We start from the raw sequence: 44,868 nt of genomic DNA, 5'->3' as shown, positions 1-44,868 counted from the left end.
GTTGAGAATCGGGATGCCCAGAATAAATAACAAACTTCATAAATTATAAAAAGGTGAGACACACCGTAAAAACTGCCAAAAATCATGATGAATTCAAATGTACTTTCAGCAATTAAAGAAAACTACTATTTCAACAATAACATGAAAGAGATTTCTTTCAAAGAGTACCTTGAAAATGAGGCTGAGAACGACCCAAACTTCTTTTACGGACTCTTCGAGAATGAAGATTACGAGCAGAAGTGGGACTCTGTTTTATCTGAAGAAGATAGAGAAGAGTGGGATGATTTGCTCAACAAGGCTAACGATATTTGGCACAAAATGCTTGGAGACGAAGAGGAGGAGCAGCGTGCACGTATTAAATTTCAATTTGAAGATTTATTCGGCGGTAAAGATATAGAGGATTTCCGCGAGCTTGTTCAAAATCTGTATAACTACGATGATTTTAGCAAACAAAAATCTGATGTAATTGATATGAACTATATCGACGAAGAGGAATATAAAGAAATAGTAAAAGAGGCTATCGCTGAATATATCGAGAACAACGATACAAAAGTAGATGTAAAAGAGTTAGGCGATACAGACGTTGTTGAAGACGGAAATAACAGCTTTACTTATAAAGGTGAAGAGTATCAAGGCTTCGATAGCTCGGACGGCGGTGACTTCAATTGCACAAGTTGTGAAAACTTTGATTTAATCTATGGGGCGGTGCTGGAGGCTAACTGCGAGGATAAGGAAGAATTAACAATGTACCTATGTGGTATGAATTTCGTCTACAAGAATATGGTAGATGATGTAATGTACAAATTCTATTTCAAATAATATTAAACCTAATGCTGCTCTATCGGCAAGACGGGAAATATTATCAACAATCAAATTTATATTTCAATAAGATAAAAATGAACGAAAGACAACAAATTCTTTATCTGACAGGTGGTGGACTGGATGTGTTTACACATTACTTAGGCGATGTATGCCTGAAGAGAATCTTTAAAAATCCCTTCAGGGAAGACAGCCGCCCGTCATGCCATCTGTATGCGAATAAAAACACATACGGACAAGTGGAGTATTATTTACAGGATTTTGGCGATAGCAGCTTCTGTGGCAACTGCTTTGCCATTGTGGCCAGACTGTGCAATATGAATGCAAAGACTGCATTTAAGGATATCCTGAAGGTGATAGACAAAGAGCTTTGCCTGGGATTGTTCAATAATCCATTTCCACAAACAGAAACCATCTATAAACGACTTGTAAAGAGACAGAAACCGGAGACTTCCTCCGCACTTTCATTCCAATACAAGGAAAAGCCTTTTACCATGGAGGAACTGTGTTTTTGGCAGCGTTATGGAATTGATCAGGATACGCTGGACCACTATCATGTTGCAAGCCTTTCGGCATGCAGAATGTTAAAAGAGAATGGAAAGGAATTTACTGTTTATGGAACAGCAAAGTATCCGACTTTTGGATACCTCTTTAATAACAATGATGGCATCAAAATCTATTCTCCCTGCTCCAAAAACAGATTTCTCTATGCTGGTGTCCTTCCTAAACCATATATTTTCGGCTGGAAACAGCTGCCGGCACAAGGAGAATATGTCTTTATCACAGGTGGCGAGAAAGATGTCATGTCGCTGGCAGCACATGGGTTCCATGCGATATGCCTGAATAGCGAGACTGCCAAGCTCCCTGACAGTCTTATGCAACAACTTGTCGGAAGGTTCCGGACAATTGTTATCCTTTATGATATGGATGCAACAGGACAAAGTGAGTCGAAAAAGCGAGTACAGGAATATACTGGAAAATATAATGTAAGAAGAGTCCTGCTTCCTCTTTCTGGTGAAAAATCGGAAAAGGACATCAGTGATTTCTTCCGTCTGGGGCACACCGCAGAACAATTAGCTACTATCCTGAATAGTGAAAGACTATAAATTCCATATTATGTATTCTGGTATTTCTGCTTGCATAAACATACAAGGACGAGTGACCATTACTGATTGCTCGTCCTTCTTATGTGTACTAAAGATGGTAGTATGGACTTCCTGCCTTAACGAAAGATATTGTCTATATTGCCTTTGTTAATCTTTTTAGGTCGCACCGCCCCATGCGTCTCTTCATATTTAGATATAACCATGTCAAGACCTAAGGTAATAAGTTCATTGATTTGAATACCCTCTGTTTCTGATATGGTACGTATCTTATTCATGACGTTCTTATCGACGGAGGTACATATTCTTTCCTTTGAACCACCTTTAGATATCGGTTTATCCCCTGGGATGGATGTTACTTTCTCCTTTGAATTGGAGCTTGGATTTGGCTGGTGATTATCTTCCGGAGTTGTACTCCTGACAGAAGTAAGTCCTTCCAAAAGACTGCTCATGGAGTTTTTGTTAATACCTTTGCTCATAAATGTAAATTTATAGGTTCTTTGTCCTGTCTAAAAGTTCTCCTACGAAAGCCTTGTAATCAGCAGCTCCGTTGCTCTTCGGATCATAGTCAACAATATTGACGGCTTCCAGAGGAGCTTCGGCAATCTTGATGTTCTTTCGGATCTTGGTGTGGAACACTTTATCGCCAAGCTTGGTCCTAAGACCATCCTCGATCTGTCTGCTCAAATTGGATTTTTCCCAGCGAGTGAGGAGAATACCGGTAATCTCAATTTTTGGATTTAGCTTCTGCTTTACCATTCTAACAAAATCGCTGATCATAGTAAGCCCCTGGAAAGGCAGTACTTCTGCAAGTAGAGGTATTACAACCAAATCTGATGCCGTAACTGCGTTAAGAGTAAGAAGACCCAAAGACGGTGGACAATCTATCAGAATATAGTCATAGTCCGCCTTCTTACCTTTTAATATGTCTGCGAGGATGTGTTCTCTTGCCATGACAGAAGAGAGTTCAAGATCAGCAGATGCTAAACGCAATGAAGATGGAACGATGTCAAGATTTTCTGCTATCGGATAGACTGCCAGATTGTAAGCTGCTCCCCTGCAAGAGGCGGAAAGAGCATCATAGATAGTCTGGTCTACTTGATTATCTTTTAACAGGGAGGTTGTGAGATTACTTTGTGCATCCATGTCCACCACCAAAACCTTGTTTCCCATAGAGGCAAGGATAGAGCCAACACTGGCAGTAGTGGTAGTCTTGCCAACCCCTCCTTTGTGGTTGGCAAACGAGATGATTTTTGCTTGCTTTGTCATATCTGTCAATTTATGTTTGTATGTCCGACTATACGTATTGTCATATTGTTGTATTTACTTATGCCTGTATAGTTGTATATACAGCTATACAGCTGCAAATATAAGTATAATATTTTATCTCGCAAAACTTTTTATTATAATTATTTCGTAAAACAGAATTTTGTTTGTTTCGCGTATTGATACGGTTAATTTCTAAAATTCATCTTTATTCTTATAATATTTATCTATATACTTGAAAATCCAGGGAAGCAGGTTGGCAAGGAAGAACTTGCATACCCTTTTCACTTTATATAGATACAGGCGGAAGCCTTTTGCAGGATTTTCGCATGGCTTATCTAAAATCAGCAGCAACAATAAACATGTGGCAAGATAATAGAAAGCTGTACCATGGGAAGAGTCATTAACTTTCGGGACTGTTGCTTTATTGTTTGAATTCATAAACTTTATTTTTATAATTGTTCTGTTGCTTCAACCAGTGCCGGACGGATACGCTCCAATAAATTTCTTGCGTGTTCGACACGTGGGTCTTTCCTATCAGATGTATGTTGGGTATAGTCCGATAAAAGTTTCTCAACAATAGCAAGTTCACCCCATTCTGTTATTTCAACTTTTGTCATCGTCTTGTGATTTTAATATTGATTTCTATATTGCTATTGCCTTGGAAATAAGAGCTGTGCAAAGCGACTCGCAGAGTACCCTGCTCATGTTCACTTCAACGGCATTGCCGATATACTTCTTCTGTTCGGCCTGGGTTCCCACAAGGATATAATTGTCAGGGAAACCCATGATGCGTTTCAGCTCATTTATATTCAACATGCGCATCTTGATGTCTATGATTCCGTACATGCCCATGAACTCCTTTATCTTGCAAGTCATTTCACTGTCCGTTTCAAATATCCTTATACCGATACCTTTTTCTGTGGAGATAAGGTAAGGGGGCATCTTATCCATCCGAGCAATCAAAGTGAAGCACGGCTTATTGATATCTCCACCTGCAGAGTTGAACTGTGGGTTCATCAAGAAGCAGTCAACTACTTTTTGCTTCGGTGTTGTCAATACTGCAGGGCAAGGTGCATCAATGCTGGAAAGTTGACCACCAGCGGAATATTCATTTGCTAAAAAACGACTTGAAACCAATCCCAGCCTGTCTTTTGTGGTAAGCGTAGGGCATGGCGATTCAACAGAATGGTTCCCTCCATTACCATAGTAAGCAGTAACAAAGAAATGGTGATCCTTAGTGGTGACAGTTCCGGCAGGAATGTCTATCGATTGGTTCTTGGAATACGGGTCTCCACTGAATGCCTTGGATATGAAGCTGACATTGGCAATCCCCAGACGGTTTTGGCAAGCGACAGTTGGGCAAGGCTCGTCAATTCCAGGAGCTGTGTATTTTCCTGTCTGGTTCATTGAATTATACTTAACAAGAAAGGTTTCCTTTCCACCGGCGACGAATTTGATTAGTCCTGCGTAAATTCGCTTTAAGGTTTTCTCGCATAGTGGCTTCTTCCTGTCAAAGATGCTTTGACCTGAATCATCCATGTCAAGCACTTCCCTGACAGGCTTCCATTTCTTGTAGGTATGAAACATGCCACTATCACCATTCTTAGAAAAGGTAGGTACAGGAAATGCTATGGGAAGTCCTTTCTTCGCAAATTGACCGAAAAACCTCTTGCGCGAGGTATATGCGCCGAAATCGGCGGCATTCAGCAAACGCCAGTCATAATGATAGCCGTAAGAGATAACTTTATTTGTCCAACGAATATAGCTGCATCCTTTTAACTTCGAGATAGGGTGTCCTTTATCGTCCATGTCCCCCCAGCTCATAAACTCTTCCACATTTTCAATCTGTATGTAGTCAGGGTTTAGTTGCTCGATATAACGGAAAAGATGTTCTGCAAGCGTCCGGCTGTCTGCATCGCGTGGTTGGCCGCCTTTGGCCTTGCTGAAGTTGGTGCATTCAAGTGAAGCCCATAGGACAACTAAAGCCGACGGATATTTCATTCTCATTCTATTCAAATGGGCTGTAAGACCGGTAAGGTCAAGTGTGCGAATATCCTCGGTGAAGTGTAATGTGTCGGGGTGGTTTGCCTGATGCGACGCGATTGCATTCGCATCATGGTTGACACAAGCGACCACCCTCGCACACTTTGTTCCATCTAACTTTGCATCTTCAACACCGGTGGAAGTTCCACCGGCTCCGCAGAATAAGTCTATATAGAGTAATTTGATGTTTTCCATTTGCTATTCTATATTACCCTCTACCTTGTAACCTTTATTCCGAAGATATGTGGCGATATACTCATCATCACCAACATCTTTAAGTACGTCAAAAAGATAACCTTTTACATACTTGGCAATAGATTCTGGAGAGGCCAGGTCTACATGCTTTGATATGAACTTGCATTTCTTGGTCCTACCTAATTGCTCAAACTCGTATTCTAATCCTTTAGAATTGGTACCTTCAAACAATTCAGATATATCACCTTGATGATACAACTTCCCGTTAATATCCATTGCCGTGCCATCACAGTAGTATTGCCTTAGCTCTACCACCTCACCTGTCTTTCTAAGTTTTGCTTTCATAATTTAAATGCTATTTGATTAGCACAAGTCGATGCCGTTGTGTGGCTATTTTTATTTATTGCAATCTTCTTTCATGAAACAAATCCAATGAGTATTGGAACGTTTGCCCGATGGATGCCCAAAAATAGGCGTCTCCGAGGTAAGTTTCAAAATTTCTGATACCTTGATGTCTGTTTCATTCCATTTGAATATTAAGAATCCTCCAGGCATTAATACTCGAAAGCATTCTGCAAAGCCTTTTCGCAAGACTTCTTTCCAGTCTGCATTGCCAAGAGCACCATACTTTATCATTTGGTAGCCTGTTACCTTGTTCTTTGGACTTGGTTCATTATATATATCGCATGTCTTACAGTTCTCAATACTTCTTGATAAGTGTGGAGGGTCAAAAACGACCATGCGGAAGCTATTGGCTGGGTATGGCATGTTTGTGAAGTCGGCCTGAACATCGGGGTTTACCTCGAAGTGCCTTCCGTCACATAATGTTGTCTCCATCTTTCTTATATCCTGAAACAAAACCCTATCATCATGCTTATCGAAGTAAAACATCTTACCTCCGCAACAGGCATCAAGGATTGGGCTATTTATCATATTTGTTTTCTTTTTTATTAAACATATTTTTACAGGTATCCTCTGCTGTTTTACGAGCTTCTTTCTTAGTTACATACTTATCTTTTTCTTTAGTTGTTTCATCATTCTCACCGTGAAAAGCCATTTCAAAAATAAAATACCAAAAAAGAAAGAATGGTATTGATGTACCCCATACAAAACGGTTTGTGTATATAATCCAGCCTAAATCCATTGTTGCCAATGATAACAACAGATATGTAACAATCACTGCGCTTATAACAAAAAGTAAATGTTTCATTTCATACCCTCCAATATTTTTAGAACATCACTATAACGATATAACTCACGGCGGGAAGTAATCCTTGTGGGGACAAGAAATCCTTTCCTTGCCCATTTTCTAAGGGTAGAATAATCAACAAGTAACAGGGACGCTGTTTCGCTTTTTGTCAAGAGCATGGGCTGTCCTTTATGTTGCTTGACCCTACGTTCGAGGTCGAGAAGTTCTTGACGTCGTTCCAGCACGTTGTAAATATCAGTTGAAAGGGTAGCAACTTTGCGAGCTTGCTCTTCATTCACCGCTCTAAGACTGTCTCTAATCTCTGCCAGCGACATATCAACCAATCCTTGGAACATATTTGGAAGTTGCTCTTGCAACTTTTCTATCAGCTTGTTGGCTTTGGCTACCGCGAGAGTCTGCTGCATTGCGCGATCTTCCCTAAATCCCATTTCTTCATGAAAGCACATGAATACGAAGAAATATAAGAATAGAAAGAGTGGTATTACCGCTATCCATATCCAAGGAGTGTTGTGCACACACCACATCAAATCCAATGTTGCCAGCGATATTAAGAGGTAGGTAATAATGGCAGCACCTATAAAAAGATATATATGTTTCATTTTCTATTGGCCACATTTAAGATTATTCCATATCAACTTCATAATTCCAATCACAAGCGTCACTTTCGTGAATATGATCAGAAAGCCACTCGAAACCAGTACATACTTGCTCGTCCAAATTCATAAGATCACAGTTTACACGCCCTTTATCTGCCAAGGCGTTTAGATCATCATAAACCTTTTCGCTGACTTCTACGTCATGCAAACCAACAGTATAGGTTACTGTTACGGTTAAATCCTTTATCTTTTTCATTCTGTGTATACTTTTAATATTAAATGTGCTATTGAAGTTCCAATTGTACATGGAAATGATACTCGTTGCATAAGCAGACAATTTGCCTGACTTCATTGGGATCCTCTCCATAGGGAAAGAAAATCATACGCTCCTTGGTCAAACATCTGACTCCTTTCTTTCTTAAATTATACAAGAGGTTAGTCCGTCTCTTTGTCACTCTATCCATGTGTGCTGAAATTTTCTTTAAGTAGCATATTGTCCTTATGGAATGCTGCTTCAATGTGTTCTACCAAATCAATCGGTCTCGTCACATACGCATCAAACATCTGGTACATCAGCTCGGGCGTTGGTTTCTCGGACATATCAAGGACAAACACTTTCTTGCCTTGCCCTTTCATCCAACCGGCTTCAGAATGGGCAGAGCGGCCACACGGTAAGAGGAGGACACAATAGTCCGCTTCCTGCATGGCGTGAAAATCTTTTTCAAATGCCTTAACAGCCTCGGGATGGTGAAGCCCTTCCTTGAAATCCCTACAAGTCCACTTCTCGAAGTCCTTATCGACTTTCTCCCAACTGAATCCGCTTAGTTCATTGTCCTCGGGATGCTTGAAGTCATAGGTATAGTAACCCTGAATCCGTAGGGCGTTCAATAAATTCTCGAAATGCTTGTTCCGCCAGCTGCTGGCTAAATAAATCTTTAAAAATCTCATAAGTGTATTTTTTATTTCAGTAATCCTTTACATACCATCTCCACGTATTTGAGACTATCCCGTAATACCGGATAACTTAAACTCTCATATTCAGACCTTTCAAGAAACTCTATCTGTCTGCTGAAGACAGAATTGTCATTGTCAAATTTGTTCAGCAGAAAGTATCTCAACCACATGTCGGCGCACCGGGGACGTGGCAAGTCCAAATAATCCAGGATCAGGACAGAAAGTCTCTTCTGTTCTGTACGGTTCAGCACGATGCACTCACCAGTCTCTTTGTCTATCCAGCCACAGAGCATGTGAACGGTATTGTTTTCTCTGTCGATGGAGATTTGGAAACAAGATGGACCGAACATCGTCTCTATCTTGTTTGCAAGACCCTGTAACTGCCAAAGGCTGATGGAGCGTTTGATAAAGAAACTGATGCTCCTTATGAGCTTCATGCTGGCAAAAGGCTTGAGTTTCTTCTTTTGATAAATCAGAGCCAAGAGCTCTTCTTTCTTTTGCTCAAAAGTGGCTGTCTGATAGTACTCGGGGGTACGGACGAGATCCGTAACTCCGGTTTCAATACTTAAAACATAATTAATCATACTTTTACTTGTTAGCGTTTTATATTTGGAAAGGATGCACTTACATCAATCCCTTTATCTTTCATTTCCTGAACTTGTCATCGTCGTAGCTATGGGTGATTTCATAATAGAAAGCTGCTCCCAAAGCTATCAGCAAGACAAGGATGATTATGACATATACCATACGGCTCTATTTGCTGTTTGTGGTGATCTCAATGGCTTTTACGAACTGCAACAGGTTGTTATAACCTTTGTACAGGGGATTACACTCAATGGCATGCTTGCCATACCGATCCTTTAACGTCTTGGTTATGGTGCAGCCCATGACATCATTGGGAAAGTAGAGATAAACCATATCATAGTCATCTCCTTCGACCGAGATATGGATGAAGTTCCTTACATCCGACATAATCATGAAATCACAGTCTGAAGGCAGCCTGACAAAGCCATTCTTCTGTAAGGTCTGGTAGGCCAAATAATCCATCATGTCTGCGAACATACACAACTTGTCGCTCTTGTGCTCTTTCTCCATGGGAAGAAAAGTCACGCCGGAACTGTTCAACGTCATGGGGGAGTCCGTCAGGTCTTGGCCAACGAATTCTATCCCATTGTTCTGGTTTATGACACCCACCCCGTGATAGGTTTTGGAGAGAAAACGGTAGGAGACCGAATGAACCTCCGGAAACTCCTTAACGTCAATGCCCATTATACTTGATGTGGCAGCATCTGTTAAGGCTCTGATCCGAATATTATCGGAGTTTCCTCCTACGTGCCTGAATATAGGTTTACTCATTTTTTCTAATTTCATTTTTCGATAATTATAGCTTTTCTATCATTGCTTGCAGTTCTTCTGCGGTGTGCCCCAGACGGAAGAAATCACTGATGTCCTTTTCCGATTTCTCTCCGGACAGAGGTAGGTCAAGTTTCTGAACGTTGTATTTCTCTCCGTACTGTTGTATCCGCAAAGTAGATTCCCTTTGCCCGGTTTCATCCGTATCATAGAGAAAAATGATTCGACGGAATCGTTGGGAAAGTTCATCCATTACATCTTCGGGAATGTTGGCCGTCTCGCTGTTAAATGTCAAGGCCGGAAATCCATGCGTCGACAGCGACATGACATCCTTTTCGCCACCTGTGACGAAAACGAGTGCTCCTTCTTCAGGCAGTTGCTCACGCCCGAAGATATAGGGCTTTGGGAAGTGACCGGCATACATGAAACGTGTCTTTGCCTTAGGCCTGTAAATCTTCAGCCTACGTCCGTCATCGAAGAAATATCCGTAGGTCGGAATAGCCTTTGAACCGTAAACGGCAAAGTTTCCACCGGACGATTTCTTGAATGTACAACTGCTGATGCTCTTTACGTTGTAACGTTCCAGCGTTGAAAGTCCAATGCCATATTGCCCCCAATACTCTTCCTCCCATGGCATGAAAGGCTGTGTCACGACCTCAAAACTCGCTATGGAAGAACATTTGTACTTCTGTGAGGGTGTGGCTTTTCTTTTCATCAACACATGATGCTCACTTCGTTGTTCGTCAAAAATGCCAAGTCCAAGGTCTCTGTCTATCACTTGAAGCACTTCGCGAAAGTTGGTTTTGGGGTTGATATTACACAGCCTTCCCACTATCGTAAAGCAGTTGCCACAGAAGCTGCTGTCGCCGAAGTCTTGGAGATAGTATTGGCCGTTGCCATATCCGCCTCTGTTGGCATACAGATGGCATGACGGGCGGCTGTCCTCCCTGAAAGGGTTACGGAAAGTCCGGGCAAGGCACTTTTCACCAAGGTAGTGAATGAACACTGCCAAGCCCCCATCGGTCATCTGTAATATTCTTTGAGCTTCATTCATAAGCGTAATTCAATCTTAAATGGTTTGTAGTTCTGACCCTATGCAATGCGGTATTGAAGCCGTAACCCTGCACCGAAAAACTTGTGTAACACCGTTCTAACAGTATCAAGGTAATCAGCTTCCAATATCTCAAATATTCGCTTATTCGGAAGAACAAGTGTCAGCGTCTTGGCCACATTGTCGAAGGACTCAAAAGAGACTTGTTGGAAAACCGATGCAAAAGCACGTTCGCTTACAATCTTGGCAAAGGCAGACATACACTTGTCCCAAAGAACTTTTGCATAGTCTTTAGACGGTGTTTGCACCTTCAGTTTATGCAGCAGCTTCTTTTCATTTCGTTTATACCAGTTGCAGAAATAGTCAAGGAACCCCTCCAGTCCTTTTGGAACTTCTTCTTTGCGACACTTCAAGTTCGCCAAGAACAAAGTCAGGGCATTATAGAGCGTTTCCTTATCCGGGAAGCCATAAAGCAGCTGCATCGAGCGCACCCATTCGTCATCACAGACCAATTCTTCAATTGACGAAAATTTTCGCGCGGACGAATAATTATAATAATAAAGATTCTCTATTCTCTTATCTCTATTCTCTTTTATAATAGGATCACGCGCGTAGCCGCCCCCATGACTGTTTGGTGGCATTTTGGTGGCTTCAACTTTTGGACGGCTTTGTTCCCTCTTTTGGCCCTCTTTTTGACCTTTAGGTTTGTAAGTAGCTGTATTTCCGTCATTTACAAAAGACTTGGTAGACATTTCGTAACTGTTTCGTACAGAATTTTGTTGGGCATCTTTTGGCCCTTCTTTTGGCTCCTTTTGTTCAGTTTTTGTCCCCCCGTCTTCGAAACTTATAATGGCTGCTCCATTAGATGAGGAGTTTTCCAAATCAGAGAAACTTTCGACTGATGTGACATGACTGGCAGAGGGACCTATTGATGTTACCGGACAGGTGTCCTTGACATAATCGGGGAACTCTATCAAACGAACGGAAGAAAGTTTCTTCTGACCGTTATAACCAATATTCAGGATGCCCAGCTTGCGTAGCTTCTGGAGGGCCTCTTTAATGCCTTCTACAGGAATGCCGGTCGAAGCACTGATCTTCTTCATGTCAAACCATAGCGGATCCTCATAGTTTTCACTCTCCGAGTAAGTATGAAGAAGTAAATGGAGATAAATATGAAGAACCTGTGCGTTCACAAAGAAATCTTGGAAGTCAAGGTCGTAATACAGCTTCACCCAGCCACCTCTCACATTTTCCAAAGCCAGGAACTTTGAAAATTCACGAACGGTGATGAGAACACCGTTACGTCTTAGAGAGGCAACGTGGATAATGCCTGCCGCCTTCAGCTTATCTAAAGAACGCCGGGCGGATTTACGGCTTATCTCCAAAAAACCCATGATGTCTTTAATTGAGGTGCGAAACTGCCCCCTCATCGTAATTTTGTCAAAGTAAGGCTTATCCTCCCTTTGAGCATTCAAAAAAATGTGCAGGAACATTTGCACGGCGTTGCTGTCATTATAGAAAGAACAATTATAGAACTTTCTGATAAGACAAATCCATTTGTAATCTCCCATAGGTCAGCTATTTTGGGGTTCAATGGCTATCGCCCTTACTTCTGTATTCTCATTGATGTTCTCGAAATCGTCAAAGATCTTACCGGTTGGATCTACGAGGACAAATGTTGTAATTGTCTTTCTACTGTTATCTATTTCCATACTGCTGTTCTTTTAAAAGTCAATTGTCTGATTCTATTCGAAAGGAAAGAAACTTTGAGCCTCGGTTTCCTTTGATCCAAATACATGTCTCATCGTGGGTGATGGTTTGAATAGATGATAACAAGGATTTACCATGATGCCACCTTACCCGGGCATCTAAGATGAGAGAGAGAATGGTGTTGAACTTACCAACAACCGTTTCCTTTGACCCTTTCTCCCGATACAAGGATGGGGTTATCTGAAAGAGCAAGTCAACCAACCATAGTGGTTTCTTGCGCACATGGACTTCTTTTACGATGTAATACATGAAAATCCGCTTTTAAAGGTTATCCTTTAGAAGAAGGCATACAGACAGGGTTGGTTCTATCTCGGTAGATACCCTCTCTTTTCAAAAGATAGTACACTGTACTTACACTCATGTAAAACTCGTTTGCGAGCGCACGCATGGCTGCCATTGGAGAAATAAGTTTTTTCTCTATTACCGGGCCATATTCATTTATGTATTTATCCACGATTAATTGCCTTCGCTTTACAGTTGGAGTCTCAAAAGCCAATACCTTCTCAACTTCCTCCCGGACATTGGGAGGAAGTTGCGCGACGGCACCGGGAGATACGGATTGGAGTTTTTTTCGCCTTCGTCTCTTGGTTTCGGCTAATTCAGGATCATACACACCGTTATCTCCGACATTGCGGTTAATCTCTCGCAATATCGTGGTACGGTCAACCTTTAGAACTTCAGCAATTTCCCTGAAATTCTTCCCCTCTTGAAGGAGCTTGGCAATTTCTTGCCGCTGTTTTGAATTTAATTGCTTTCCCATATTGTTGATGCAAAAAGTGTTAAACGGGTCAGAATCTCTTCTTTCCCTTTATTTTTTGTGCATCAACAGTTGTGTTTTTCTTGAAGTTCCAGGACTTCAATACCTACTGATTATCAATGTTTTAAAGTCTATTGTCTAAACGCGCAATTAACACTTTTAACAAATTGTACTTCTAACTTGAACATCGGCAAACTTAATTTGTCCGCTTTTCCATTCTTATTCTATTGGCAGCTAATCTCATTCATTTCAACCTTTAATCTCTATCATATTGCACTGTAATATCAGCCATATCGCGAGACGTTTTGAGGCATATTGCAACACTGTTTGACGCAGATTACATGGGATTTTGCAACAAGACATGAAAAAGGGGAAAGCACTTTCACACTCTCCCCGGCACAAAGATAATGATTTTTACAGGCGAATGCAAATTCAACCCGAAATTAATTTACACATAACGACATTCCAATCAACCTCTATCCCCAATGTATAATACGCTTCATCTTTCAGTTATCAAAACCCATGAAAACCACACCTTTGTTACTTTTTCGTTTTTCTTGCCAAACTTTCTCTTGCATATATGAGCATAATTGAACAGAAATGATTACCTTTGCAGCGTTAAATCAAAACATAATCAAAATATGGACGATTATCACGCGGATACATTTAGTTTGTAGGCGTGAGGTTTAGTATGATGCTAATCCCCACACCTTATTAATTAACGGAGATTAGCAACAATGAGAAACTATTGGAATATCAATGAGAATTTGAGTGCCATCAAGGAATGGCAGCCCAATTGCTGGATACAAGTTACATGCCCTACGGACGAAGATCAGGAGTATCTTCAAGATACTTTCCATATCCCCGACTACTTTCTTTCCGACATTAGCGATACCGACGAGCGTGCCCGTTATGAATATGATGATGGCTGGATGCTCATCATTCTGCGTATCCCATACGTGAAAGAGGTGCGTTCGCGCACGCCATATACCACGGTTCCATTGGGTATTATCCACAAACGCGATGTCACCATCACGGTTTGTTACTACGAAACCAACATGATGTTAGACTTCGTAAGCTATCAGCAGAAACGGCGTGAAGGCTTTACCGACTTTGTGGATCTCACTTTCAGACTGTTTCTTTCAAGTGCGGTATGGTATCTGAAACGACTCAAACAAATCAGCACACTCATTGACAAAGCCAAGCATAATCTCGATCAGGATGTGAACAACGAAAGTCTGATTGGACTGAGCAGACTACAGGATTCGCTCACTTATTTCATCACTTCAATCCGTGGGAATGAGAACCTGTTGCAGAAACTGAAGTTCAAACTGCAGGTGGATGAACTCGATGCAGACCTCATTGAGGATGTAGGCATTGAGATGACACAGGCTCGTGAAACGACAAATATTTATTCGGACATTCTCAAATCGACGATGGAAACCTACTCAAGCATCATCAACAACAACATGAACACCGTGATGAGAACGCTGACTTCGGTGAGTATCATCATGATGTTTCCCACACTTATCTCGAGTCTTTTCGGCATGAACCTTGTCAACGGCATGGAAACCAGTTCTTATGGTTTTGCCATTGCACTGATACTTTCAGTTGTCGTGTCGGGTGCTTCATGGTGGTTTTTGCGCCATAAACGCCTGTTATAGACCGCAAAAAGAAAAAAACTTTGATTTAATTAGGATTTTCCGCTTTTTTTATTTAAGTTTGCATAATGTTAATAATTGCATTATGCAATGAAAAACTCAAATCATAAACTAATTCAGTGACATGATGGACTCTCAAGAAAACACCCTCAAAGAGGGAACAATAAGTGATGAGCAGCTGGCAAAGGAGACGCCGGTTGAAGTAGAAAATGCAGCAAAAGCCCCTGCTGAACCCAACAACTACAAGAGCAAAGCGGAGGTTATTGAACGACTGAAGGAAATCGTTGGTAATGAGGAAAATCCCACAAAAGACGAACTCGACCATCTAAAGACTTCATTCTATAAGCTGCATATCGCTGAGCGTGAAGCACAACAGAAAGCTTATCTTGAGGCTGGAGGCGACCCCGAAAAATATGTCTTGATCCCTGATGAAGACGAAGAGGTGTTCAAGGCAGAGATGAGTGTCATCAAAGAACGTAGGGCAAAACTCTTCCTGCAGCAGGAAGCAGAGAAACAAGAGAACCTGCAAAAGAAGCTCGACATCATTGAAAAGATTAAGAATATGGCTACTTCGCCCGAAGAAGCCAATAAGAATTATAACGAATTCAAAGAGCTGCAACAGCATTGGAAAGAGATAAAGAACGTGCCTGCAGACAAGGCAAACGAGCTGTGGCGTAACTATCAGCTCTACGTGGAGCAGTTTTATGACCAGCTTAATCTCAATCGTGAAGCCCGCGAATACGACTTCAAGAAGAACTTGAGCATAAAGACGCATCTGTGCGAGGCAGCAGAAAAGCTGGCCGAAGATACCGATGTAATCAGTGCTTTCCATCAGTTGCAGGAACTGCATCAGCAATATCGCGAGACAGGGCCTGTAGCTAAAGAACTTAGAGAGGAGATTTGGGCACGATTTAAAGCGGCATCTACGGTTATCAATAAACGTCACCAACAGCACTTCGATGAACTGCGCGCGAAAGAAGAAGACAACCTTGCGCGGAAAACTACACTCTGCGAACAAGTAGAAGCCATTGCCAAAGGTGAATATAAAGGTGCGAGTGAATGGGAAAAGAAAACCAAGGAGATTATCAATATCCAGGCTGAATGGAAGAAGATTGGGTTTGCTCCGCAGAAGATGAACGTCAAGATATTCGAGCGTTTCCGTGCTGCCTGCGATGATTTCTTTGCACAAAAAGCCGTATTCTTCAAGGAAATGAAGCAGCGCTTCAGTGAGAATGTAGCTAAAAAACAGGCACTTGTAGAGCAGGCTGAGGCCTTAATGGAGAGTACCGACTGGAAAGTAACGACAGATAAAATGATTGCTTTGCAGAAAGAATGGAAGACTATTGGAACTGTTCCCAAGAAACTTGGCGATGAATTGTGGAGTAAATTCCTCACCGCCTGCAACAAATTCTTTGAAGCCCGCAATGAAGCGAATGCAGGAACTCGCAATGAAGAGCGCTCCAATCTTGACAAAAAGAAAGCTATCATAAGCCAACTCGAGGAACTTGCGGAGGGAGTTGTCGATGGTTTACAGGAGAAAGTACAGGCTTTGGTAGATGAATACAGTAAAGTTGGGCATGTTCCTTACAAAGAGAAAGATAAGCTTTACCAACAATATCACGAAGTACTTGACAAGCTTTATAAGGATCTTCACATCACTGCAGCCAAGAGAAGACTGGATAATTTCAAGAATAATCTGAAGAATGTAGCTAAGCGTGGTGAGGAAGCTCTTGACAATGAGCGTGCCCGTCTGATGCGCCGTTATGAGGGATTGAAACAAGAAATCAACACCTATGAGAATAATCTTGGCTTTCTGAATGCAAGCAGTAAGAAGGGAAATAGCCTCATTGACGAGATGAACCACAAGGTACAGAGACTCAAAGACGATTTGGAATTGGTCAAACAGAAGATTAAAACAATAGACGCAGAGAATAAATAAAGTGCTACATAAAACTTTAGAAAAGAGATGCATTTCATCCTAATGCATCTCTTTTTTTATTGGATTGGCAAATCAAAAGTCAGGGAAAGGCTACACAACGAATTCCTTAGCAGAATGCTTTATGAAATAAATAATGATATTGGTGCAAAATAATCAGCTTTTCACATCTAAATTGAAAGCTGCAAATAAGCATAAAAAAAATTGATTGTCTCACGACAACCAATCTTCTTAACCTTAATAATCTAATACCATGAAAAACACGATACAAAGATAGATGATAGTTTTCATAATTCCAAATAAAACGGCAATAAACTCTCATCCTTTAATACTTTTTAATTAAACATGCTATCATTGAGGACTTTTTAAAAGATTTATCAGCACCCTGCTCCACCTTATATATATATTTATCAAAAGCTTTTTTGCAGATGTTTCATCGGGTGTGATCCCCAGGAAGCATCGTTAACATAGCGGAAACCAAGACGTGTATAGAGGCGTTCTGCTGCAGGATTGCCTTTATCTACCAATAAACCAACTGGTAAACGAAGGGCAAAAGCCTTTTCACATGTGGCCTTCAGCAGAGTAGTTGCTATGCCTTTACCTTGATAGTGAGCATCAACAGCAAGACTATCTATATAGAGTTCGCCGGCTTGAGTCTCATCTTCCATGTCGGAATAATCAATGCCAAAGCTTGCCAAAGCCTCATCAATGAATGCACGGCGCAATGTATGTAACCTTTCCCCCTCATAGCTCACACAGCAACCAATGACATCTTTTCCATCCAAAGCTACTATGGTATGAAGATAGGAATATTGCGAATCATGCCGCTCAACAAGGCGAGTCATCAACTGATGAAAGTCGGAAAGCGTGTGATGGGGGCCTGCAAAATACTGACAGCAAGCATGATTCATTGCCAACATGATTAAAGAAGCTATATCAGAAGCCTGCTGTGGCTGGGCATTTTCTATTTTTATATTATTCATCATCATTGTTTTTGAGTGCTTTAGCGTGTCAAAGAGAATTTCATACTCAATCCAAAATCACGCGTTGATGTAGGATAACTGTTGCTACTCAACAACGGAGTGTTATTCTGAAAATCATAGAAGAAGCTCATTGTAAGCATACGTGAGAGCGTATAATCAGCAGTAAAGCTCAATCTAAGAGCAGAGTTTCCACTGCTTGCATTGCTGGTCATCGTTGCAATATCACGCGTCAGCGAAGCCTGTCTGCGATAACTGAAATCGAGATTGAGGTTCAGATCATGGTTTACCCCACTGCGTTTCGTCATTGTTTCTGCCTGCATTTCGGTCTCTTTCGCTGTTTTTTTCGTGCGCTTTACTTTGCGTCGGGTCTGCATTCCAAAGAGTTTGAAATCATTAATACGGTATCCAATGCCCATCACCCAATCTCTACTCAATGATTCATTCAGTTGAACGCTTGTCATACTGAGGTTTAAGCTCCGCACTGTCCGATATTCCAACTTGGCTGTCATGCCACTGTTGAAGGTCATATCAATACCCAACAATGGAGAGAAAGCCTCATTGATGCTTACCATTGAGACGTTAAACATACTGCTGGGAACAGGATTACCCGATGTTGCATCAACAACAAAGCCCAATCCATTCATATACTCTTGATAACTACTGAACGATGCATAGGAACCAACCGTATAGATACTGCGGTATCCATGATTGATATTAAAGCTACGGAATACATCGCGGAACCACGGCAACTGAACCAACCCACTATAACGAACAGACCAATTGGGGAGTAATTTCATTAGTGCAGGGAAGATATCAAGTCCTTTACCGCTCACGCTTGTATAGGCTGAAAGGAATGCAGGTACCATTACATCTGCACTGTATCTCGATACAGTCCCATTGTTTGGATTGAAAGCTTGCCCTGCTAAAGATGTGCCGGCAGGATATCTGCTGCCTACATATTGGGCCTCAACACGCTGTCGGAAACCGTCAAGAAGATTACAGAACCTATCAAAAGTCTTACTGTGATAACCACTATTTGCATTACCTATTCCTTCAAAGGCACTTCCCAAAGATATTGTCGTCATTGAAAATGTACCACTTTGTGTTGTCGGACGACCTGCATACATATATTGAATACTGCGCGCCTTGGTTGAGACACGGGTGGCATTAAGGTCAATCTTGAAGTCGCGGAAAGGCTCCAAGGTAGCTCGAAGCTGCAAATCTGCAGTCGAAGTAGTGGCAGCTGGCGTTGCAACGGAGTCGTTCATAAGCAGCCAATTGCGTTCAAGTGCCTTGTCAATGTACGAATCTCCTATCACTCCGAACGCGAAATCAAGCCCCGGAGAGAGTAATCCGTTACCGCGACTCTGCCCAAAAGCCTTCCCGACATTAGGCATGAAACCCGGCAAGGTCATGGCATATTGATTGCGATAGCTGATATCAACACTCCTCAACATCATCATTACTCGGGCCAGACTCTGTGTCGTGCGATACCAACTCTCTTTTTCCAAAGGTGTTTTTGTATTCACTGTGAGTTTCAGTTTTATGGCAGAATCTACCTTATTTGTAATGCGGAGCGTGTTATCATCCATCTTTTTAAACTTCAATTTGAAACTATGTCCATCCTCTGTACGGGCATTTACGATAAGTCTACGACTGTGTTTGCCATGCGTTATGGCAATAACTGTATCGGGACGCAACGTAATTTCCTGTTCAAAACCACCCTTATTCTTAGGCAAAGCCTGTTGTGTATGGTCGGTCTTCGAAATCTTTTTCTTTGTAGAAGGCTGTCGATTATAAACTGTTCTACGATTAAAACGCTCGTTAGTCTTCTTCAAAAAAGGAATATGATTATATAATCTTTCCATATTGAAAGACCCATTCAAATTCAGATTTCGATTGTTGGTAATCGTGTTCCCAAGACTAACATGCTTCTCTGTTTCAGTTCCTCGCACCCAAGTATAATTGGCATTATACTGCGTATCAGCATTTATCCAGTCGAAAATAGGTAGCAAATTCAGCGGAACTTGATAGGAGAGCGTGGACGTTTGCTGATAATCGAGCGGTGTTCCAAGGCGTTTGATGCTCGTCCAAACGGAATCTTTCCACGCATGATAACGGTCGGCATAGAGCATTTTGTTGATAGGCGTGTAAGGTTCTTCTATCTGTGAGCGCGTAGCACTTTGGAAATTCATGTGCAGATTGCGTGTCAAATCCCAACGAATTGTAAAGTCTCGGTTCCAAAGGAACTGCTCATTGAAACTCACCGGCAGTCGGTTTGGCTCCAAAGTCTCCATATCCCGCTCCTGCAACTCATAGTAACTGCGTGTCATCTCGGTATTAAATCCCAAGTTCTGTGGTAACCAATTAAGACCAAATTTCTTCACGATATCCCACCACTTCGACTTGCTTCGAATGCCCTTGAAAGGTTCCCAGGCTCTGTAAACCGGCGACCAATTGTAGTTCATTGCCCCTCGCCAATTGTCTTCATTCTCATAAACCGTGGTCTTACCACTCGTGTGGCTATGGGAATGACTGTAGGAAAAAGAGAAGTTTGCAGGGTCATAAGGCATCGGATGATTCTTTGTTTGGACCCCAATTCGCACGTTCGACAGTGAGAAATTTGTATTGATCCGCTTTGTCACCGCAATGGCCTCAATGCTATCCCGCTCTGCTTTTGAACTCGATTCCAACGCATCTTTCAAGGTCATATCTGTGTCTAAAGGATTATAACGTGGTCTACTTGTTTCATGACTTACCGAATAGTAAAGAGGCGCAGAGACCTTTACCTTGTCAGGAAAGAACTTTCCTAATTCTAAACTTGTCGTCACACTGTAGGTTGAAAGACTTTCCTGCGTACGTTCAGCCACCGTGCTTTCAAGGCCACCAAAACCATCACTGACATAACGTCCCTGTACATTCACCGTGCCCAAATCAGACAACTGAACATTCAAATTGCCGTTAGCAGCCCAGCCACCTTTATTATTATACTCCTTCAGACGCAATTCGTTAACCCACACCTCACCGCTCTTCACATCTCCCGAAAGGTTTCTAACACCAATAATCATTGTCTTCACTTCACCTAAGGAAGGATTACCCAGGATAGTGATCAGATTGGCTGGATGATCTTTATCATATGCCGTGAAAGCCTGCATGAAGTTAGCATGTCCTGCAGCTTTTGCAATATTGCGTTGTTTTTTCAAATCAGTAAACAGATGTAATGCTATATCCATCATGTTATCTTGCGGCCAAACAACAGTACGGTCTGTTGGCGAATTGAGATTGTATTTGCCTGGAGGAGTGAGCTTCAAAGGTATCTGGTACTCATAATAATTATTCTTATAGTCAGACCCCAAGCGTATGAATACTGCCAATTGATTATCATCAAGCTGTGTCGTATTCTGTTCCAAGGCATTTGCATGCACGAACATCTGCAAGCGCTTATACTGCCTTAAATCTACCGTTGTGTTCTTATAGACCGCCTTAGACTCGCCATGCGATAGGTTATTAACCGTGAAATTCAACGCCTGTTCGTTGCTTTCAATCAACTGAGGCTGCGTCGGATCCTGTTCCCGATTGATGCCTGGTGGAAGGATATAGTTAACAGGTGTCTTGTCACCATTCTCTTCAATGCTGACTGAACTGACAGCCAATGTCCCCGAACCTGTATGATTATCAAGGTTCCGCTCATAGACACGCCAATCTCCTCTCACGAGGTCAAAACTTCCAAAACGCAACACGATAGGATGCTTAAAACCTGTAAGGAACATACGCATGAAGCGAATACTCGTGAAATCAGAAATCGAACCAACACGTCGTTCATACTCTCTGAGTGGAATGCGGAACTGATACCATGTGACATTCTCCGTTCGTCCATTGCGCAGCTTCACACTCGCATCACGCTTATCTACAATAAAATTACTCCCCACAACCATATCATTAGGACGAATTGACACATGATACTGATAATATTTTTCATATTCGTTGAGCGTGTAATCCTGATTGATATCCTCAACATCAGGCGTCGTCTTGTAGGACGTATCATAGCGTTCACTGCTCGAACCGCTGTCGGGAGAGTTGCCTTGTGGATTATTAATATACTTGTATCGACGCAGGATGTCTGCCTTCATTTGGTCATAATCAGAGCCCCGGAAATAATGATAGTCATCGTTTGCAGGGTCATTATAAATTGAATCCCATACTGCAGCACTCACCTGTCCCTGTATGGAAGTGAGGAAATTCTGATAAGACTGAAAGCGTCGTTCTTCTTCATCATTGAGTCCATTGAAGCCCACATCCTGCAAGGCACGTGCTCCCTTGGTCGTTGCAAAAGCATAACTGACGATGCTTGACCTAGGTATCTTACCCCATTGTGTCGTCGTATAACTCTGTGAACCATCGACAGGCATACCACTTTCATAAAACTTCTTACCATCATGGAGCACATCTTCGGAAACCTCACCCAAGTTCAAATAGAAATCTCCTCCATAATCATTGGCGATGGCTTTCCTATTTGAATAGATGAAAGGATCAAGCAACCAGAACTCTACATATTCTATATTTGCCCGTTCGAAATCATTGGTGTCAAGCTTTCGCATCAGTCCTCCCCAATGCCTTTCAGGATTGGGAAGCGTACCATCGTGGTTCAGATTGGGATTAAAATTATAGGGACCACGCTCGTTAGGATAATAGGCTAAATTGAATACATTCAATGTCGACGACGAACCGTTATAGTTGCTAATATCTTTCTTCGGATAGAGTTCGCGCGTTGCAACCTCACGGACATAATGGTTGGAGAGCTGCTCCAAATCGCTCTTCAGATGAGCAGGTGTGAGCGAACTACTACGCCGTGTGAACAACGGATCTATCGTATACCATGCCAACTGCGAACGATTGAAACCGCTTGCCAATGTAGTTTTGTCACTACTTTCAGGGAAAGTAGAAGGCACACTCGATATAATCCACGATGCAGGCATGGCGATATCAATCTTGTTCGTGGTGTTTTCAAAATCATCAAGATAAGACGCATTATCCTGCGTTCCACTGTTTCTACCCGCAATAAGCTGGGCAAATTCTCCTGTAAAACTAATCTGTGAAGGCTGCGTCAAATGCAGAAAAGGCAACTTATCAAGCATATCTGTGAGCCATTGGCTCTCCTTTTTCCAATTGATATTCAGTCCCCACAAGGTATTGTTCAATGGTTCACTGCCCATTGTTACCTTATTTGTCAGCGACTGTTCAGACAGATGTTGCAGCGTACCACTCAACTGTAAATTACGTGAAAAGTCGTATTCCCAGTTCACACCAAACATCGTCTTACGCTGCATACCATAATCACTGTTACTCTCAAGCGACACATTAACTGCCGTACCTGCATCGATAATGCTCTGGTTGAGAATAGTCACTTCGCCTGCACTATAGTCCACACTGTAGTCTGAACCCTCTACCAATCTCACACCACCTGCCGTCACAACCACCGAACCTTGCGGGATGTTATAAGCACCCAAGGATATAATATTGGCTGAAGAACCGCGGAATTGCCCCACCAGATTATACTTGTCTTTCTCTGCCATCTGCTTAGCAGCAGTCCGCGTGTTGTCATAAAGCTCATTGAAGACATATTTCTGTGCAACGGCAGAGGGTACACCTTTAGCCACAAGCAGTCGGTAGAGATCACGTCCGAAAGGTTCAGGCTCGGGGAAAAACACACGTCCATTGCTTACTGTATAGCCCTCTACATAGTCGAAATAGCCATTACTGTTGGGACGATTATTATTATCAAGGCGGTCAGCCCCAAGCAGTTTGATTATCGTTTGCTTCTTAACTTGCTCCTCTGGGATATAACTTAAGTAGACACCTGTAGTGTCACTCTGATATTTCACATCGAGTCTAAACCTCTCTTTCTCCACGGTATCGCCCAGCCGATAGACATTCTTCATCATCAAGTTCCAGTTTCCCTGCGAGGGACTATTACTCGTATTCTTCAGCGATTTCACGAACAAAGCTTCGCTCACATTCGTGCGATCACCCGCAAACTCGCCCACTTGATAAGTCTGTCCGCCATGAGTATATTCAAAAGCTACAGCCACAACCTGGTCTGTATTGACGCCCGCATTGAGACTGATATAGCCTAAAGCCTTATTCACTGTATATTCCGAAGTACTCAACAGCCGTGCACTCTCTAACTTTTCATAGTCACTTCCTCCCGTCAATCCAGCTCCGTCAAGCACCGTTGAAGTCTGGTTTATGTCGCGGGCAGCATTGTATGTGCCTGCCATGGCAGCATATTCGGTATTTGCCCTGTTGCTCGGAACCGACATACCTGTCGTTGCCCAAAGATGCGCATTGCTCACATTTGCATGCTCACCCAAGTCGGTCAATGCCACAATATTACGTGTGTTGGTCGTTGTTCCCGTCTTGTTGGTCACCCAAATCTCTACACGTCCGATGTTAATACCGGTTTTCAAGTTAGGCAAAGCCCGCATGCCTTCGGCATAATGGTCACGGAAATACTGCGCAAGAAAGAAGTGGCGGTTCTCTTCATAGTTAGCCGCGCTGAACTCGAAAGGCGTCAACTGCACTCCTCCCCTACTCGAAACAGTCTTCGAAGAACTTTTCTTCTGCGAGGCAACAAGCTGCATCTTGAGCTTTCCAAACTGCAAATCCGTGCGCAATCCGAAGAGTGAAGTCGCACCTCTGATAAGAGATGAATTAGAAGGAAACGAAATATTACCCGCCTCAACGAGTTTCACAATCTCGTCTTCCTTGCCTTCATACTTCAGTTTCAGGTTCTGCGCATCAAAGTCAAAGGTTGCATCAGTGTTATAGTTCAGGTTCATGTTGACCTTATCTCCAACCTTTCCATTGACATTGACATTGAGTTTTTCATCGAAATTCATCGTCGTAGTATGGCGTCGGTTGATAGTCAAAGCTGGGTTCTCCACATTTTTCATCGTAGCGCCAAACTTCAGTTCGGCTGTTCCCTGCGTACGAATGTGCACACCACCCGGGCCGAAAATCTTTTCGGCAGGGCCCAAATCGAAGTGCATATCCGTGAAATCGAACTTATCTTTTCCTTTAGCTTGGAAGATCTCTGCATTCTTTTTGCGAAAGAAAGCATACCTCTGTTGCCTGCCAGTCCAATTCATATACTCGTCGGGCAACATCACTATGGGTGCCGACAAATAGGTTCCACCAAGCTTGCGACCAAAGAAATAACCGTTGAGCGTATCATTATAGATAACTTGTTGACGCAAATCAGGGGGCGTTTGCAAATCGAGTGCACTGCTATCAAGATCGCTCCAACTTATAGGTTGTGTGCGTTGAATACGCCAAAGCGGTTTTCTGGCACGCTTCGCCGTATCCGTTTCTGCCCGATATTCCTGTTTTTGCACCCCATTACGCTGCTGACGGGAGGACACTTCCTGCTGAAAGAAAGGCACAGTAAAGGCATAACTGACCGCAAAAGCCATCAGAAATCCCAATAATACGTATGCTTTTTTCTTACTCAAAGAATAACTTTAGCGTTATTTTAACTGTTTCAAAGCCTCTTTCACCACCTGCTCCACCGGCATATCTGCCTGCTTCTGGAGAATAGCCACAACGACCTTAGCCACCGGAGCGGGAGAGAAACCAAGCATTGTCAATGCTGCCACAGCCTCATCTTTCACGGCATTATTCACCGCAATGCCACTCTTCTGACTACCCACATGCAGTTCATCGGCAATGCCACTTGCCATGATTTTGTCTTTCAAATCAACGATGACACGCTGTGCCGTTTTCAATCCGATACCTTTTACAGCCTTAATCATTTTCTCGTCACCATTGGCGATTGCATTACAAAGTTCAGCCGGACTCATTGACGAAAGCATCATGCGAGCCGTGTTTGCACCTACTCCCGACACAGTAATGAGCAGGCGGTAGAGTTCCCGTTCCTGCTTATTGACGAAACCGTAGAGCGTGAAACTGTCATCACGACCGCCCGTAGTGAGTGCCTCATGCACATAGAGTTTCACTGCTTTCTTGCCTTGGATACCACTGTAAGTGGTCAATGAAATGTTGAGAGCATAGCCCACTCCTGCAGCTTCGACAACGGCCAAAGCCGGCGTAAGTTCGGTCAGTTCTCCCTTTATATATTCTATCATTGCTGTTTTATTTTCCTGAGTTTATATATTATAACGTGTGCGCGGAAAATATATTGTATGCCTGACCATAACACCATCAATAGCACGATGCGAAACCGAAAAGAAACACATACCCCTTCGTTCCTATCACAGCTACTCGATATCAGACACCCGTGACAATCTACACAGACCAGAATTCCAATGCAAGATACCCATACAACATTATTACTCAGAGATAGAAGGTGACGCACGAGATGCCTATATTGCACGGGCTGCCGACGCCAAGAGCTTCATCATGATAACACGACAACGACTTCTCCTGCCAAACAGAATTAAAGCTTTATCACGTTTTCTTGCCTCTTCCCAAGCTCGTAGGAAGAGGCAAGTTTCATTTTTCAGGAAAGACCATCTGGCTGAAATTCACAGAAAGTAATTGACAGAATGTTTTGCAATCTACATGATAATTACTATCTTTACCACCAAAACAACAAAATAAGACAATGGATTATATATCGTCAACCATGTTGATGTTGCTTACCATAATCGTATTGGGAGCTCTTCTCATCACTATCCTCACGCGACTATCAGAAATCAACAAGACACTCACAATCATGGGATTGGAACTGTCAACGCTGAAAAATTCGCTTGCAAATAAAGTGCACTCTGCCGATGAAAAGCCTGAAGAAGCTGTGCAGAAGAAGGCGGAACAAAAGACAACAATACAGCATGGCAGCAACACTGAAACACAAACAAGTACCACAAAAGCCACAGATGCAGAGACCGAAACTAAAAAAAACGGTTGTCATTGGGGAAAGCATTCAACAACCACCAATGGTAGATGTGCCCGTCAAAACACCAGAAACGGGGACGCTGATGCTTTCAGAGGAAGCTTTGGAAAAACAAGAAACTGCCCCTACTCCATTTCAACCGTCAGTCATAGCGCCTGCTGAAGCTTCAGTTGCACCAACAGATAATAACGCTATCCCACTCCAACAACCCTCAACAAAAGCAGAGGAGACGCCTTTTAGCCCAACGAATGAAACGACAGCAAATACAGAACAACCGAAGGAAATGACCGAAAAGACAACCAATTATGAGAAGTTTATCGGTGAAAACCTCTTTGGGAAGATTGGTATTTTGGTGTTTATTCTCGGTATTGGATACTTTGTCAAGTACGCCATTGACCAGAACTGGATCAACGAAGTGGCCCGCACGGTCATGGGATTTGCCGTCGGTGTTGTCATGCTTGGCTTGGCCCAATGGCTCCACAAGCGTTATCACACATTCAGTTCACTGCTCGCAGGCGGCGCGTTCGGCGTTTTCTATCTGACCGTTTCCATTGCTTTCCACTATTATCAGCTATTTTCACAAACGGCCGCTTTCGTCATTCTCTGCCTCACAACGATATTCATGGCCATTGTTTCCATACGCTATGACCGCTGCGAATTAGCTGTAACGGCCCTTGTCGGAGGCTTCATTGCCCCCTTTATCGTCAGTACCGACTCTGGAAGCATCATCGCATTACAGACTTATCTCACCATTCTCAACCTTGGAATGTTTGCACTTGCATTCTATAAGAAATGGGGATTGCTGCCCATCGTGGCTTTTGCTTTCACTTATATTATATTATGGTTGACTGTTATAGAAAGCCATATACTCTACTATAATCTGCAAATCAATTTCCTTGTGCTTGGGTTTGCCACGCTCTTCTATTTCATCTTCCTGCTTCCTGTGCGTCTTATCATGCAACCGTCTTACAGTCAACACATGCGCAGGGCACTCATGGCAGTCATCACCCTCAACGGTTTTATTTATCTCCTCTATGGAAATCACGTCATAGCAGACAGCGATCTTTTTGTCAACAAGCCTGGTTATCTGGCGTTCTTCATCGCATTTGTCAATCTCATTTTCTATCTCTACCTACGTTTCCGCACATCCGGGCACGACACTTTACGCAACCTCATGCTGGCCCAAACGATAGCATTTGCTTCGATAGGCATACCAATGCTGTTCAGCAACATGGCCATTATCATCATCTGGGCCACAGAATCCGTGCTGCTACTTTGGCTTTATACAAAAGAGAAATCTGCCATTTATGAGCGCAGTGCAGCTATACTTGCGTTCCTTTCTATAGCCTTTAGTCTGACATACAATAGTTTCCATCACAACTTATACGAAGATGCAAGCGACAAGTTGTTCCTCAACAACAACTTCATCACGTTGTTTATCGTTTCCATTGCTTCGTTTGCGGCAGCTATTATCATGCAACGCAACAGGCGACTCTTCAGCAAAGGCCGGCGCATTCTGCACTACACTCCCTGCAATGTCATTGCCTATGCGGTGGGCTTCCTATGGCTTTACATTGCGTTTACCAACGAATTCACATACCATTTCACAGAAGACATCGCCCGCGAAACCGACGCTTTGACAATAGCAGCTATCCTTCTTGCAGGCTCTCTCCTGCTTCATCGTCGCTTTAAAGTAAGAAAATACAAGATAGGCTACCTCGTTCTGCTCTGTTTTATCACCACAATCTATCTGACAGCAATATGGGATAGCGCCGACATCCGCAGCACTACGGTGCTCACATTGCAATGGATAACAACATTAGTTGTCGCGACTTTGATGGGCTATATCATGTGGAAGATGCTGGCACTACATTGGAAAACAAAGAAATTACAGCCGTTCTTTGCCGCCCTTTCCACACTCGTGTGGCTCACAGGTGCCCGTCTTTTGCTGCTCACATTCGGCAATCCGAGTTTCGACACGGGTTTCTCGCTCTCCTTGGGCACGGCAGCTTTCCTGCTGATGATTGTCGGCATGCGCTGCAAGAGCAAGGAAGTGAGAATGGTGAGTCTGGCAGAATTCGGTATTGTTTTAGGCAAACTCGTCCTCAGCGACGTATGGACAATGCCTGCACTCGGCAAGATTATCGTGTTCATCAGCCTTGGCCTGCTGCTTCTGACGCTATCATTCTTGTATCAGAAGCTAAAGGATGTGCTGTTCTGAAAGCCCCTTTTATGAACTCATACACGCCCCTGCCTCTCAAAAGCAAGCTGTCTTCAGAGGCTTCAGAGGCAGGGGTGACTGTATAATATGCAGTAAGAAGAAACATCAAAGCCCTTGCAGCACCCCATTTCTTTTGTAAAGATATCAGCTCGTTTTTAACATTTCGCATCCTCATCAAATAGAAATGAAAAGCCACTTTCAATGCCTGTGTGAAGTCATTTAATAGCTTCGGTATTCTCATTTTTACCCTTTCAATTTACAATTCCAGTCACTTCATCCTGCAATCTGCATCACTTTACACGCTAAAGTGAGTCAAATTGCCACACGTTTTGTCACAGATTGCATGGTAACTTGATACAAGTTACAACGTTTTCTATCATGATTTTATCGTGCAATTCGTCTTGTATTCCATAACTTATTGACTGTCAATATATTACAAAGCACCCAAAAACAGCATTTATTTAGACCAAGAAAGGACTTCAGTTCAAATCTACAAGCATGATGAGAGCATTTGTAAACAATCATGAACAGAATTAACACATTATTTGCTTCCGCTCTTCTGCAAGGTTAAAAAACCTAATTTTTACCCGCCATAGCCCGCACTATTCATTTTATTTCGCTATCTTTGCCCACGTTTTAACGGATAATTTAAGAAGCAAAACGATGAAAAAGAGAATGAATGGACTACTCACAACCCTCACAGCATGTGCGATGGTTGTAATCATGATGAGTGCAATGCCTGCCGATAACATCATGACTAAGGAAAATGATACGACGATTATCAACACCAATCTATTGGGAAAAGGCATCAAAGGTTTCAAGGGAACAACCCCTGTGAAGATATATATCAAACAGGATAAAGTCGTGAAAATCGAGGCACTTCCTAATCATGAAACGCCTAAGTTCTTTGACAAAGCGAAAACTTTGCTGACAGAATACAACGGAAAAAGCGTTTCGAAGGCAGCCAAGATGGATGTCGATGGGGTCAGCGGAGCTACATATTCATCGAAAGCATTAAAGAAGAACGTACAGTTGGGCTTAGAGTATTACAAGAAGAACAATTGATTTCAGCCACATTTTTTTAAAGAAATATAGAAGGAGAAGTGTCGAACTTCTCCTTTTTTTATTATATTTGCAATATAAACATGACGAATATATAGCCCTAACATGAAACACCTAAACATTCTAATCGCATTTCAATTCCTTGCAATGCCTGCTGCAATGGCACAGAAAATCACTAAGGGTATCGACTCCATAGCTATCAAACAGCTCACACCCAACGTGTCTCAAGGGCCTATTGACATTATCACAGAGCGGCAAATGAACAAAGGATTGGTCACCAACTCGCTTAATGCGTTGAGCGGACAAGCGGCAGGTGTGAACATTTCTTCGGGTGAAAACCGCATGGCTCAACTTAATAGTGTACGCGTTCGCGGTACAACTTCACTCACAGGAGGCAACGACCCACTCGTTATTATCGACGGAGTCTACAGTGACTTGGCAACACTTTCCACCGTATATCCTGCCGACATAGAGCGCTTTGCCATACTGAAGAACGCCACGGAAACGGCTAAATATGGTTCAAGAGGCGCTTCGGGAGTCATTCAGGTGACAACTAAAAAGGGCAATGGAAGCCTGTTTCACATCAGCTATGACGGCAATATAGGCTTCGAACGAAAATACAACAAACTCCAAATGCTGTCTGCACGCGACTACATCAACACTGCCAAGCGGCTCGGCCTCAAGTATGTTGACGGAGGATATAACTCTGATTTCCAGGATGCTATTACGAGAACAGGCTTCGTTCAGAACCATCATGTGGCCTTCAGTGGCGGTTCTCCCAACAGCAACTACCGTGCTTCAGTCGGCTTAATGCAGCATGATATGGTCGTAAAAATCACCGAAAGCCGCAACTTCGTGGCTAAGTTCGACCTCACACAAAAGGCTTTCGATGACCTGTTACAGATTGATTTCGGAGTCTTCGGCTCATCACAGAAGAACAAATTCATTGCAGATGAGCAGAAACTTTTCTATGGAGCAGCCACTCAAAACCCTACTTTCCCGGAAGGAAAGAATGCAAATGGTGGCTGGGATCGCAATGGGGCAGCCAGTCAGATAGCCTCACCTTTGGCCGAACTGAATAAGAAAGAGCATGAACAAAGCCTGAACTTCAACACGCATCTGGGGCTTGATTTCGCGCTTAATCCTTCACTCAATCTGCGGTTTTTCGGCAGCTACAGCTATACATCGCTTGAAAATGCCTCGTATTATCCTACGTGGGTGTGGGCACAGGGACAGGCTTTTCGTGGTGAACACAAAAGCGAAGAATGGTTAGGCAACGTCACATTGGACTATCATCATCAATGGGATATGCACGAAGTCAATGCAACAGCCATGACAGAATATCAGAAAAGCCAGCGTACCGGCTTCTGGACGACAGTGAAAGGCTTTACTACCAACGACATAGGCTATAACAATCTGGCTGCCGGTTCCACGCGCCCTTATGGTGGAACTGGCTCTGAATACAGCGATCCCTCCTTAGCTTCTGTGATGGGAAGTGTCAGTTATACGCTGCTCAAACGCTACACCCTTGATATGAATCTGCGTGCCGATGGCAGCAGTCTCTTTGGGAAAAACAACAAATGGGGGTTCTTTCCATCTGTTTCCGGCACGTGGGTTATCAGCCAGGAACCGTTCTTCAAGCCCCTCAATAAAGTCATCAACCTATGGAAACTGCGTACAGGCTATGGGCAAAGTGGTAATCAAGGCGGCATCGACTCCTACAACTCAATGGCACTATTACGTCCCACGGGCGTCATTAGTGTACAAGGTTCGCCTACAACTACATTCGGACAATTCCGCAATACGAACCCCGATTTGAAATGGGAAACGCGCAGTACCTTCAACATTGGCACCGACATAGCGCTTCTCAACAGCAGGATTGTGCTCACTGCAGAATACTATTACAGTCTCACTACCGACATGTTGTACCAGTATGACGTGCCTGTTCCACCCTTTACTTTCAATAAGTTCTTAGCCAACTTAGGTAAGATGAGCAACAGTGGTCTTGAGTTTGGACTCGGAATTATACCGATAACAAAGAAAGATATGGAGTTGAACATCAACATGAATGTGGCCTTCCAGAAGAACAAACTGATTTCACTTTCAGGCAATTACAAAGGGAGTAATCTCACTGCTGCCGATATCATAAGCATCGGACAGCTTAATGGTGCAGGCTTTCATGGCGGTAACAACAACATCGTTTATCAGATTGTGGGCCAACCACTCGGCGTGTTCTATCTGCCTCATTGCACCGGACTGCACCTCAACGACAATGGAAGCTACAGCTATACTATCGCTGACTTAGACCATAACGGGAGTGTAAACCTCGAAGATGGAGGCGACCGTTATATCGCCGGACAAGCCACTCCAAAATGGACTTTGGGTTCAAACATCAGCTTTCGCTACAGAGATTTCGATGTATCTCTACAGATAAACGGTGCCTTTGGGCATAAAATCTACAATGGAACCAGCCTCACTTACATGAACATGTCAAGTTTTCCAGACTACAATGTAATGGCTAAGGCACCACAGATGAACATCAAAGACCAGATTGCTACAGACTACTGGTTGGAGCGCGGAGACTATATTAACTTCGATTATCTTACGATTGGCTGGAACATTCCTGTCAAGTCACGTTATATCAGTGCCCTCCGTCTGTCGTGTTCTGTCAATAATATAGCCACCATTACAGGCTACAGCGGACAGACACCCATGATAAACAGCTACATCGTCAACGGCACTTTGGGTATTGACGACAAGCGAACCTATCCTCCTTATCGCGCTTATTCTATCGGCATGAGCATTCAATTCTAACTCTTTTTCATATGGGAAAACGACTCTTCACCATCACTCATATCTTCATGGCAGCAGTCATGGCGTTGCTTTTCAATGCCTGTCTTGATGAAACTCCAAAAGACAAGCTTGAAGAAGATAAGCTTTATACATCGGCCAGCAACCTATATATCAACACCATTGGCAACCTTTACCACCAGATTGGAGGTTATTCTGACAGTCAAGGACTACAAGGAACCAACCGAGGTATATACGACTACAACACCTTTTCCACTGACGAAGCAATGCTTCCCATACGTGGTGGCGACTGGTATGACGGCGGGTTCTGGCAGAATCTCTATCATCATGAGTGGACATCTACCGATCTTCCGCTCCTCAACACATGGAACTATCTCTATGGCAGCGTGTCACTTTGCAACCACGCACTTTACGAAATAGACCAGCACAAGCAACTTCTTACCGACAAACAATATAAGGAATACACTGCAGAAGCACGTGGACTGCGTGCCTTGTTCTATTTCTATATCATGGACATGTGGGGCAATGTGCCCCTTGTCATGCAGGAAGGTGTGACCTTGGAAGATGTAAAACAGTCAACCAGAAAGAAAGTAACCACCACGCTTATCAACGAACTTTTAGCCGCAATTCCCTATCTGCCCAATGCACACAGCAATCACGAAGGCAACTATTATGGCCGTTTCACACGACCCGTGGCTTACTTTCTGGTGGCTAAAATCCTGCTCAATCATGAAGTTTATCTTCATGGTGACACGCTGACTTTCGATATTAACGGACAGAAACTCAAAGCGTTGGAGGCATGTATTGCCTGTTGTGACAAGATAACCGAAGCCGGATATACACTCGAAAGTGACTATGCAAGCAACTTCAGTGTACACAATGAAAACTCCAACGAGAATGTTTTCACCATCCCAATGGACAAGACTCTCTACAGCAACAAGTTCTTTTATCTCTTCCGAAGCCGTCATTACAGCCATGGAGGAGCATATAGAATGGACGCAGAAAACGGCAGCTGTGCCACGCTTTCAACAGTAAAAGCCTACGGATATGGCACATCACAGGAAGACAAACGCTACAAAATAAACTTCTTCAGCGATACCGTTAGCGTGGATGGGAAGGTGGTTTATCTGGAAAATGGCGAGCCATTAATCTATTACCCCACTAAGGTTGCCATGAATCTCACTGGAAACAAGTATGAGAAAACGGCCGGAGCACGCATGGCAAAATATGAGATTGACCGCACAGCCTATGATGATGGCCGACTGCAAGACAATGACATCGTGCTCTTCCGCTATGCCGATGTGGTGCTGATGAAGGCAGAAGCCCTCGTCAGAAACGGCAAAAACGGAGACAAGGAGCTTAACCTCGTGCGCCAACGGGCAGGAATGACATCGCGTTCTGCCACACTTTCCAATATTCTTGAAGAGCGATTGCTCGAACTGATGTGGGAAGGCTGGCGCCGTAATGACCTTATTCGTTTCGGTCTTTACCACAAAGCCTACGATCTTCGACAGCCCATTGAAGGCGAAGAAAGCCGATTTACCAATATCTTCCCTATCCCGAGAAACATTCTGAAGATGAATGGTAATCTTCAACAGAACCCCGGTTATAAGTAGGAATGCGGATAAATGGCCCACTACAACGCTATCCTCTGCTGCGTATTGCCCTTGTTCTGATAGGCGGAATAGCTGTCGGCGATGCCTGTTACCCCACACTTGGCACCGGCTTCTGGCTCATCTGTGCCTGCGTGGGCATTGCCTTGGCACTGCTTTTCAAGCGAGCAGCATGGCGTAACGGCTGCATTTTCGTCATCACGCTGACGGTAGGTGCAACGTTAGTAAACCGCAGTGAGCAGCATGCCGACTGCAAGTTGCCTCACGGAGAAAGCCACTATGAGGCCATTATCAGCAACACTCCGACCCAGCATGGCAAGACTTGGCGATGTGACTTGTTGCTGACAAAGCTCAACGGGCAGTCGCTCCGCAATGCCATTACCGTGAAGGCAACGGTTCTGAATGACCCCAACAGACCGATGCAACTGCAAACAGGCAATGGCATCATTGCTTCATCAGTCCTTGAAAAACCACAAAACCGTTGGCCCAATGCCCATTTTGATTATGCACTTTGGCTCAGACGGCATGGCTATCAGGCCGAAACATTCATTCCTTACTGGCAGTTTCAGACAGCAGAAGTGCCCATGACATTGGGTCGCTGGCAACGAGCTACACTCCAAGTCCGCCATCTTCGCGACCGCATCATACGACATTTCGCATCGTCATCCCATGCCGACAATCAAGACTATGCCATTCTCCAAGCCATGGTCTTAGGCCACCGCAAAGCTGTCAGTAAAGCCACACGAGAAGCCTATGCACTATCAGGAGGCAGTCATATCCTGGCACTTTCGGGACTGCATATCGGCATTATCTTTGGCATTTTCCTGCTCGTTTTCGGCCGAAATGTATTTGCAATGACACTATCTATCCTCACTATTTGGGCCTTTGCCTTCTTAGTTGGACTGCCACCCTCGGTAGTTCGCAGTGCCGTGATGCTCACCATCTACGCGTTTGTCAGTCTGCTTGGCCGCGAAAACATCAGTCTCAACACGCTCGCCTTAGCCGCATTAATCATTCTCATAGCCCAACCCATGACGCTATGGGACGTTGGTTTCCAACTATCTTTTATGGCCGTAGCCGGTATTCTCATTGCTTATAAACCGCTTTTTCAGTTGTTCAACCCCATAACTCGCCTGCTCCGATGGGCATGGGGCATGATTTGCGTGTCGGTTTCAGCCCAGTTGCTCACGTTTCCCCTGCTGCTTCACTACTTCGGTCGTTTCTCCACATACTTCCTCCTGACCAATTTCATCGTTGTTCCGGCAGCAACCGCCATACTCTATCTTGCCTTTCTGACAGTTCTCTCCACACCTTTCGTGGCCTTGCAAAACCTGATTTTCAATGCCATGACCACCATAACAGGCTGGATGAACACTTCCGTTACTGCCATTTCACGCCTCCCCTATGCCTCCATTGACAGCGGACATCTCTCTTTCTTGCAAACCGTTTGCCTCTATGTTTTCGTATTTTCAATAATGGGAATATACAGAACAGCCTTCTACAACACATCAGAAGCGGGGAAATCTCAGGCAACAGAATTCTCAATGGCAAAAAAGAAGATACAAGGATAAACGGCTTTGATTTTATTTTACAAAACACCTTGTGAGATTTCAATATTCAGAACGAGACTTTTTATTTTTGTAAATACGCCCGAAAATCGCCTATCCAGCAACCTGTTGACTATCAAAATATTACGAGATTTGCAGCAAGTTATTGAGTAAAACAAGGAAAAACAACAGTTAAAATCACGTCAAATCAGCTTGTAATTTGATGCAGATTACAGCCTGAAATGAGGCAGAAAGCGAGACCGTTTGACGCATTTGGCGCGGTAAAGTGACGCATATTGCAGGCAAAAGTGAATGAAAGACAGATTTAAATCGGGGCAAACCCCACTTTCAAGCGAAATTCATGGCTTCGGAATTTCTATTTGGTGAGAAAATCAAGGCATGTTTTTAAGCAATAAAAATCAACAAAATGAAGTTTTGTTTTCCCTAAAAGAATACCGCAAAAAACAAGGGAAAAGGAAGAATATGAATGTGGAAAACATTCCCTGTCCCTTTGCTTCAGCTCAAAATTCAGGCTGAAGCAAAGAGGCAGGAAAGGCATTTCTACTTGTCATCTTGGAATAATGGGTCGTCTTGCAACAGCATAATGGGCTTCTGCTGTGCTGCTTTGAGCACCTTTTCTGAAGCATATTTCGTGTCAACGACAAGGCGGAACATGAACTCATTGAACCAACGATTGGTCATGATGAGGTAACCTTGATGCCCATAAGAGGGGCCCCAACTGTTCTCTACCTTCCATTTCACGGGCTTACCTTGCCTGTCTAAGTCGACAGCTGTAAGCGTCATGGCATGCGTTGAGCCACTGTCGAAAGTACGGATGCGGTCGGCTTTGTCCATATTATAAGTTGTTCCGGTGAGCGAAGCATAGTCGTAGTTATCAAGATCAAGGTAACCTCGCTTGCGATCAAGCTGCTTTCCAACGTCGTAACTGCTGTACATTTTGTGACCGTCTTTAATGGATGCGATGGCCAACTGAGCGATTTCGTCCATCGGGAGATTGAGATAAGTCCAGTTATGTCCATCGTATGTGTGGCGATCATACTGCACTTCATAGGTCTTATAATAGGGATGTCGCGGGTCGTTCATTACCATAAGGAATGTACCATTCAGCGGATGGCCCACTGTAACGTCATAGAAAGAACGCGGTGTGTACTGCTTTGACTCGCCTATCGCCTTGCCGTTCTTATCTGTAAAGACATAGGTGAACGTCTTTACCGGTTCTCCAAGCGTGAGCGTCAGTAAGTGATAAATGGTTGAAAGCATCTCAGTCTTGCGGTCGTTGACAGCAGTTTTGCTCTTTCTTTCAGCCACCAACTTGCGCAGTTCAAGGCCAAACTCGCGCAGTTTATGCGACACAAGCTTTGCCATTATCTTTGTGTTGTCGCTTGAATAAGTTTCAGGTTGCACGCTCTTGGGCACCAGACCATACTTCTCGGCAAGGTCAGCCACACCGCAGAATGTACCGCCATCATTGATAGGGTTCTTGAAGAAGAACTGCACGCGGGCATCTTCCATCGGCAATTTAGCATTGTCAATAACAGCCTGGAGCATGAGATTGGCCTTCTCCAACTGGTCGTAGAAGAAGAGATAAGCATGAGAAAACTCTACAGCAAGCGTGTCGTTGTGGGCCTTGGCAAAATTACCACGCAACACATTCAAGCCGGAAAACATCCAGCAACGGCCCGAACTCTCCTGGTTCTGAATGCTCTGCTTGAGCGTTTCATCACTGAAATAGGTGTTCAGTGCACCTTGATGAGCATGGTTACGGGCCAAATCATCGATGTTGTTCGAAGCAAAGGCATTCGCCAAAGCACGTTCGGCAGGGGATGACTTCTGTGAGGTTTCAATCTTCTGCAACATGACAGAGGAGATGCCTCCGGGTTGGTTCTGTGCTGTCAGCGTGGTTGCTGAAGCCAGACAAAGGGCGAAAGTGATTGTTTTTTTATTCATAGTGATGCAAAATTACACATTATCAACTATTTTTTATACCTTTGCATGCGATTTCTACATTAATATATATTAAAGAAAGGAAACAGAGATGAAGAACAAAGAAATACCCGTATTGTTGCTTACGGGCTATTTAGGAAGCGGCAAAACGACCCTTGTCAACAAGATATTAAGTAACGAACGAGGCATTAAATTCGCTGTTATCGTGAATGATATCGGTGAAGTAAACATCGATGCAGACCTCATTCAAAAGGGCGGAATCGTTGACCAGAAAGACGATAGTCTTGTGGCATTGCAGAACGGTTGCATCTGTTGTACGTTGAAAATGGACCTCGTGAAGCAGTTGAACGACATCGTCAACATGAAGAAGTTCGACTATATTGTCATCGAAGCCAGCGGTATCTGCGAGCCGGCTCCTATCGCACAGACCATCTGTTCGATACCAACCATGGGGCCACAGTTTATCAAAAACGGCATCGTTCGCCTTGACAGCATCGTCACAGTGGTTGATGCGCTGCGCATGAAAGATGAGTTCGGCAACGGTGCAGACCTCATCAAGCAGAACATCGGTGAGGAAGATATTGAGAACTTAGTGATTCAACAGATTGAATTCTGTAATATTATCCTGTTGAACAAGGCTTCGGAAGTGGAACCACAGGAATTGGAACGCACGAAGAAAATCATTCGTGCGCTGCAGCCCAAGGCAGAGATTATAGAATGTAATTATGGTGATGTCGCACTTGAAAAGATTATCAACACCCGCAAGTTCGACTTCAACGAAGTGGCAACATCAGCAGCCTGGATTGATGAAATCGAGCATCATCATGGCGATGAGCACATGGATGAGGAGGAAGAAGAGCACGAACACAATCATCACGACCATGACCATGAAGAGCATCATGACCACGAACATGAGCACAAAGAGGGACATCACCACCATCATCACCATGATCATGAGGGCGGAGAAGTTGAAGAATACGGCATAGGTACATTTGTTTACTATCGCCGCAAGCCTTTTGACCTGGTAGGATTTGATGAGTTTATTGCCACACAATGGCCAAAGACAGTCATTCGGTGCAAAGGCATATGCTGGTTCAAAGACGAGCCTCAGACCTGCTATGTGTTTGAACAGGCAGGCAGACAGATGGGACTTCGCAATGCCGGTCAATGGTATGCAACCATGCCGGAAAAGGAACTTAAAGAGCTCATGGCACGCGAAGAAGGACTCCGACGCGACTGGAACGAGACCTATGGCGACCGTATGCAGAAGCTTGTTTTCATTGGTCAGCATCTTGACAAGGAAGAAATAACCCGTTTATTAGATGCCCGTCTTGTTGACTGATGCCTATGAATCTCAAACCATTCAAGGTTATCGCCATCGATGCCGACGACACATTGTGGGACTGCCAGTCGCATTTTGACAACGCAGAAGCGGCCTATTGCCAGCTGTTGGCCGATTACAACGATGCCAAACACATTTCAGATGCGCTTTTTGAAACCGAGAAACTCAATATGCCTTCATTAGGTTTCGGCACGAAAGCTTTCACTTTGTCACTTCTTGAAACTGCAATCAAAGTCTCCGGAGGCAGTTTAAGCGGCAAAGTGGTGGCTGAAATTCTGCAATTAGGCAAGGCTTTGCTCTCCTTTCCAACCACACCTTTGCCCGGCGTTGAGGACACATTGATTGCCCTCAACGAGCGAAAAGGTGGTGAAGACTATCGCCTTGTGGTGTTCACGAAAGGTGAATTGCAGGATCAAGAGAACAAACTCAAACGGTCGGGGCTTGCCAATTACTTTGATGATGTAGTCGTTGTGGCGGATAAAACGGAAGAAGAATACCGACATCTCTGCGTCAACAACGAAATCCGTCCGTCCGAATTGCTGATGATTGGCAACTCTTTCAAATCGGATATTGCCCCGGCACTCGCCATTGGTGCATATGCCGTGCATGTACCGTTCAGCGTGGCTTGGAAGATGGAACTTGCTGAAACATTCGATCACGAACGACTGACGACCATTGAAAACTTTAAAGATTTGATCGCCTCTCCTAACCTTTCATAAGGCAGAAGAGGCAACTTTATGACATGTTGTCAGTAGAATTAAATAAAGACTACTAAGCAACAGCCATGCACTTTGCTTTACATGAGCCTCTGAAAAAGAAAATATTGCTTTTCTTTGCTTTATACATGATTTTAACGTAACTTTGCAAAGTTAATCATACTCATTGTATTGATGAATGCAAATAAATTTGGATTATTAAGTCAAATCAAATATCCTGCAGACCTTCGAAAGTTGAGCATCGAGCAATTACCCGAGGTTTGCAAGGAGTTGCGCGAGGATATCATCCATGAAGTTTCGGTAAATCCCGGGCACTTTGCATCTTCTTTAGGTGTTGTTGAGATTACAGTTGCCTTGCACTATATCTATAACACACCCGATGATCGCATTGTGTGGGACGTTGGACATCAGGCTTATGGACATAAGATTCTTACGGGAAGACGCGACTTGTTCTATACGAACAGAAAGCTGAATGGTATCTGTCCGTTCCCGACTCCTAAGGAAAGCGAATACGACACGTTTGCCTGCGGTCATGCAAGCAACTCTATTTCTGCGGCCTTGGGTATGTCTGTGGCAGCCAATGGCAGCGGACGTCATGTGGTTGCCGTTATCGGAGACGGTGCCATGAGTGGCGGGTTGGCTTTCGAGGGACTTAATAATGTATCGAGTATGCCCAATGACCTGCTCATCATTCTCAATGACAATGATATGTCAATCGACCGCGCTGTGGGTGGAATGGAGAAGTATCTGTTAAATCTCGACACGAATGAGACCTACAATAAACTACGCTTCAAGGCCAGCAAATGGCTCCACCGAAAGGGTTATCTGAATGAGGAGCGCAAGAAAGGTATACTCCGTTTGAACAACGCCTTAAAGAGTGCACTGAGTCATCAGCAGAATATCTTCGAGGGAATGAACATCCGTTACTTCGGCCCTTTTGACGGACACGATGTTAAGGAGATAGTACGTGTACTGCAACAGCTTAGAGATATGAAAGGTCCAAAGCTGCTTCACCTGCATACAACGAAAGGAAAAGGATACAAACCGGCCGAAAAAAGTGCCACGATTTGGCATGCCCCAGGCAAGTTCGACCCGGAAACAGGAGAGCGCATCCTGCAGGATTGCAGTGATATGCCCCCCAAATTTCAAGACGTTTTCGGTCACACACTACTTGAATTAGCCGAGAAAAACGACCGCATTATAGGTGTAACGCCGGCCATGCCGACAGGTTGTTCGATGAACATTCTGCAGAAAGCAATGCCCAACCGCATGTTTGATGTGGGCATAGCCGAAGGCCATGCAGTGACCTTTTCGGGTGGAATGGCGAAAGAAGGACTGCTTCCTTTCTGCAATATTTACAGTGCTTTCAGTCAGCGAGCCTACGACAATATCATTCACGATGTCGCATTACTGAACCTGCCTGTCGTGCTTTGTCTCGACCGCGCAGGACTCGTTGGAGAAGATGGACCTACGCATCATGGCGCCTTTGATATGGCTGCCTTACGCCCCATTCCTAATCTGACAATTGCCAGCCCAATGGATGAACACGAACTACGGCGCCTGATGTACACTGCACAACAACCCAACCAAGGCGCCTTTGTCATTCGCTATCCACGCGGAAGAGGCGTTCTCAAGGATTGGAAATGCCCTTTGGAAGCAGTCAAAGTGGGCACAGGACGCAAGTTGCGTGACGGTGAAGGCACAGCAATTATCAGCATTGGCCCAATCGGAAACAATGTAAAAAGTGCTATTGAGGCTTCAGGAGAGAACGTCGCTCACTATGATCTGCGTTTCTTAAAACCACTCGATGAACCCCTACTCCATGAAGTTGGACAACGCTTCAGACATATTATTACTGTGGAAGACGGCATCCGCAACGGAGGAATGGGTTCTGCCATACTCGAATGGATGAGTGACCATGGCTATTCACCCATAATGAAACGCATGGGCATTCCCAACGAGTTTATCGAACATGGAACCGTTGCTGAACTGCAACACATCTGTCATATAGACCAAAACAGCATCATCGCTGCTATCAAGGAGACCAAGAAATGAAAATCATTATTGCCGGCGCATATGCCATTGGAACCTATCTTGCCAAGCTTCTCTCACGCAACAATCAAGACATTATCCTCATGGATGAGAGTCTGGAGAAGCTTGAGAAATTAGGTTCTGACTTCGATTTGATGACAATGAACGCCTCATGTGCCAGCATAACAACGCTGAAAGAGGCCGGTGCAGAGTCAGCAGACCTCTTCATTGCCGTCACCCCGGACGAAAACAAGAATATGACAAGCTGCATGATTGCCAAGGCCTTAGGTGCCAAGAAGACTGTGGCAAAGGTAGACAACTACGAATATGTAGCTCCTGATTTGAATGACTTTTTTGAAAGATTAGGCATCAGTTCCATTATCTATCCCGAGCTTTTAGCAGCTAAAGACATTAACAACGGATTGAAAATGAGCTGGGTTCGCCAGCGTTGGGATGTCCACGACGGAGCCTTAGTGATGCTGGGCATCAAGCTTCGAGAGACTTGTGAGATACTCAACAAACCGCTCAAGGACATCAGTGGCCCCGATGATCCCTATCATGTCGTGGCTATCAAGCGCGACGGTGACACCATTATACCGGGTGGTAACGATGAACTGAAACTCTATGACATGGCTTATTTCATGACAACTCGCCAGTATATACCTTTCATTCGCAAGATTGTGGGTAAGGAACACTATGTAGACGTGAAGAATGTAATGGTCATGGGAGGCGGCCGTACAGCCGTAAGAGCTGTCAAAACGATGCCGGAATACATGAATGTGAAAATCATTGAAGCCAACGAACAACGCTGCGACCGACTCAACGAACTGCTTGATGACGACCGTGCACTGATTATTCACGGCGACGGGCGCGATGTTTCGCTGCTTCAGGAAGAAGGCATCAGAAGCACACAAGCCTTTGTTGCACTCACAGGGAATGCCGAAACAAACATTCTTGCCTGCCTTACTGCCAAACGAATGGGCGTCAGGAAGACCGTTGCCATGGTCGAAAACGAGGATTATGTGAATATGGCGGAGAGCTTAGATATCGGCACTATCATCAACAAGAAAGCCATTGCAGCCGGCCACATCTATCAGATGATGCTCGATGCCAATGTCCACAACGTGCGCTTCCTCATGAATGCAAATGCTGATGTGGCCGAGTTCATCCCTCAAGAAGGGTCGAAAATCACACAGAAAGCAGTCAAAGACATGCGGTTACCCTATGGCATGACCATCGGTGGATTAGTCAGAAACGGTGAAGGATACCTTGTTTCGGGTAACACGCGCATTAATGCGGGCGACTCTGTAATGGTGTTCTGTCACAGTATCAACATGAAGAAAATAGAGAATCTCTTTAATAAATGATCAATCGTAGCATCATATTCAAGATCATCGGCTCGTTACTTTTCATCGAAGCCATACTGCTATTGGCCTGCCTGTGCATGGCTGTCGGCTACCAGGAAGACGATGTTCTTGCCTTTATCATCACCATCATCCTGACTACGTTCACGGGAATTGTACTGCATTTCTTTGGCCGTCATGCCAACAACTACATGAGTCGACGCGATGCCTACCTTGTCGTGACGCTCTCATGGATAATCTTCAGTCTCTTTGGTACATTTCCTTTCATGATCAGTGGTTACATCCCAAACTTCACCGACGCTTATTTTGAAACCATGTCGGGCTTTACAACCACTGGCGCCACTATCATTGACGACGTTGACAAGCTGCCACATGGCCTGCTTTTCTGGCGTAGTATGACGCAATGGATAGGCGGATTGGGCATTGTTTTCTTTACCACGGCCATTCTTCCTTCCTTTGTCGGTGGTTCCGTCAAAGTGTTTGCAGCCGAAGCAACAGGGCCTGTTACCACGCGATTACATCCTCGACTCAGCACAAATGCAAAGTGGATATGGGTTGTCTATCTTGTACTGACCATCAGTTGCATACTCAGTTACATGATTTGTGGCATGGGATGGTTTGACAGCATCAACTATGCCATGGGGACAACTGCCACCGGTGGTTTCTCAACCCATACCGACAGCGCAGAGTTTTTCCGCTCTCCGGCAGTAGAATATATTGCTACTTTCTTCTGTTTCATTTCGGGAACGAACTTCACCTTATTATATATGTCGGCCACACATCGCTCTTTAAAAATGATGTTCAAGAGCGAAGAGTTCCGCTTCTACACCTTTGTCGTCATCGCATTCTCGCTTTTCATCATGGCTCAACTCATGCTTCACAATGGCTATGACCTTGAGAAAGCGTTTCGTTGTGGCATCTTCCAGGTTGTTTCTTTCATCACGACGACAGGTCTCTTCAATGATGATGCCGCCCAATGGCCCCATGTCACCTGGGTTGTTCTGGCCACTTGCATGTTCCTCGGGGCCTGTTCCGGCAGCACAAGTGGTGGTTTCAAGAGCATCCGCAGCGTCATGATGCTGAAGATTATCCGTAATGAATTCAAACAGATTCTGCATCCCAACGCCATACTTCCTATTCATGTAGACGGCAGCAACATTCCTTCGCAAAAGCGTGTCACGCTGCTTTCTTTCTTAGCAGTCTATCTGTTGCTGTGCCTCTTCGCATCGTTTATCTTCATTGCAGCAGGGGTTGACAACACGAATGCCATCACCATCACATTGAGTACCCTTGGTAATGTCGGCCCTTCATTGGGCCTTGAGATTGGCCCCACCATGAGTTGGTCGATGCTTCCGGCTGGAATCAAGTGGGTCTGTTCGGCATTAATGCTCATTGGAAGAATTGAAATCTTCACTATTCTGGTTATATTTACTCCTGCATTCTGGAAAGATAGATAGACATCTACACAGATTTTACTTTTTCTTTAGCATTTATAAGGCATAGGATACGCCTTAAAACAAGTCTGCCCTTTTGTAAAGTTATTATCTCAAATTTAACACTTGGTAGTTTCAACTACCAAATGCGA

36 protein-coding genes are annotated in these 44,868 nt (G+C 43.9%); 15 read left to right on the top strand and 21 right to left on the bottom strand.

Going from position 1 to position 44,868, the window contains the following annotated elements; all coding sequences use genetic code 11:
• The first annotated feature begins 84 nt into the window (after nucleotides 1–84).
• Together HMPREF2983_RS04160 and HMPREF2983_RS04155 are read left to right on the top strand one after the other, a co-directional pair.
• On the top strand, nucleotides 85–819 hold the full coding sequence (locus HMPREF2983_RS04160; protein WP_070667002.1) for a hypothetical protein: 735 nt from the start codon (nucleotides 85–87) through the stop codon (nucleotides 817–819).
• Nucleotides 820–896: 77 nt separating this feature from the next.
• Nucleotides 897–1,925 carry a toprim domain-containing protein gene (locus HMPREF2983_RS04155; RefSeq protein ID WP_070667012.1) on the top strand — a complete coding sequence of 343 codons (1,029 nt, stop codon included), beginning with the start codon at nucleotides 897–899 and terminating at the stop codon, nucleotides 1,923–1,925.
• A gap of 116 nt (nucleotides 1,926–2,041) precedes the next feature.
• Here HMPREF2983_RS04155 and HMPREF2983_RS04150 read toward each other — a convergent pair whose 3' ends face one another.
• From HMPREF2983_RS04150 to HMPREF2983_RS04080, 17 genes are all read right to left on the bottom strand, one after another.
• On the bottom strand, nucleotides 2,042–2,401 hold the full coding sequence (locus HMPREF2983_RS04150) for a hypothetical protein (protein ID WP_004345402.1): 360 nt from the start codon (nucleotides 2,399–2,401) through the stop codon (nucleotides 2,042–2,044).
• A 10-nt stretch (nucleotides 2,402–2,411) separates the two neighbouring features.
• Nucleotides 2,412–3,191 (bottom strand): ParA family protein, encoded by a 780-nt coding sequence (locus HMPREF2983_RS04145; RefSeq protein ID WP_070667000.1) that lies wholly within the window; start codon nucleotides 3,189–3,191, stop codon nucleotides 2,412–2,414.
• Nucleotides 3,192–3,383: 192 nt separating this feature from the next.
• Nucleotides 3,384–3,629: a hypothetical protein gene (locus HMPREF2983_RS04140; RefSeq protein ID WP_070666998.1), complete on the bottom strand. Its 246-nt coding sequence runs from the start codon at nucleotides 3,627–3,629 to the stop codon at nucleotides 3,384–3,386.
• Between the two features lie 11 nt (nucleotides 3,630–3,640).
• Nucleotides 3,641–3,808, bottom strand: a complete 168-nt coding sequence (locus tag HMPREF2983_RS13950) for a hypothetical protein (protein ID WP_004377534.1) — start codon at nucleotides 3,806–3,808, stop codon at nucleotides 3,641–3,643.
• Between the two features lie 25 nt (nucleotides 3,809–3,833).
• The gene (locus HMPREF2983_RS04135; protein WP_070666996.1) at nucleotides 3,834–5,429 is read right to left on the bottom strand and encodes a DNA cytosine methyltransferase; all 1,596 of its coding nucleotides are present in this window, start codon (nucleotides 5,427–5,429) and stop codon (nucleotides 3,834–3,836) included.
• A gap of 3 nt (nucleotides 5,430–5,432) precedes the next feature.
• Entirely contained in the window at nucleotides 5,433–5,774 is a 342-nt protein-coding gene (locus HMPREF2983_RS04130) for a hypothetical protein (RefSeq protein ID WP_246829344.1), read from the bottom strand.
• Nucleotides 5,775–5,825: 51 nt separating this feature from the next.
• Nucleotides 5,826–6,362: an SAM-dependent methyltransferase gene (locus HMPREF2983_RS04125; RefSeq protein WP_083316671.1), complete on the bottom strand. Its 537-nt coding sequence runs from the start codon at nucleotides 6,360–6,362 to the stop codon at nucleotides 5,826–5,828.
• Nucleotides 6,352–6,639 (bottom strand): hypothetical protein, encoded by a 288-nt coding sequence (locus tag HMPREF2983_RS04120; protein WP_070666994.1) that lies wholly within the window; start codon nucleotides 6,637–6,639, stop codon nucleotides 6,352–6,354. The genes HMPREF2983_RS04125 and HMPREF2983_RS04120 overlap by 11 nt, the downstream gene beginning before the upstream one ends.
• Nucleotides 6,636–7,238, bottom strand: a complete 603-nt coding sequence (locus HMPREF2983_RS04115) for a MerR family transcriptional regulator (RefSeq protein WP_070666992.1) — start codon at nucleotides 7,236–7,238, stop codon at nucleotides 6,636–6,638. The genes HMPREF2983_RS04120 and HMPREF2983_RS04115 overlap by 4 nt, the downstream gene beginning before the upstream one ends.
• Before the next feature lie 22 nt (nucleotides 7,239–7,260).
• Nucleotides 7,261–7,491 (bottom strand): hypothetical protein, encoded by a 231-nt coding sequence (locus HMPREF2983_RS04110; protein WP_234396551.1) that lies wholly within the window; start codon nucleotides 7,489–7,491, stop codon nucleotides 7,261–7,263.
• A 200-nt stretch (nucleotides 7,492–7,691) separates the two neighbouring features.
• The gene (locus HMPREF2983_RS04105) at nucleotides 7,692–8,183 is read right to left on the bottom strand and encodes a hypothetical protein (RefSeq protein WP_004377543.1); all 492 of its coding nucleotides are present in this window, start codon (nucleotides 8,181–8,183) and stop codon (nucleotides 7,692–7,694) included.
• 11 nt (nucleotides 8,184–8,194) lie between these two features.
• Nucleotides 8,195–8,773 carry a hypothetical protein gene (locus HMPREF2983_RS04100; RefSeq protein ID WP_070666988.1) on the bottom strand — a complete coding sequence of 193 codons (579 nt, stop codon included), beginning with the start codon at nucleotides 8,771–8,773 and terminating at the stop codon, nucleotides 8,195–8,197.
• Between the two features lie 169 nt (nucleotides 8,774–8,942).
• Nucleotides 8,943–9,545, bottom strand: a complete 603-nt coding sequence (locus HMPREF2983_RS04095) for a hypothetical protein (protein WP_246829343.1) — start codon at nucleotides 9,543–9,545, stop codon at nucleotides 8,943–8,945.
• A gap of 25 nt (nucleotides 9,546–9,570) precedes the next feature.
• Entirely contained in the window at nucleotides 9,571–10,596 is a 1,026-nt protein-coding gene (locus tag HMPREF2983_RS04090) for a toprim domain-containing protein (protein WP_070666984.1), read from the bottom strand.
• 38 nt (nucleotides 10,597–10,634) lie between these two features.
• Nucleotides 10,635–11,987 (bottom strand): DUF7833 domain-containing protein, encoded by a 1,353-nt coding sequence (locus tag HMPREF2983_RS04085; RefSeq protein WP_246829342.1) that lies wholly within the window; start codon nucleotides 11,985–11,987, stop codon nucleotides 10,635–10,637.
• 337 nt (nucleotides 11,988–12,324) lie between these two features.
• The gene (locus HMPREF2983_RS13375; RefSeq protein WP_081784160.1) at nucleotides 12,325–12,612 is read right to left on the bottom strand and encodes a hypothetical protein; all 288 of its coding nucleotides are present in this window, start codon (nucleotides 12,610–12,612) and stop codon (nucleotides 12,325–12,327) included.
• A gap of 19 nt (nucleotides 12,613–12,631) precedes the next feature.
• The gene (locus HMPREF2983_RS04080; protein WP_070666981.1) at nucleotides 12,632–13,123 is read right to left on the bottom strand and encodes a helix-turn-helix domain-containing protein; all 492 of its coding nucleotides are present in this window, start codon (nucleotides 13,121–13,123) and stop codon (nucleotides 12,632–12,634) included.
• A gap of 734 nt (nucleotides 13,124–13,857) precedes the next feature.
• Between HMPREF2983_RS04080 and HMPREF2983_RS04075 the strand changes: the two genes are divergently transcribed.
• Complete coding sequence (locus HMPREF2983_RS04075; protein ID WP_004375629.1) at nucleotides 13,858–14,784, top strand: magnesium transporter CorA family protein; 927 nt, start codon at nucleotides 13,858–13,860, stop codon at nucleotides 14,782–14,784.
• Between the two features lie 121 nt (nucleotides 14,785–14,905).
• Complete coding sequence (locus HMPREF2983_RS04070) at nucleotides 14,906–16,720, top strand: DUF349 domain-containing protein (RefSeq protein ID WP_070666978.1); 1,815 nt, start codon at nucleotides 14,906–14,908, stop codon at nucleotides 16,718–16,720.
• 407 nt (nucleotides 16,721–17,127) lie between these two features.
• Here the strand turns inward: HMPREF2983_RS04070 and HMPREF2983_RS04065 are convergent, their stop codons facing one another.
• From HMPREF2983_RS04065 to ruvA, 3 genes are read right to left on the bottom strand one after another with little or no spacing between them, the layout of a single operon-like run.
• On the bottom strand, nucleotides 17,128–17,706 hold the full coding sequence (locus HMPREF2983_RS04065; protein ID WP_083316669.1) for a GNAT family N-acetyltransferase: 579 nt from the start codon (nucleotides 17,704–17,706) through the stop codon (nucleotides 17,128–17,130).
• A gap of 14 nt (nucleotides 17,707–17,720) precedes the next feature.
• The gene (gene sprA, locus HMPREF2983_RS04060; protein ID WP_070667004.1) at nucleotides 17,721–25,172 is read right to left on the bottom strand and encodes a T9SS outer membrane translocon Sov/SprA; all 7,452 of its coding nucleotides are present in this window, start codon (nucleotides 25,170–25,172) and stop codon (nucleotides 17,721–17,723) included.
• A 54-nt stretch (nucleotides 25,173–25,226) separates the two neighbouring features.
• The gene (gene ruvA / locus HMPREF2983_RS04055; RefSeq protein WP_004377751.1) at nucleotides 25,227–25,844 is read right to left on the bottom strand and encodes a Holliday junction branch migration protein RuvA; all 618 of its coding nucleotides are present in this window, start codon (nucleotides 25,842–25,844) and stop codon (nucleotides 25,227–25,229) included.
• A 479-nt stretch (nucleotides 25,845–26,323) separates the two neighbouring features.
• Between ruvA and HMPREF2983_RS14250 the strand changes: the two genes are divergently transcribed.
• The 6 genes from HMPREF2983_RS14250 (at nucleotide 26,324) to HMPREF2983_RS04030 (ending at nucleotide 35,889) form a co-directional block, all read left to right on the top strand.
• Entirely contained in the window at nucleotides 26,324–26,773 is a 450-nt protein-coding gene (locus HMPREF2983_RS14250; protein ID WP_246829341.1) for a hypothetical protein, read from the top strand.
• Entirely contained in the window at nucleotides 26,715–28,832 is a 2,118-nt protein-coding gene (locus HMPREF2983_RS04050) for a DUF2339 domain-containing protein (protein WP_246829340.1), read from the top strand. Before HMPREF2983_RS14250 ends, HMPREF2983_RS04050 begins: the two co-directional genes overlap by 59 nt.
• Before the next feature lie 663 nt (nucleotides 28,833–29,495).
• The gene (locus tag HMPREF2983_RS04045; RefSeq protein ID WP_004375645.1) at nucleotides 29,496–29,897 is read left to right on the top strand and encodes an FMN-binding protein; all 402 of its coding nucleotides are present in this window, start codon (nucleotides 29,496–29,498) and stop codon (nucleotides 29,895–29,897) included.
• A 102-nt stretch (nucleotides 29,898–29,999) separates the two neighbouring features.
• Nucleotides 30,000–32,708 carry a SusC/RagA family TonB-linked outer membrane protein gene (locus HMPREF2983_RS04040; RefSeq protein ID WP_070666977.1) on the top strand — a complete coding sequence of 903 codons (2,709 nt, stop codon included), beginning with the start codon at nucleotides 30,000–30,002 and terminating at the stop codon, nucleotides 32,706–32,708.
• A gap of 11 nt (nucleotides 32,709–32,719) precedes the next feature.
• Nucleotides 32,720–34,321, top strand: a complete 1,602-nt coding sequence (locus HMPREF2983_RS04035) for a RagB/SusD family nutrient uptake outer membrane protein (RefSeq protein ID WP_070666975.1) — start codon at nucleotides 32,720–32,722, stop codon at nucleotides 34,319–34,321.
• Nucleotides 34,322–34,323: 2 nt separating this feature from the next.
• Nucleotides 34,324–35,889 carry a ComEC/Rec2 family competence protein gene (locus tag HMPREF2983_RS04030; protein WP_070666973.1) on the top strand — a complete coding sequence of 522 codons (1,566 nt, stop codon included), beginning with the start codon at nucleotides 34,324–34,326 and terminating at the stop codon, nucleotides 35,887–35,889.
• Nucleotides 35,890–36,426: 537 nt separating this feature from the next.
• Here the strand turns inward: HMPREF2983_RS04030 and HMPREF2983_RS04025 are convergent.
• Complete coding sequence (locus HMPREF2983_RS04025) at nucleotides 36,427–37,833, bottom strand: C1 family peptidase (RefSeq protein WP_070666971.1); 1,407 nt, start codon at nucleotides 37,831–37,833, stop codon at nucleotides 36,427–36,429.
• 88 nt (nucleotides 37,834–37,921) lie between these two features.
• Between HMPREF2983_RS04025 and HMPREF2983_RS04020 the strand changes: the two genes are divergently transcribed.
• The 5 genes from HMPREF2983_RS04020 (at nucleotide 37,922) to HMPREF2983_RS04000 (ending at nucleotide 44,740) form a co-directional block, all read left to right on the top strand.
• Nucleotides 37,922–39,172, top strand: coding sequence for a CobW family GTP-binding protein (locus HMPREF2983_RS04020; protein WP_070666969.1), 1,251 nt, complete (start codon nucleotides 37,922–37,924; stop codon nucleotides 39,170–39,172).
• Entirely contained in the window at nucleotides 39,172–39,891 is a 720-nt protein-coding gene (locus HMPREF2983_RS04015) for an HAD family hydrolase (RefSeq protein ID WP_018921055.1), read from the top strand. Before HMPREF2983_RS04020 ends, HMPREF2983_RS04015 begins: the two co-directional genes overlap by 1 nt.
• Before the next feature lie 171 nt (nucleotides 39,892–40,062).
• On the top strand, nucleotides 40,063–41,943 hold the full coding sequence (dxs, locus tag HMPREF2983_RS04010) for a 1-deoxy-D-xylulose-5-phosphate synthase (RefSeq protein ID WP_070666967.1): 1,881 nt from the start codon (nucleotides 40,063–40,065) through the stop codon (nucleotides 41,941–41,943).
• Nucleotides 41,940–43,286 (top strand): Trk system potassium transporter TrkA, encoded by a 1,347-nt coding sequence (trkA, locus tag HMPREF2983_RS04005; RefSeq protein ID WP_004377737.1) that lies wholly within the window; start codon nucleotides 41,940–41,942, stop codon nucleotides 43,284–43,286. Before dxs ends, trkA begins: the two co-directional genes overlap by 4 nt.
• The gene (locus tag HMPREF2983_RS04000) at nucleotides 43,283–44,740 is read left to right on the top strand and encodes a TrkH family potassium uptake protein (RefSeq protein WP_004375656.1); all 1,458 of its coding nucleotides are present in this window, start codon (nucleotides 43,283–43,285) and stop codon (nucleotides 44,738–44,740) included. Before trkA ends, HMPREF2983_RS04000 begins: the two co-directional genes overlap by 4 nt.
• Nucleotides 44,741–44,868: the final 128 nt, after the last annotated feature.

Origin of the sequence: Prevotella sp. HMSC077E09, assembly GCF_001814685.1 — a bacterium.
Taxonomy (GTDB): domain Bacteria; phylum Bacteroidota; class Bacteroidia; order Bacteroidales; family Bacteroidaceae; genus Prevotella; species Prevotella oris.
Note: the sequence above shows the minus strand (reverse complement) of the source record. Positions and strands in the feature narration are given on the sequence as shown.

Bases quoted from the DNA above. Each gene is read 5' to 3' on its own strand.
- HMPREF2983_RS04160 (WP_070667002.1), top strand. From the start codon at position 85: ATGATGAATTCAAATGTACTTTCAGCAATTAAAGAAAACTACTATTTC.
- HMPREF2983_RS04155 (WP_070667012.1), top strand. From the start codon at position 897: ATGAACGAAAGACAACAAATTCTTTATCTGACAGGTGGTGGACTGGAT.
- HMPREF2983_RS04150 (WP_004345402.1), bottom strand. From the start codon at position 2,401: ATGAGCAAAGGTATTAACAAAAACTCCATGAGCAGTCTTTTGGAAGGA.
- HMPREF2983_RS04145 (WP_070667000.1), bottom strand. From the start codon at position 3,191: ATGACAAAGCAAGCAAAAATCATCTCGTTTGCCAACCACAAAGGAGGG.
- HMPREF2983_RS04140 (WP_070666998.1), bottom strand. From the start codon at position 3,629: ATGAATTCAAACAATAAAGCAACAGTCCCGAAAGTTAATGACTCTTCC.
- HMPREF2983_RS13950 (WP_004377534.1), bottom strand. From the start codon at position 3,808: ATGACAAAAGTTGAAATAACAGAATGGGGTGAACTTGCTATTGTTGAG.
- HMPREF2983_RS04135 (WP_070666996.1), bottom strand. From the start codon at position 5,429: ATGGAAAACATCAAATTACTCTATATAGACTTATTCTGCGGAGCCGGT.
- HMPREF2983_RS04130 (WP_246829344.1), bottom strand. From the start codon at position 5,774: ATGAAAGCAAAACTTAGAAAGACAGGTGAGGTGGTAGAGCTAAGGCAA.
- HMPREF2983_RS04125 (WP_083316671.1), bottom strand. From the start codon at position 6,362: ATGATAAATAGCCCAATCCTTGATGCCTGTTGCGGAGGTAAGATGTTT.
- HMPREF2983_RS04120 (WP_070666994.1), bottom strand. From the start codon at position 6,639: ATGAAACATTTACTTTTTGTTATAAGCGCAGTGATTGTTACATATCTG.
- HMPREF2983_RS04115 (WP_070666992.1), bottom strand. From the start codon at position 7,238: ATGAAACATATATATCTTTTTATAGGTGCTGCCATTATTACCTACCTC.
- HMPREF2983_RS04110 (WP_234396551.1), bottom strand. From the start codon at position 7,491: ATGAAAAAGATAAAGGATTTAACCGTAACAGTAACCTATACTGTTGGT.
- HMPREF2983_RS04105 (WP_004377543.1), bottom strand. From the start codon at position 8,183: ATGAGATTTTTAAAGATTTATTTAGCCAGCAGCTGGCGGAACAAGCAT.
- HMPREF2983_RS04100 (WP_070666988.1), bottom strand. From the start codon at position 8,773: ATGATTAATTATGTTTTAAGTATTGAAACCGGAGTTACGGATCTCGTC.
- HMPREF2983_RS04095 (WP_246829343.1), bottom strand. From the start codon at position 9,545: ATGAGTAAACCTATATTCAGGCACGTAGGAGGAAACTCCGATAATATT.
- HMPREF2983_RS04090 (WP_070666984.1), bottom strand. From the start codon at position 10,596: ATGAATGAAGCTCAAAGAATATTACAGATGACCGATGGGGGCTTGGCA.
- HMPREF2983_RS04085 (WP_246829342.1), bottom strand. From the start codon at position 11,987: ATGGGTTTTTTGGAGATAAGCCGTAAATCCGCCCGGCGTTCTTTAGAT.
- HMPREF2983_RS13375 (WP_081784160.1), bottom strand. From the start codon at position 12,612: ATGTATTACATCGTAAAAGAAGTCCATGTGCGCAAGAAACCACTATGG.
- HMPREF2983_RS04080 (WP_070666981.1), bottom strand. From the start codon at position 13,123: ATGGGAAAGCAATTAAATTCAAAACAGCGGCAAGAAATTGCCAAGCTC.
- HMPREF2983_RS04075 (WP_004375629.1), top strand. From the start codon at position 13,858: ATGAGAAACTATTGGAATATCAATGAGAATTTGAGTGCCATCAAGGAA.
- HMPREF2983_RS04070 (WP_070666978.1), top strand. From the start codon at position 14,906: ATGATGGACTCTCAAGAAAACACCCTCAAAGAGGGAACAATAAGTGAT.
- HMPREF2983_RS04065 (WP_083316669.1), bottom strand. From the start codon at position 17,706: ATGATGATGAATAATATAAAAATAGAAAATGCCCAGCCACAGCAGGCT.
- sprA (WP_070667004.1), bottom strand. From the start codon at position 25,172: ATGGCTTTTGCGGTCAGTTATGCCTTTACTGTGCCTTTCTTTCAGCAG.
- ruvA (WP_004377751.1), bottom strand. From the start codon at position 25,844: ATGATAGAATATATAAAGGGAGAACTGACCGAACTTACGCCGGCTTTG.
- HMPREF2983_RS14250 (WP_246829341.1), top strand. From the start codon at position 26,324: ATGGATTATATATCGTCAACCATGTTGATGTTGCTTACCATAATCGTA.
- HMPREF2983_RS04045 (WP_004375645.1), top strand. From the start codon at position 29,496: ATGAAAAAGAGAATGAATGGACTACTCACAACCCTCACAGCATGTGCG.
- HMPREF2983_RS04040 (WP_070666977.1), top strand. From the start codon at position 30,000: ATGAAACACCTAAACATTCTAATCGCATTTCAATTCCTTGCAATGCCT.
- HMPREF2983_RS04035 (WP_070666975.1), top strand. From the start codon at position 32,720: ATGGGAAAACGACTCTTCACCATCACTCATATCTTCATGGCAGCAGTC.
- HMPREF2983_RS04030 (WP_070666973.1), top strand. From the start codon at position 34,324: ATGCGGATAAATGGCCCACTACAACGCTATCCTCTGCTGCGTATTGCC.
- HMPREF2983_RS04025 (WP_070666971.1), bottom strand. From the start codon at position 37,833: ATGAATAAAAAAACAATCACTTTCGCCCTTTGTCTGGCTTCAGCAACC.
- HMPREF2983_RS04020 (WP_070666969.1), top strand. From the start codon at position 37,922: ATGAAGAACAAAGAAATACCCGTATTGTTGCTTACGGGCTATTTAGGA.
- HMPREF2983_RS04015 (WP_018921055.1), top strand. From the start codon at position 39,172: ATGCCTATGAATCTCAAACCATTCAAGGTTATCGCCATCGATGCCGAC.
- dxs (WP_070666967.1), top strand. From the start codon at position 40,063: ATGAATGCAAATAAATTTGGATTATTAAGTCAAATCAAATATCCTGCA.
- trkA (WP_004377737.1), top strand. From the start codon at position 41,940: ATGAAAATCATTATTGCCGGCGCATATGCCATTGGAACCTATCTTGCC.
- HMPREF2983_RS04000 (WP_004375656.1), top strand. From the start codon at position 43,283: ATGATCAATCGTAGCATCATATTCAAGATCATCGGCTCGTTACTTTTC.